Source organism: Streptococcus pseudopneumoniae, from assembly GCF_001072925.1.
Taxonomy (GTDB): Bacteria; Bacillota; Bacilli; order Lactobacillales; family Streptococcaceae; genus Streptococcus; species Streptococcus pseudopneumoniae_Q.
Genome location: NZ_JVHE01000115.1, coordinates 1 through 57,671, shown reverse-complemented (window position 1 = coordinate 57,671; position 57,671 = coordinate 1). Strand labels below are relative to the sequence as shown.

Sequence of the window (57,671 nt, the reverse complement as noted above, 5' to 3'; positions counted from 1 at the left end):
TTTTATGGGCATCATTCCTCGTATCTTTAATGTCGATCATGTGCATCGTTTATCCTACGCGGAGCTAGCTGAAGGCTTGGTAGAAGTGGATACAGCAGGCTGGGCTGAAGGCTGGGAAAAACTAAGTGGTCGCATCTGGGAAGGTTTTGAAGCCATTGCTAAGGAAATGGAAGCTAATGGGGGAGGAAATGCTCTCGTAGTCAGCCATGGAATGACTATTGGAACCATTGTTTATTTAATCAACGGAATGCATCCGCATGGCCTTGATAATGGAAGTGTGACGATTCTCGAGTACCAAGATGGTCAGTTCTCGGTCAAGATTGTTGGCGACCGTAGCTACCGTGAAATTGGACGAGCTAAACTAGAGGAGCAAGCTAGTTCAGAACAATAAAAGCCTATAAATGGCAGGCTCTAGCTTCCTTAATTATGACAGGTCTAATGGTAACGAGCTCACTCCTGCAACCACGTTATCTACAGGAAGTTTTAGAGGCACTGCTAACAGGTGATAACGAAGCTATTTATCATATTGGTTTTTGGTTAATCCTTGTTGCCTTGATTGGTTTGATTGCAGGTGGCATCAATGTTGTGTTAGCTGCCTACATTGCTCAAGGAGTTTCGTCAGACCTAAGGGAAGATGCCTTTCGTAAGATTCAAATTTTCTCATACGCTAATATTGAGAAGTTTAATGCAGGGAACCTTGTTGTTCGTATGACCAACGATATCAATCAGATTCAGAACGTAGTCATGATGACCTTTCAAATTCTCTTTCGACTACCACTTTTGTTTATCGGTTCCTTTATTCTAGCAGTTGTCACCCTACCTTCTCTGTGGTGGGTGCTAGTTCTCATGGTCGTTCTGATTGTTGCCATAATGGGTTTTATGATGGGAGTTGTGGGACCACGCTTTGCAAAATTCCAGACCTTACTAGAGCGTATCAATGCCATTGCTAAAGAAAATTTGCGTGGTGTGCGCGTGGTTAAGTCTTTTGTCCGAGAAAAAGATCAGTTTGATAAATTTACGCAGGTGTCAGATGAATTGTTGGGAGAAAACCTTTATATCGGTTATGCCTTTTCTGTTATGCAACCTGCAATGATGTTGATTTCTTACGGGGCTGTTTTTCTCTCAATCTGGCTTGTAGCAGGTATGGCAGAGTCAGATCCATCAGTAGTTGGTTCCATTGCTTCCTTTGTGAACTATCTGAGTCAGATTATCTTTACCATCGTCATGGTTGGATTTTTGGGGAATTCAGTCACTCGTGCTATGATTTCCTTCCGTCGTATTCGTGAAATCCTGGATACAGAACCGGCTATGACCTTCAAGGATGTGGAAGATGAAGAATTGGAAGGAAGTCTCAGTTTTGAAAATGTGACCTTCACCTATCCAAATGATGCAGAACCTATCCTAAAAGATGTATCCTTTGATATCGCAGCTGGTGAGATGGTTGGGGTTGTTGGAGCAACTGGTGCAGGGAAATCAACCTTGGCTCAGTTGATTCCACGACTGTTTGATCCTCAGCAAGGTTCGATCAAAATTGGCGGAAAGGACATTCGGACAGTTAGTGAAGGGACACTTCGCAAAACAGTTTCTATCGTCTTACAGAGAGCCATTCTTTTTAGTGGAACCATCGCAGATAACCTCAGACAAGGAAAGGGAGATGCGACAGTTTCAGAACTGGAACGCGCAGCTCGTATCGCCCAGGCAAGTGAATTTATTAGTCGTATGGACTTAGCCTTTGAAAGTCCGGTTGAAGAACGTGGGACCAACTTTTCTGGTGGACAAAAACAAAGAATGTCCATTGCGCGTGGGATTGTCAGCAATCCTAAAATCTTGATATTTGATGATTCAACCTCTGCCCTTGATGCCAAGTCAGAGCGCTTGGTTCAAGAAGCTCTCAACAAGGATTTGAAGGGAACGACTACGATTATCATCGCGCAAAAGATTAGCTCTGTTGTTCATGCTGATAAAATTTTAGTGCTTGACCAAGGTCGCTTGATTGGTCAAGGTAAACATGCTGACTTGGTTGCAACAAACCCAGTTTATCGCGAAATTTACGAAACGCAAAAAGGAAAGGAGGAGTAGGATGAAGACAGTTGAATTTTTTTGGAACTATTTTAAAGTTTACAAGACATCCTTTGTCGTTGTTATTGCTATGATTATCATTGCAACGATTGCGCAAGCCCTCTTTCCAGTATTTGCAGGTCAAACAGTCACAGAGCTGGCTAACTTGGTTATAGCCTATCAAAATGGTAACCCAGATATGGTTTGGCAAAGTCTCCTAGGACTCCTGCTCAATCTTGCCTATATTTTAATCGTTTTAGTAGTTTCTAGTCTTATCTATATGGTCTTGATGAGCCGCATTATTGCCGAATCTACAAATGAGATGCGTAAGGGACTTTTTGGCAAGCTTTCTCGCTTGACGGTTTCCTTCTTTGATCGCCATCAAGATGGGGATATCCTGTCACGTTTTACCAGTGATTTGGATAATATTCTCCAAGCTTTCAACGAAAGTTTAGTGTCTGTCATGACTAATATTGCCCTTTTTATTGGCTTGCTGATTGTTATGTTCGCAAAAAATGTCACCTTGGCTTTAATCACAATTGCCAGCACTCCAATAGCTGTTATCATGGTCTTCTTTATCTTAAAGCTAGCACGAAAATACACCAACCTCCAACAAAAAGAAGTTGGGAAGCTCAATGCTTATATGGATGAGAGTATCTCTGGACAAAAAGCCGTTATTGTTCAAGGCATTCAAGAAGATGTGATTGCAGGTTTTGTTGATCAAAATGAACGGGTTCGAAAGGCCACTTTCAAGGGAAGAATGTTCTCAGGAATTCTTTTCCCTGTTATGAACGGAATGAGCTTGGTCAATACAGCAGTAGTTATTTTTATAGGTTCAGCTGTTTTACTGAATGATCAGAACATCGAGACAGCAACTGCTCTGGGTTTGATTGTCATGTTTACTCAGTTCTCGCAACAGTATTACCAGCCCATTATCCAATTAGCAGCGAGCTGGGGAAGCTTGCAACTGGCCTTTACAGGTGCGGACCGTATCCAAGAAATGTTTGATGCAGAAGAAGAAATTCGTCCTCAAGATGCTCCAGTATTTAACGAATTAAAAGAAGGTGTGGAGATTCGTAACGTGGACTTCTCCTACCTGCCAGGAAAACCAATTTTGAAAGATGTTAGCATTTCAGCTCCAAAAGGAAAAATGATTGCGGTAGTTGGTCCGACAGGTTCGGGGAAAACAACCATCATGAACTTAATCAATCGTTTTTATGATGTGGATGCAGGAAGTATCAGCTTTGATGGCAGAGATATTCGCGAGTTTGATTTGGATAGTTTGCGAAGTAAGGTAGGAATTGTTTTACAGGATTCTGTTTTATTTAGTGGAACCATTCGAGACAATATTCGATTTGGTGTACCAGATGCCAGTCAGGAAATGGTAGAAGCAGCAGCCAAGGCTACGCATATCCATGAATATATCGAAAGTCTACCAGATAAGTATGATACCTTGATTAATGATGACCAGAGCGTCTTCTCGACTGGTCAGAAGCAGTTGATTTCCATCGCTCGTACCTTGATGACAGATCCACAGGTCTTAATCTTGGATGAGGCAACATCAAACGTTGATACTGTAACAGAAAGTAAGATTCAAAATGCCATGGAAGCTATTGTGGCAGGAAGAACTAGTTTTGTGATTGCTCACCGCTTAAAAACCATTCTCAATGCCGATCAGATTATTGTCCTTAAGGATGGTGAGGTTATCGAACAAGGAAATCATCACGAATTACTCAAGCTTGGAGGTTTTTACTCCGAACTGTATCACAATCAATTTGTCTTTGAATAATACTCTTCGAAAATCAAATTCAAACCACGTCAGCGTCCCCTTGCCGTACTCAAGTATAGCCTGCGGCTAGCTTCCTAGTTTGCTCTTTGATTTTCATTGAGTATAAGCAAAAAAGTTGTCCTAATTTTGGGCAACTTTTTCTGATAAAAAAAATTTATCACGGACTTTAAAAAAACATATTAGACAGGAGTGGGGAAGGATGATAAGATAAGATTATCAATGAAAACGAAAGGAAATCAGTAATGGCAAGAACGGTTGTTGGAGTTGCAGCAAATCTATGTCCTGTGGACGCAGAAGGAAAAAATATTCATTCATCTGTCTCTTGTAAATTCGCTGAGAGTATTCGTCAGGTTGGCGGACTTCCTTTGGTGATTCCAGTTGGTGATGAGTCAGTTGTCCATGACTACGTAGAAATGATTGATAAGCTTATCTTGACTGGAGGACAAAATGTTCATCCACAGTTTTATGGTGAGGAAAAAACGATTGATAGCGATGATTATAACCTAGCTCGTGATGAGTTCGAGTTGGCTCTTCTACAAGAGGCCCTACGTCAGAACAAACCAATTTTAGCCATTTGCCGTGGTGTTCAACTGGTTAACGTTGCCTTTGGCGGTACGCTCAATCAGGAGATTGAAGGTCATTGGCAAGGCCTACCTTTTGGGACTTCACATTCTATTGAGACAGTTGAAGGAAGTGTTGTGTCAAAATTGTTTGGTAAAGAAAGTCAAGTTAATTCAGTGCACCGTCAGAGCATTAAAGACTTAGCTCCAAATTTCCGCGTAACAGCAGTAGATCCACGTGACCAAACTGTTGAAGCAATCGAATCTATCGACGAACACCGTATTATTGGTCTCCAGTGGCATCCAGAATTTCTGGTTAATGAAGAAGATGGCAACTTAGAATTATTTGAGTATTTATTGAATGAATTGTAACGACTAGAAACCTAGTCGTTTTTTTATTCGTTGCTTACGAATATTTATAGAGTTGTATTTTTACGCAAACGTTTGAATTGTGATAAAAATTGGAAATTTTTAGTATAAAAACTTGAAAAAATTGTTAGTAAGCGTTATGATAGAAAAGAAGAAATTTTGGAGGAATACTATGTCACATATTAAATTTGATTATTCAAAAGTATTAGACAAATTTGTTGCACCACATGAAGTGGAGTACATGCAAGCACAAGTTACAGCAGCAGACGAATTGATCCGTAAAGGAACTGGTGCTGGTAGCGACTTCTTGGGTTGGTTGGACCTTCCTGAGAACTACGACCGCGAAGAATTTGACCGCATCTTGAAAGCTGCTGAACAAATCAAATCAGACAGCGATGTCTTGGTTGTTATCGGTATCGGTGGATCATACCTTGGAGCTAAAGCAGCCATTGACTTCTTGAACCACCACTTTGCAAACTTGCAAACAAAAGAAGAACGCAAAGCGCCACAAATCCTTTACGCTGGGAACTCAATCTCATCAACTTACCTTGCTGACTTGGTAGAGTACGTTTCAGATAAAGACTTCTCAGTAAACGTGATTTCTAAATCAGGTACAACAACTGAACCAGCCATCGCTTTCCGTGTCTTCAAAGAACTTTTGGTGAAGAAATACGGTCAAGAAGAAGCTAACAAACGTATCTACGCAACAACTGACCGCCAAAAAGGTGCAGTTAAGGTTGAAGCAGATGCTAACGGTTGGGAAACATTTGTTGTTCCAGATGACATCGGTGGACGCTTCTCAGTATTGACAGCAGTTGGATTGCTTCCAATCGCTGCATCAGGTGCAGATATCAAAGCCCTTATGGAAGGTGCGAATGCTGCTCGTAAAGATTACACATCAGACAAACTTTCAGAAAACGAAGCTTACCAATATGCTGCAGTGCGTAACATCCTTTACCGTAAAGGCTATGCTACTGAAATCTTGGTAAACTACGAGCCATCACTTCAATACTTCTCAGAATGGTGGAAACAATTGGCTGGTGAGTCAGAAGGGAAAGACCAAAAAGGTATTTACCCAACTTCAGCTAACTTCTCAACAGACTTGCACTCATTAGGTCAATTTATCCAAGAAGGAACTCGTATCATGTTTGAAACAGTTGTCCGTGTTGACAAACCACGTAAGAACGTAATCATCCCTACTTTGGAAGAAGATCTTGATGGACTTGGATACCTTCAAGGAAAAGACGTTGACTTCGTTAATAAAAAAGCAACTGACGGTGTTCTTCTTGCCCACACTGACGGTGACGTGCCAAACATGTACGTGACTCTTCCTGAGCAAGATGCCTTCACTCTTGGCTACACAATCTACTTCTTTGAATTGGCAATCGCCCTTTCAGGTTACTTGAATGCCATCAACCCATTTGACCAACCAGGTGTTGAAGCATACAAACGTAACATGTTTGCCCTTCTTGGTAAACCAGGATTTGAAGAATTGAGCAAAGAACTCAACGCTCGTCTATAATAGAGCTGAAAAGAGAGTGGTTTTACCACTCTTTTTACTATTTCTCGAAAAGAGAAATTGGACTCTGGCACGACTTGTGATATAATATAGAGAGCAAAAAGGCAGACGCCTAGAGACTTTATAGGAGAAGATATGTCAAAAGATATTCGTGTGCGTTATGCACCAAGTCCAACAGGACTACTACACATCGGAAATGCCCGTACAGCATTGTTTAACTACTTGTATGCACGCCACCATGGTGGAACTTTTATCATCCGTATCGAAGACACAGACCGCAAACGTCATGTCGAAGACGGAGAACGTTCACAGCTTGAAAACCTTCGTTGGTTGGGCATGGATTGGGATGAAAGTCCAGAAACTCATGAAAACTACCGCCAATCAGAGCGTTTGGAACTCTATCAAAAATATATCGACCAATTGCTTGCTGAAGGGAAAGCCTACAAATCTTACGTCACTGAAGAAGAGTTGGCAGCTGAACGTGAACGCCAAGAAGCAGCTGGTGAAACACCTCGTTACATTAACGAATACCTTGGTATGAGCGAGGAAGAAAAAGCAGCTTATGTTGCAGAACGTGAAGCCGCAGGTATTATCCCAACGGTTCGTTTGGCAGTTAATGAGTCTGGTATCTATAAGTGGCATGATATGGTCAAAGGTGATATCGAATTTGAAGGTGGCAATATCGGTGGGGACTGGGTTATCCAAAAGAAAGATGGCTACCCAACTTACAACTTTGCCGTTGTCATCGATGATCACGACATGCAAATCTCTCACGTCATTCGTGGAGACGACCACATTGCTAACACACCAAAACAGCTTATGGTTTATGAAGCACTCGGATGGGAAGCGCCAGAATTTGGTCATATGACCTTGATTATCAACTCTGAAACTGGTAAGAAGTTGTCTAAACGTGATACCAATACTCTTCAGTTCATCGAAGACTATCGTAAGAAAGGTTACCTTCCAGAAGCAGTCTTTAACTTTATCGCTCTTCTTGGTTGGAACCCTGGCGGGGAAGACGAAATCTTCTCTCGCCAAGAACTCATCAAGCTCTTTGATGAAAACCGTCTTAGCAAGTCTCCAGCAGCCTTCGACCAGAAGAAACTTGACTGGATGAGCAATGACTATATCAAGAATGCAGACCTTGAGACTATTTTTGAAATGGCAAAACCATTCCTTGAAGAAGCAGGACGTTTGACAGACAAGGCTAAAAAATTGGTGGAACTCTACAAACCACAAATGAAGTCAGTTGACGAAATCGTTCCATTGACAGACCTTTTCTTCTCAGACTTCCCAGAATTGACAGAAGCTGAACGAGAAGTCATGGCTGGTGAAACAGTGCCAACGGTACTTGAAGCCTTCAAAGCCAAACTTGAAGCTATGTCAGATGACGAGTTTGTGGTAGAAAATATCTTCCCACAAATCAAAGCAGTCCAAAAAGAAACAGGTATCAAAGGGAAGAATCTCTTCATGCCAATCCGTATCGCCGTTTCAGGTGAAATGCATGGTCCTGAATTGCCAGATACCATCTACTTGCTTGGACGTGAAAAATCAATTCAACACATTGAAAAAATGTTGGCTGAAATTGCGAAATAATCTTACGAAATTAAATTTCGTTCTAGATATTTGTAGAAGTAAAAACCGAGAGAATCACCTGGTTCTCTCTTTTTTATTGCCAAAGCAGAATCATATTCAATCAATACTCTTCGAAAATCTCTTCAAACCACGTCAGCTTTATCTGCAACCTCAAAGCCGTGCTTTGAGCAACCTGCGGCTAGCTTCCTAGTTTGCTCTTTGATTTTCATTGAGTATAAATTTTTAAGTGACGCTTTAAAAAGAGTTCTTTTTATATGTACTTATTTGAAAATGCAAAAGTTTTAGTGTATAATACTAAGTGACAGGGCAAGGGAAAGAAGTCAGTGATATGGTAAAATTCTTTACAAACAGACTCGAATTAGCCCAGACATCGTCTATGTTGTTTGTTGAGTCGACTTATTTTTTCTTTGCGTTTTGCTGAACACAGGAAGAAATTCATGAGTTCATGCAACTATCATCCATAACGATGCCTTCGTTTTCGATTCGAAGTTTATATGCGAGACTTTAGATTTAGATGTATGTCTTACTAGAGGTGCATATTTTTCTCTTTCTTCTCCCAAAATAGAAAGAAATCGACCTTGCTCTGTTTACCTTGCGTTAAGCAAGGTTTTTTTGTGGAATAGTAGTGGGCGATTTACGATTTTTCTATCAAGTGGTATAATATTAACTATCCTGATGAATTGAGGAAATCAAATGAAAGAATTTAACAAATCAATCAAATTAGAGCATGTGGCTTATGATATTCGTGGACCAGTTCTTGAGGAAGCCATGCGTATGCGAGCAAATGGAGAAAAAATCCTCCGTTTGAATACAGGGAACCCAGCTGAGTTTGGCTTTACAGCACCTGATGAGGTTATCCATGATTTGATTATGAATGCGCGTGATAGTGAAGGTTATTCAGATTCAAAAGGTATCTTTTCAGCCCGCAAAGCTATTATGCAGTACTGTCAGCTCAAAAAATTCCCAAATGTAGGTATTGATGATATCTATCTTGGAAATGGTGTTAGTGAGCTAATTGTTATGTCCATGCAAGGTCTCTTGGACAATGGCGATGAAGTCTTGGTTCCAATGCCTGACTATCCTCTGTGGACTGCTGCTGTCAGCTTGGCTGGAGGAAATGCCGTTCACTACGTCTGTGATGAAGAAGCTGAATGGTATCCAGACCTAGATGACATTAAGTCTAAGATTAGTTCAAATACTAAGGCTATCGTTTTGATCAATCCAAATAATCCAACGGGAGCCCTCTATCCCAAAGAGCTCTTGTTAGATATTATTGAGATTGCTCGTCAAAATGACTTGATTATCTTTGCGGATGAAATCTACGACCGTATGGTTATGGATGGGAATGTCCACACACCAGTAGCTAGTTTGGCTCCAGACCTTTTCTGTGTCAGCATGAATGGTCTGTCTAAATCTCACCGTATCGCTGGTTTCCGTGTGGGTTGGATGGTCTTGTCTGGACCTAAACATCATGTAAAGGGCTATATTGAAGGTCTCAACATGCTTTCAAACATGCGCCTTTGTTCCAACGTCTTGGCTCAACAGGTTGTTCAAACTTCACTAGGTGGTCACCAATCGGTGGATGAATTACTCTTGCCAGGTGGTCGTATCTACGAGCAAAGAAACTTCATTTATAATGCCATTCAAGATATCCCAGGTTTGTCTGCGGTTAAACCTAAAGCGGGTCTTTATATCTTCCCTAAAATTGACCGCAATATGTATCGTATCGATGATGATGAACAGTTTGTTCTTGATTTCTTGAAGCAAGAAAAAGTACTTTTGGTTCACGGACGAGGCTTTAACTGGAAAGAGCCAGATCACTTCCGTATCGTTTATCTGCCACGCGTAGATGAGTTAGCCCAAATCCAAGAAAAGATGACTCGTTTCTTGAAGCAGTATCGTAGATAAGGCTTTCATAGCAAAAAAGCTGGAAACATTTGCCAGAGCTATTGACAAATGCGAAAGAATCAGATAGAATAGTAAAGTATGTTTAGTAACTGATCACTTTATAGCCGGCTAAACGAATACAAAATCTATGAGGAGGTATTCATCGTGAAACGTACTTATCAACCAAGTAAACTACGTCGTGCGCGCAAACACGGATTCCGTAACCGTATGTCAACTAAAAACGGTCGTCGCGTATTGGCAGCTCGTCGTCGTAAAGGACGCAAAGTTTTGGCTGCATAATCCAAACGAATTCAACAAAGAAGTCAGTAGGAACTCGAGTCTACTGGCTTTTCTGTTGCCTAAAAAAGTGAATTTTCTAAAATATCTTTTTTAGAATAAAAACTTCAGCAGATGTATTGGAAAGACAGCATATAGAAAAAAGCTCAAAATCAGAAGGTGAATTTCTGATTTTGAGCTTTTCTTTATTCTTTCAAATGATAAGAGTAGCTGGCAACGACGACATCTTCGTGCCATCTGAGAGCATATTTTAATTTGAGACTCATTTGATTGTGTAGGATATTTTGCCAAGGTTTGTTAGGGATAAATTGGGGTACTAGAACTGTAACTGTGTAGTTCTTTTTCTTGGCTTCTTGAGAGATTTTACGAACATAGCGAACTGTAGGTGTGATGATATCGCGATAGCTAGTATTAATGTTTTTTAGAGTGATATTTGGGAAGTAGTCAGCAAATTCTTGGAGGATTTCTTGGTCTTTTTCTTCAGTTTCTTTGGTGGAAATGTGCATAGCCAAAACCTCATCTCCAATACTTTGAGCGTAGTTAATCGCTCCAACGCTGACTCGGGTCACATTTCCCACTAATACAAGGACGATATTGCCATCGTAGGTTTTCTTTTGAATTCCTTCATAAAGGCGAAGCTGTTTGGCCACTTTTTGGTAATGACTGTGGATGGACAAGAAGAGGAAGGTTAGGACCAGGATAATAGGGAAGAATGGCCAGATATCTCCAAGTCTGAAGAAGAGTAAGATAAGAACGATAGCATAACAAATGATGGCACCGAGGATATTTGCAAAAGCTGACTTCAAGAAATGAGAACCTTTTTCTTTTTTCCAGTGGCGAATCATCCCTGTTTGAGAAAGGGCAAAGGGGACGAAAACTCCGATAGTATAAAGAGGGATCAAGCGTTCTGTATTTCCGTTGAAAATGAGCAGGAGGATCATAGCACCGAAGGCCAATGTTAAAATACCGTTTGAGTAACCCAGGCGGTCTCCCTTTTCCATAAAGAGATGGGGCATGTACTTGTTCTTAGCCATATTGTATGCCAACATCGGGAAGGCAGAAAAACCAGTATTTGCAGCTACGGCTAGGATTAGGGCAGTTGAAAATTGGAAGAGATAATAAACAATCTGACCGAGAGCTGAATCCCCTAAAATTCCTTTAGCCATTTGTGAGAGGATTGTTTCTCCGTGTTGAGGTGTAATTCCCATCCAGTAATTTAGGAAGGTAATCCCTGCAAAGAGAAATCCAAGAATCAGAGACATGATGGTCAGTGTTTGAGCTGCATTCTTTTCTTTTGGGGTCTTGAAAAATGGAACAGCATTTGAGATGGCTTCAACCCCGGTTAATGAAGCTGAACCGCTGGTAAAGGCTCTTAAAATCAGGACGATTGAGAGACTCGGGACAGTTTGACCAATTGCAGAAGTTGCATGATAGCTGAGAGAACCAGTCAATAGTTGGAAGATACCAAACAATAAGAGGAAGACCGTGCTAAAGATAAAGAGATAGACAGGGATCATCAGAGAACTAGCAGATTCCCTCAAGCCTCGCAGATTCAAAAGCATGAGTAAACAGACCAAAAAAATGGAGATGTGGAGGTTGTAGGGATGGAGAGCAGGAAGTGCTGCTGTGATAGCATCAGCCCCTGCGGCCACGGATACGGCTACTGTTAGCATATAGTCAACAAGCAAGCTTCCACCGGCAATCAAACCGAGCTCAGGAGAAAGATTTTCTCGTGTTACCATATAGGCACCCCCACCTTGAGGGTAGGCGTGAATGATTTGTCGGTAAGAAATGGTTAGACTAGCAAGTAGCAAGAGGACAAAAATGCCGATAGGGAGACTCCACCAGATAGCAAGCGGAGATAGGCTAGCCAAGACAAGGACGACCTGCTCAGGTCCATAGGCGATAGATGAAAGGGCATCGCTTGAGAGCATTGCAAGTGCCTGTGTTTTTCCAAGTAGTCCTCCCTCGCCTTCAGTCAAGGACTTAAGGGGACGACCAATAAAGGTATATTTTAATTTCGTAAACATTTTCTTTCCTTTTCTGAAAATTTCAACAAGAGTTATTATACTGCTATGAAAATAAGTCGTCAAGAAAAAGTGAGTGATTTTAAAATATTTTTTCCTATAAGGATGAGAGCAGTTTTTTGGTATAATAGAAGGTAGAAAAAACGAGGAAATATAAATGATTTTTGATACACATACCCACTTGAATGTGGAAGAATTTTCAGGAAGAGAAGCAGAAGAAATAGCCTTAGCAGCTGAAATGGGTGTGACTCGGATGAATATTGTTGGTTTTGACAAACCGACTATTGAGCGTGCCTTGGAATTGGTGGAAGAATATGACCAACTTTATGCGACGATTGGTTGGCATCCAACAGAGGCAGGGACCTATACAAAAGATGTTGAGAATTACCTGTTGGATAAGCTAAAACATCCTAAAGTGGTAGCCTTGGGTGAGATTGGTTTGGACTATCACTGGATGACAGCCCCAAAAGAAGTGCAGGAGCAAGTTTTCCGTCGTCAGATTCAGCTATCAAAGGAATTGGACTTACCTTTTGTAGTTCACACCCGTGATGCGCTCGAAGATACCTATGAAATTATCAAAAGTGAGGGAGTCGGTCCCCGTGGTGGCATCATGCACTCCTTCTCAGGTTCTCTGGAATGGGCTGAAAAGTTTGTGGAGTTAGGTATGACCATTTCCTTTTCTGGAGTGGTAACTTTCAAGAAGGCAACAGATATCCAGGAAGCAGCCAAAGAATTGCCTTTGGATAAGATTTTAGTAGAGACAGATGCGCCTTATTTAGCCCCAGTACCCAAGCGTGGTCGCGAAAACAAGACAGCTTACACGCGCTATGTAGTGGACTTTATTGCAGACTTGCGTGGCGTGACAACAGAAGAATTAGCTGCTGCGACAAGTGCAAATGCAGAACGAATTTTTGGACTGGAAAGTAAATCATGAAAGAGAAAATTTCCCAAGTCATCGTAGTCGAAGGGCGTGATGATACGGCCAATCTCAAACGTTATTTTGATGTGGAGACCTATGAGACTCGTGGCTCTGCTATCAATGAGCAGGACCTTGAACGAATCCAACGTCTACACCAACGTCATGGGGTGATTGTCTTTACAGATCCTGACTTCAATGGGGAACGCATTCGTCGTTTGATTATGACGGCTGTTCCATCAGTGCAACACGCTTTTCTCAAGCGTGATGAGGCAGTTCCTAAGTCCAAGACCAAAGGACGTTCCCTAGGAATCGAACATGCCAGTTATGAAGACTTGAAAACAGCGCTGGAACAAGTCACAGAGCAGTTTGAAGCAGAAAGTGACTTTGACATTAGCCGTAGTGACTTGATTCGATTGGGATTTTTGGCTGGAGCAGATAGCCGAAAACGCAGAGAATATCTAGGAGAGAATCTTCGTATCGGTTATTCCAATGGGAAACAACTTCTCAAGCGTTTAGAATTATTTGGCATCAGTTTAGCTGAAGTTGAAGATGCCATGAAATCATATGAGAATTGAGAAACCGTCCCAAAATGTAGGGGGAATATGATACAATAGAAGTAAGCATATACGGTTTAATCAGGCTTGATAGCAAGCATTAGAAAAGTGCTCCACGGGATTAGCCTTGTGTGGAGTTAATGAGGAAAAGTTATGGGAATCTTTGATTTTTTAAAAAAGACGGAAGCAACTGAGGCGAGTAAGGAAACGGTAGAAACGAAAGGCAATGCTTGCGTGGGTGTTCTAGATTTGTTCCCGATGAAGGAAACGAATCAATTATTGATTGTTGGAAGTCTAGAAGGTAGTCTCAAGGTTGGAGATCAGTTGCAGTTTTGCAATCCCGACCAAGGAATGGAAAGTCTTGGTAGTGTAGAGGTTAAAAAACTCAGCAGTCAGAATAAGGATGCAGATAGTCTAACTGATGAAGTTCTTGCCCATCTAGTGGTTGATAGGATTCCTTCTTTGGATAAACTGAAAAAAGGAAGTGTGCTCTTTAGTTCGGGTGTTGATGAAGAGCAAAAATTATCTAGCTATTCAGATGCTCTTTATCGTGCTTTTGTAGCCATTCAAGAAGGTCAATTGACTAATGAAGACTATTTAGCAGCTAGTCTTGATGATAGCGTAGAGATTTTACGCCTCTTTTTATGGAAATGCCGTCAAAATCAGGAAACTGAAAGTGAAGAAAGCTATCAAGCTAACACCCGCAAGTTGGAGCGTCTAGCAGAAATTGTCAAGGATAAGTTGTTAGCAGCAGATTCAGTTTATGCAGTTTTCTCAGAAAAAACAGGCGAACCCTATCTTTTCTCAACGACCTATGACAGGGGAGAAGAGGGGTATCTCTGTACGGATCCCATGATCATGCTTTTGACGCCATCTTGGTATCGCCAATTCAAGGAAACCATTGATAGTCGACCAAACTCTGTCGTAAAACTGATTGAAAATACGGAAGATAAAAAAGGGATTGAGAATTTCCTTGGAACAGCCTTTTACTTAAATGGTGCCTTGGGAGCAATCTTTAATTCCAAGGAAGTTAGCATCAGTGCCTCGGCCTTGGTCCAAAAACCAGATTATTCTAATTTGCCAGAAATACAAGTTCCTGTAATGAATCCTGACCTAGTAAGATGGATGTTGTTGATGGGACAATTGGATAGCCCGACGACAGAAGATGAAGAAGTAATTTATAAGCTCTATTATAAGTTCTTTTCAGAAGCTATGCCGAAAGCTAAATTCCTAATTCCTCTAGATGCGGCTTCGGAATTTAAGGGCGATAGTCAGGAAGGAAATTCCTTCGTTTTAGAAAAAGATTCTAGTTTCAACATTCCAGTTAAAGAAGGAAAAAATGGCAGAAATTCTGTTCCAGTATTTACTGATTGGAAACGTCTGCGAATGGTCTTTGACGAAAAATGGAATGGCATGATTGAAGAAGCGGGAGGCATGATTGAAGTTTTTGACTATGCCATTAATCCAACGGAGTATTATGAAGCGGGTGCTTATGTTAGCCTAACAGCTTTTAAAGAGATGCAAAAGCTTGGTGAGGAACTAGAAGGCAGAGCTAACGGTTAAACAAAGAATGAAAATACGAGTTGATAGAGATTCTGTCTGTATGGGGGACGATGTTCTGTCGCATGAGATAGAATTTGATGTTCCTGAAGATATGACGGTGAAAGATTTTTTTGGTTTTCTAGAAAAGGAACGTTATTTGCCGTCTATCCAAGGAAATAATGTGGCCTGGGAACTCCATAATCGAAATGGGGAACAAGGTGTTTATTTCACTAAAACAGGAGAGATTATCCATCCAGATGGAGTATTAAAAGAGATGTTGGAAGGAATTACTGAGACACCCTTATTTGTTTTGCTCTATCATTACACCCCGGAAGCATACTACATTAGTAAAGAGAATAAATGAGAATTGCAGATGATGTCCTGACCAAGGTTGAACTGGTCATGTATTGTTATCGTCCCTTTGTGCTTTTTGAAACATCTTTTTAAATGAAGTCTAGGTTTTTGATTGGGGATGAAAAATTGGAAACTATATAGTTTTATCTACATCCTACTTGAACCACTAACCTTTTTCAAAGATTGTGAAAGGAAATGATATGGCAAATAGAAGTTATATTTACTTAAAAAACGGAGATGAAGCTCGTATCTTAACAGAAGGCATCTACACGATACCTTATTTTTGGCAATTGTTTTGGGATGAAGAAGATTTAAAAGCTCCGATTGCTCTCTGGGAAACAGCAGAAAAACTGGAAGAAGATGAAGAGCAAGCAGAAAGATTTTACCAAGAGCAGAATGTAGATATCTTGCTTTCTATTGAAAAATTCCAGCAGAATGCCCTCAAAAACCGATCTTTTTTAGAAGAGAATGCCCAACAATCCGTGCAACTATATGATGCCTTTGTCCGTTATATTCTTGCAAATGTCAAAGATGGTGATGTGCTCGGATTTGATCTTTTAGATGTTGTTTTTATGGACCAAGTGTCTGTTGTTTCTGATAAACTGTTAAAAAATATACGAGCTATTCGGGAAAATCAACCCAAAGATTTAGATTTTTCTTTGACTGAAAAGAACTTAATTGGTCTTGCTATGGGTTTTCCTGATTATTATGCTTCAGAATTATTGCCAGAAGACAATATTCTAGATTCGGTTGCCTATCAGGATGAACTGAAGAAAACGAACCCCCAAGAAGATAAGAAAGTGCTTGATATGACTGGATCTGATTCAAAAGGGAACAAGCCTCGTGTTCTTTTAGTGTTTTGGATTTTGTTGGCACTAGGAATTATGTGGGTTTTATATATTATTTTTAGCTAATAAATAGAAAAGAGAATAAATGAGAATTGCAGATTATAGCGTGACCAAGGCAGTGCTGGAGCGTCACGGTTTTACATTTAAAAAGTCCTTCGGACAAAATTTCCTGACGGATACCAATATCCTTCAAAAAATTGTGGATACGGCTGAAATTGATGACCAGGTTAATGTTATCGAAATAGGGCCGGGTATTGGTGCCTTGACGGAATTTTTGGCTGAGCGTGCAGCTGAAGTTATGGCCTTTGAGATTGACCACCGCTTGGTACCAATCCTAGAGGATACCCTGCGTGATTTTGACAATGTGACCGTAGTTAACGAAGATATTCTAAAGGTTGACTTGGTCCAGCATATCCAAAATTTTAAAAATCCTGACCTGCCTATTAAGGTAGTAGCCAACTTGCCTTACTATATCACGACACCTATTCTCATGCATTTGATTGAAAGTGGCATTCCGTTTAGTGAGTTTGTGGTCATGATGCAAAGAGAAGTGGCGGATCGTATCTCTGCTCAACCAAATACCAAGGCTTACGGTAGCTTGTCGATTGCTGTGCAGTATTACATGACGGCCAAAGTTGCCTTTATCGTACCTCGTACGGTCTTTGTACCAGCGCCAAATGTGGACTCAGCCATCCTGAAAATGGTACGCCGTCCAGAGCCAGCGGTTGCGGTAGAAGATGAGAATTTCTTCTTTAAGGTTTCCAAGGCTAGCTTCACTCACCGCCGCAAGACCTTGTGGAACAACTTGACAGGTTACTTTGGGAAGACTGAGGAAGTCAAGGATAAGCTGACCAAGGCTTTGGAGCAAGCCGGCTTGTCACCAAGTGTACGTGGTGAAGCTCTTGGTTTAGAAGAATTTGCCAGTCTAGCAGATGCGCTTAAAGGACAAGGACTCTAGGATGCAGGGACAAATCATTAAAGCTTTGGCCGGCTTCTACTATGTGGAGAGTGATGGTCAGATTTATCAGACACGCGCGCGTGGAAATTTTCGAAAAAAAGGCCATACGCCCTATGTTGGAGATTGGGTAGATTTTTCTGCGGAGGAAAATTCCGAGGGTTATATCCTCAAGATTCACGAACGAAAAAATAGTCTGGTTCGCCCGCCTATTGTCAATATTGACAAAGCTGTTGTCATTATGTCCGTTAAAGAACCTGACTTTAATAGCAACTTGTTGGATCGCTTTTTGGTTCTTTTAGAGCATAAGGGCATTCATCCTATCGTCTATATTTCTAAAATTGACTTACTGGAGGATAGGGGAGAACTGGATTTTTACGAGCAGACCTATGGTGCTATTGGTTACGACTTTGTGACCAGTAAAGAGGAACTCTTGCCCTTGTTGACAGACAAAGTGACGGTCTTCATGGGGCAGACAGGTGTTGGGAAGTCAACTCTCCTCAATAAAATTGCACCAGATCTCAATCTTGAAACAGGAGAAATTTCAGATAGTCTGGGTCGTGGGCGCCATACCACTCGAGCTGTTAGTTTTTACAATCTCAATGGTGGGAAAATCGCAGACACGCCAGGGTTTTCATCTCTGGATTATGAAGTGTCAACAGCAGAAGACCTTAATCAGGCCTTTCCAGAGATTGCATCTGTTAGCCGAGATTGCAAGTTCCGTACTTGTACTCATACTCATGAGCCTTCCTGTGCGGTTAAGCCAGCAGTAGAAGAGGGGATTATTGCTACCTTCCGTTTTGATAACTACTTGCAATTCCTCAGTGAGATTGAAAATCGTAGAGAAACCTATAAAAAAGTCAGCAAAAAAATTCCAAAATAAGGAGAAACCTATGTCTCAATACAAGATTGCTCCGTCAATTCTGGCAGCAGATTATGCCAACTTTGAACGTGAAATTAAACGCCTAGAAGCAACTGGGGCAGAATATGCCCATATCGATATCATGGATGGTCACTTTGTGCCACAAATCAGCTTTGGTGCAGGTGTGGTCGAAAGCCTTCGCCCCCATAGCAAGATGGTTTTTGATTGCCACTTGATGGTATCTAACCCTGAACATCATCTAGAGGACTTTGCGCGTGCGGGAGCGGATATTATCAGCATCCATGTTGAGGCAACACCTCATATCCATGGCGCTCTTCAAAAAATTCGTTCTCTCGGTGTTAAACCTTCGGTAGTCATCAATCCTGGTACGCCTGTTGAAGCGATTAAGCATGTGCTTCATTTGGTTGACCAAGTATTAGTCATGACCGTTAACCCAGGTTTCGGCGGACAAGCATTTCTGCCTGAAACCATGGATAAGATACGTGAATTGGTTTCCCTTCGTGAGGAAAAAGGCTTGAATTTTGAAATTGAAGTGGATGGTGGGATTGATGATAAAACTATTGCTCAAGCCAAAGAAGCTGGTGCAACAGTTTTTGTAGCAGGATCCTATGTTTTTAAGGGAGATGTCAATGAACGAGTGCAAGCTCTCAGAAAACAACTGGACTAAAGTTGCAGTTTTTGCAGGCGGAGACCGCGGTCACTATCGGACAAATTTTGACTGCTATGTCGGTGTGGACCGAGGCTCGCTTTGGGTACTAGAGGAAAAACTTCCTCTTTCTCTTGCAGTTGGGGATTTTGATTCTGTGACTGTAGAAGAACGTCAGTTGATTCAGGCGAATGCCCAGCACTTTGTCCAAGCCCAGCCAGAAAAAGATGATACGGATCTGGAACTAGCGCTTTTAACGATTTTTGAAAAAAGTCCTCAAGCTCAGGTGACCATTTTTGGTGCCCTAGGTGGTCGCATTGATCATATGTTGGCCAATGTCTTTTTACCCAGTAATTCCAAATTGGCACCCTATATGCGCCAAATAGAGATTGAGGATGGGCAAAACTTGATTACCTATTGCCCAGAAGGGACCAGTCAGTTAGAACCACGTTCTGACTATGATTACCTTGCTTTTATGCCTGTGAGGGATAGTCAGTTGACCATTATCGGAGCCAAGTACGAACTGACTGAGGAGAATTTTTTCTTTAAGAAAGTTTACGCTTCTAACGAATATATAGATAGGGAAGTGTCAGTGACTTGCCCAGATGGCTATGTGGTTGTGCTGCATAGTAAGGACAGGAGGTAGGATGGAAAGTTTACTTGTTGTTTTATTAGTTGCTAATCTAGCCGGCCTCTTTCTCATTTGGCAAAGGCAGGACAAGCAGGAAAAATATCTGACCAAGAGTTTGGAAGACCAAGCTGACAATCTTTCGGATCAGTTGGATTATCGATTTGAACAAGCTCGACAAGCTAGCCAACTAGATCAAAAGGACTTAGAAGTGGCTGTCAGTGACCGTTTGCAGGAGGTGAGGATTGAATTGCACCAGGGTCTGACACAGGTGCGCCAAGAGATGAACGAAAACCTTCTCCAAACCAGAGATAAGACTGACCAACGACTACAGGCCTTGCAGGAGTCAAATGAGCAACGCTTGGAACAGATGCGCCAAACGGTCGAGGAAAAGCTAGAAAAGACCTTGCAGACACGCTTGCAGGTCTCCTTCGAGACGGTTTCTAAACAACTGGAATCTGTCAATCGAGGTCTGGGTGAAATGCAGACGGTTGCGCGAGATGTCGGTGCGCTTAATAAAGTCCTTTCTGGAACCAAGACCCGAGGAATTCTAGGTGAATTACAACTGGGGCAGATTATTGAAGACATCATGACACCTGCCCAGTATGAACGAGAATTTGCAACGGTTGAAAACTCTAGTGAACGTGTGGAGTACGCCATCAAGTTGCCTGGACAAGGTGACCAGGAATATGTCTATCTACCAATCGACTCTAAGTTTCCCCTGGCGGATTATTACCGTCTGGAAGAAGCCTATGAAGCAGGTGACAAGGACGAGATTGAGCGCTGTCGTAAGTCTCTCCTAGCAAGCGTCAAGCGTTTTGCCAAGGATATCAAGAGTAAGTACCTGGCGCCACCTCGGACAACTAATTTTGGAGTCTTATTTGTTCCGACAGAAGGTCTCTATTCGGAAATCGTTCGCAATCCGATTTTCTTTGATGATTTGAGACGGGAGGAGCAAATTATCGTTGCAGGTCCAAGTACCTTATCAGCCCTACTCAATTCTCTATCTGTTGGCTTCAAAACTCTCAATATCCAAAAGAGTGCTGACCATATCAGTAAAACCCTAGCTAGTGTCAAAACAGAATTTGGCAAGTTTGGAGGTGTTCTGGTCAAGGCACAAAAACATCTCCAACATGCCTCTGGCAATATTGATGATTTATTAAACCATCGTACTACAGCTATCGAGCGAACGCTTCGTCACATTGAGTTATCAGAAGGTGAGCCTGCGCTTGATTTGCTCCAATTCCAAGAAGATGAGGAAGAATATGAAGATTAGTCACATGAAGAAAGATGAGCTTTTTGAAGGCTTTTACCTGATCAAGTCAGCTGACCTGAGACAGACACGTGCTGGGAAAAATTACCAAGCCTTCACCTTCCAAGATGATAGTGGAGAAATCGAAGGGAAGCTCTGGGATGCTCAACCCCACAATGTTGAAACCTTTACAGCAGGGAAAGTAGTCCATATGCAAGGTCGTCGTGAAGTGTACAACAATACGCCTCAGGTTAATCAAATCACCCTTCGCTTACCACAACCTGGCGAACCAAATGACCCAGCGGACTTCAAGGTTAAATCTCCAGTAGATGCCAAAGAGATTCGTGAGTATATGGCGCAGATGATTTTTAAAATTGAAAATCCAATTTGGCAGCGAATTGTTCGGAATCTCTACACTAAGTATGACAAGGAATTCTACTCCTATCCAGCTGCTAAGACCAACCATCATGCCTTTGAAACAGGTCTTGCTTATCATACAGCTACTATGGTTCGTTTAGCAGAAGCAATTGCAGATATTTATCCTCAGCTCAATAAGAGCTTGCTCTACGCGGGGATTATGTTGCATGACCTGGCCAAGGTTATTGAGTTGACAGGTCCTGACCAGACAGAGTACACAGTAAGAGGAAACCTTATCGGTCATATCGCTCTGATTGATAGCGAAATTACCAAAGCAGTAATGGAGCTTGGCATTGATGATACCAGAGAAGAAGTTGTACTTCTTCGCCATGTCATTCTCAGTCATCATGGTCTCCTTGAGTATGGTAGTCCAGTTCGTCCTCGAGTGATGGAAGCAGAAATTATTCATATGATTGATAATTTGGATGCCAGCATGATGATGATGACAACAGCTCTGGCCCTTGTTGATGAGGGAGAAATGACCAATAAAGTCTTTGCTATGGACAATCGTTCCTTCTACAAGCCAAAATTAGACTAGAAACTAAAAAAATGAACTTTATTTAGGCAATAAAGTTCGTTTTTTTGCTTTAGTGTGATATAATGAGAAAAAGACTAAATAAAAAAGAATGGTAAAAATATAATGAAATTAAGAAGAAGTGATCGGATGGTTGTCATTTCCAATTACTTGATTAACAATCCATACAAATTAACCAGTCTCAACACCTTTGCGGAAAAGTATGAATCTGCCAAATCGTCTATTTCTGAAGATATCGTCATCATTAAACGTGCTTTCGAAGAAATTGAAATCGGTCATATTCAAACGGTGACAGGTGCTGGTGGTGGTGTTATTTTTACACCATCGATCTCTACCCTTGAGTCTAAAACGATTATCGAAGAGCTTCGTGATAAACTTTCAGAGAGTGACCGCATTCTGCCAGGTGGCTACATTTATTTATCTGACCTATTGAGCACTCCAGCTATTTTGAAAAATATCGGTCGCATTATTGCTAAGAGCTTTATGGATCAGAAGATTGATGCCGTTATGACTGTTGCGACCAAAGGGGTTCCGCTTGCGAATGCGGTAGCAAATGTCCTCAACGTACCATTTGTCATTGTCCGTCGCGACTTGAAAATCACTGAAGGTTCAACTGTTAGTGTCAACTATGTTTCAGGTTCTAGTGACCGTATCGAAAAGATGTTCCTTTCAAAACGTAGCCTCAAAGCAGGAAGTCGTGTCTTGATCGTCGATGACTTCTTGAAGGGTGGAGGAACCATTAACGGGATGATTAGCCTCTTGTCTGAGTTTGATTCAGAGTTGGCTGGTGTAGCTGTCTTTGCTGATAATGCACAGGAAGACCGTGAACAACAGTTCGACTACAAGTCACTCTTGAGAGTCACGAACATTGATGTGAAGAACCAACAAATTGCTGTTGAAGTTGGAAATATCTTCGATACAGAAAAATAAGAATTGACTTGAAATACAAAGGTTGGAACTTTCGTCCCAGCCTTTCTTTGATAATGAATATGAAGGAGTCCTATGAAAACACCATTTATTAAACGTGATGCCTTAGAAAAGATTGTTGAGGAGTTTCCAACCCCATTCCATCTTTACGATGAAAAAGGGATTCGTGAGAAAGCACGCGCAGTAAACAAGGCCTTTTCTTGGAATAAGGGCTTTAAAGAATACTTCGCAGTTAAAGCAACCCCAACACCAGCTATCTTGAAGATTTTGCAAGAAGAAGGATGTGGAGTGGATTGTTCTAGTTATGTAGAACTCTTAATGAGTCACAAGCTTGGGTTTACAGGGGCGGATATGATGTTTTCATCTAATAACACCCCAGATAGAGAGTATGCTTATGCTCGTGAATTAGGTGCGACGATTAATTTAGATGCCTTTGAAGATATCGAGCATTTGGAACGTGCAGCAGGCATCCCAGAAATCATCTCTTGCCGTTACAATCCTGGTGGCGTATTTGAACTGGGCACGGACATTATGGATAATCCTGGTGAAGCTAAGTTCGGGATGACTAAGGAACAGCTTTTTGAAGCCTTTGCCATCTTGAAAGAAAAGGGAGCTAAAACCTTTGGGATTCATTCCTTCCTAGCGTCAAATACAGTGACCCATCTCTACTATCCAGAATTAGCACGTCAGCTTTTTGAGTTAGCGGTAGAAATCAAGGAAAAGTTAGGTATTTCACTGGACTTTATCAATCTTTCTGGAGGTATCGGGGTTAACTATCGCCCAGATCAAGAACCTAATGACATCGCTTTGATTGGTGAGGGAGTTCGTCAGGTTTATGAAGAGGTTTTGACACCAGCAGGCCTTGGTCAAGTTAAGATTTTTACAGAACTAGGACGTTTCATGTTGGCACCTCATGGCATTCTCGTCACAAAAGTTACTCATAAAAAGAAAACCTACCGTACTTATCTAGGAGTAGATGCGTCAGCTGTCAATCTTATGAGACCGGCTATGTACGGTGCTTACCATCATATTACTAATATGATGCATCCTGATGGTCAGACTGAAGTAGTTGATGTTGTTGGCTCTCTTTGTGAAAACAACGATAAGTTTGCAGTTAATCGTGAACTACCTCAAACAGAAATTGGTGATTTGTTAGTCATTCATGATACAGGTGCGCATGGCTTCTCTATGGGCTACCAGTACAATGCCAAGCTTCGTTCGGCAGAAATTCTCTATACAGAGGACGGTGGAGCACGCTTGATCCGCCGAGCAGAGCGACCAGAGGATTATTTTGCGACTCTCTATGGGTTTGATTTTGACAAGGATTAATAAATATTTTGAAAATCATGAAAGTTGAAAGTGAAAAACAGATTGTTTTCTAAAAAATAGGCAAAATCTGTGGTTTTTCTTTTCAGTCATGGTATAATAAAGACTATAAAACGTTTTCAAGGAAGGTAACGATATGTCTGAGGAAATAATTGACTATGGACAAGTGACAGGAATGGTGCATTCGACAGAGAGTTTTGGGGCGGTAGATGGCCCTGGGATTCGTTTTATTGTCTTTTTGCAAGGCTGTCAGATGCGTTGCCAATATTGCCATAACCCAGATACTTGGGCTATGGAAACAAATAAATCTCGTGTACGAACAGTAGATGATGTTCTAGAAGAAGCGCTTCGTTATCGTGGTTTCTGGGGTGACAAGGGAGGTATCACAGTCAGTGGAGGAGAAGCCCTCTTGCAGATTGATTTCTTGATTGCCCTCTTTACTAAGGCAAAAGAAAAAGGTATCCACTGTACCTTGGATACTTGTGCCCTTCCATTCCGTAACAAACCACGCTATCTAGAAAAGTTCAACAAGTTAATGGCCGTGACAGACTTGGTTCTCCTTGATATCAAGGAAATCAACGAAGCACAACACAAGATTGTTACCAGTCAAACCAATAAAAATATTCTGGCTTGTGCTCAGTACTTGTCAGAAATCGGTAAACCTGTTTGGATTCGTCATGTGCTAGTGCCAGGATTGACAGATCGCGATGAAGATTTGATTGAACTTGGTAAGTTTGTAAAAACTCTCAAAAATGTTGATAAGTTTGAAATCTTGCCTTATCACACCATGGGTGAGTTCAAATGGCGTGAACTTGGGATTCCGTATTCACTTGAAGGAGTTAAACCTCCAACAGCAGATCGTGTTAAGAATGCTAAGGAATTGATGGATACAGAAAGCTATCAAGATTACATGAAACGTGTACATGGATAAAAAGAAGCCTGATGGAAACATCGGGCTTTTAAGTTTACACAAATACATACGGATAAGACTAAAATAAACAAAATTTTTATGATTTATACTCTTCAAAAATCTCTTCAAACCACGTCAGCTTCCATCTGCAACCTCAAAACGGTGTTTTGAGCAACCTGTGGCTCGCTTCCTAGTTTGCTCTTTGATTTTCATTGAGTATTATATGACAATACAGATTTTATAAAGATTTAAAATTCTGAAAAAAATCCGAAAATTATTGGTTAATCTATACTTGTTTAAAACGACAAAACAACAAATTGAACAGGAGACATCTATGGAACAAAGTATTACCATTAAAAATCTATGTAAGTCATATGGTCAAACTCAAATTTTAAAAGATATTTCTTTTGAAGCCAAAGCAGGTAGAGTAACTGCTTTCCTGGGTCCAAATGGAGCTGGTAAAAGTTCAACCTTACGTATCTTATTAGGATTAGATAAAGCAACATCTGGCCTTGCCAAAATTGGAGATCAAACTTATAAGGAATTACAATTTCCTCTAAAGACTGTAGGAGCTTCATTTGATAGTGTAGGAGCTCCTGATGATCGGACTGTTTATCAACATTTGAAAATTGTTGCTGCTAGTAATGGGATATCCAGTCAGCGAATTGAGCAAGTCTTGGATATGGTGGATATTAGCCATAAGAAAAAATCTAAAATTGGGAAATTATCATTAGGAGAAGGACAACGCTTGGGAATTGCAACAGCTTTATTAGGGAATCCTCAGTATCTGATATTGGATGAACCGACAAATGGATTGGATCCAAGAGGAATTCGGTGGTTTAGAGAGTTTATAAAAAAACAGGCTCAAGAAGGGAAGACAGTCCTACTATCATCTCATATATTATCGGAAGTGGAAGCAGTAACAGATGATGTCGTCATCATAAATAAAGGAAAAGTTCTTATAAAAGGGACTTTACAAGAAGTGATGAAAAATCTTTCTTCACTAGAAGAAGTCTTCTTTAGTTTAACAGAGGGAGGAAAGTGACATGGCACTTATTTACTCGCTTCATTCTGAAATATTGAAATTACTTTATAAGAGAGCTACTCATATTGTACTATTCTTGATACTGGTATTTCAAACGTTTTTAGCAAATATTGGTGCATCTCAAATTGTTTCAGTTGGTATCCATGCTACACCAGAGACAACCCCAGAGTTAGTAGAAGCTATTCCACCTATTGAATTTTTAGGATTTGATGTTACTCTAGTTGGCATTTTTTTTATGATTATCTTAGGCTCAATCTACGGAGCTGAAGAGTATAAAGGCTCTGCTATTCGCACAAGCCTCCTCTCGAATACGAGTCGAATTACTCTCCTAGTTTCAAAGACATTAATTTGGCTGGCATTTTCTTTTGTCATTTCCTTCCTATCAATATTTCTGACGATTAACATGACACATTATGTTTTAGGACAAGATGGTTTATTGCTTTTTTCACTAAATGGGACAGTTTGGTTCTATATGTTTTTGGACAGTATAGCTTGGACATTGTTGGGGCTTTTAGCCTATGTTCTAGCTTTAACATTTAAAAAAGCCCTTGTTCCCCTATTGTTTTTGCTTCCTCAAGTCTACAATTTAGGAACATTCTTAGCCGACCATATATCAATTGCAAAATTTCTGCCAGTTTCATTGAGCTATGGACTGATTGCTACATCTCCTCAAATGTTAGAACAGAATAGTTTACAAAATATTTTGCTTTTACTATGTTGGAATTTGTCATTCTTGGCTTTGGCAATCTACCGATTACTTCAGTCAGATATCGGAGGAGGTGAGTAAGTTGAAAGATCAACTTAAAAGTGAGTATCTCAAGTTTATGATGAATCCTTGGCACTGGTTGATTATAGGTGCTCTGTTACTTTGTGTTCCGGCGATGGTTATTTTTTTAAATAGTAAGCCAGACCAGTTGACACTAGACTTTGTTTTGGAACAGCTACTGCAAAGTCTCTATCTAGGACAGGCAGGTTTCATTAGTCTAGCTGTCCTATTTATAGGTCAAGAATTTACAGGTTCTAGCCTTCGTACCAGTTTTCTTACCTGTCCAAACCGTTTGAAATTTATAATATGTAAACTAGCTATTGTGTTATGTGTGGAAATTGTATTATTGCTAGCTGTAATATCAGTATGTATACTAATTGCCCAAGGATACTACAATATCAATCTTTTGAGCAATATTAAACATGTTCTAACAATCCTATTTCCAGTTTGTATTTCTATTTTAACCTTCTCTCTTTTAAGTGGTATTTTTGTATTTATTTCCCAGTCTTTTATCTTAATTTTGGGAATAAGTTTATCCCTTTTATTGGGGTTGGGACAAATGCTACTACAATTCAGTTCTTTTTTTAGAAATTTACCATTACTAGCTAGTATGAACTGTTACTATATCCATCCTTTATCACTTTATTATCCAGTTTGGCAAGGTCTGGGGATACAAATAGTTTGGTTATTAATTGTTTTTGTAGTTGCTACACTGATACTTAGAGAAAGAAATGTACGCTAAAGACAGGGGATATCCTGTCTTTTTATCAGTTAATGATATAATATAATTTAGGAGCGTGAGTTATGGCTTATAAAATTTTAGTGGTAGATGATGATCTTGCTATTCTTCGCCTAATAAAAAAGGTACTAGAGTATGAAAAGTATGAAGTAGTCATACGAAATAACATAGAAGAGATTGATCTTTGTGATTTTACAGAATTTGACTTGATTTTGTTAGATATTATGATGCCTGTTAGTGGTTTAGAAATCTGTCAGATGATTCGCGATCAGATAACTGTTCCTATCTGTTTTATAACTGCTAAGGATATGGCTGAAGATTTGGTAGCTGGAATCAATGCAGGCGCCGATGATTATATTATGAAACCTTTTAGTATGCAGGAGCTTTTAGCACGTGTTAAAATGCACCTACGTCGTGAAGAACGGACTAAAGGAACTGTTCATCAGATAAAAAGCGGGAAGCTTGTACTATATACTGATAGTAAGGAACTATTTATAAAGAATGATAAGATTGCCTTGACAAGAAGGGAATTTGATATTGTCAGCCTTCTAGCAAGTCACCCAAATAAAATATACTCAATTGAGGAAATTTATAATTATCTATATCCACAAAGTTCAGAAGCTCTTTTACGTTCGGTTTCAGAGTATATTTATCAAATTCGTCAAAAGCTGAAACCTTATCAATTAAATCCGATTAAAACCTTGTACGGTGGAGGTTATCAATGGGTAGAATCAAAAGTTTTAGACAATTAATTCGAGAAACCTGTTGGAGAATTATTTGGCAGTTTAGTCTTGGCTTATTAATGGCCTATCTTATTCCCTTAGCTTCTGTATCCATACAAATAATGGAGGATGGAAAACCTCTTAAAAATAATGATGTTCAATCAATTTTTTTCAATGTGTCATCATGGGTATATATTTGTGTTTTATTGATTGTTCTAATAAGTTATCACATTGGAAAATTGTTGAAAAAACTGAGTTATGAAATGAATTTGATTTATGAAAAGAGTATGTGGCTAGAAAGCGAATGTACAGAAAGATTAACAGTTAAGGAATTTCGTGAGACTGGAAATCGAATTATTGTGATGCAAGATCGTATTCGACAGCTATTAGATGATGAGAAGCAACAGAAAGAAGATTTGATGTTTCAGGTTTCAGCAGTGTCTCATGATTTGAAGACACCTTTAACTATCATCAAAGGGAATGCAGAATTTTTGCACACGTCCACTAAAGATGAGCAGTCTAAAGAATGTTTAGCAGATATAGTTCATGCTAGTCAACGCTTGCTTGATTATTTTAATCAGTTGATTCATTATTCTAAAACTTACTATGATGATGAGACAGGTTGGACGGAGTATTCTTCTTCAGATTTTATCAATGAATTAGAGAAAGAAGTCTCTTTTTTGATAAAAAATCAGATGAAGTTTTCTTTTGAACAAAATTTGAAAGGAACTGAAAGCTATTATATAAATCCATCTCTTCTGATTCGTGCAATACAAAATATTTTAACAAATGCTTTGGAGTACGCAGATAAACAGAATCCTAAAATTAAAATTAGAGTAGAGCAAGAGGGAAAAGAATTAAAAATAGGTATATGGAATAATGGCTCTGAATTTCCAGAAGAAGTTTTAAATAATTATGGGAAGCTCTTTTATCGTATGGATAAAGCTAGATCGTTTAAAGAGCAACATTATGGTATTGGACTTAGTTTTGTATGTAGAGTTGCAAAACTGCATAAAGGCCAAGTCGAACTGAGGAATAGAGACGAGGGAGCAGAAGTTTTAATGACTCTCAATTGTATTAAATCAAAGTGATTTACTTACTAATTTGTTGTTATAGGATTTAAATAAATTAAGATGTGAAAGTAGATAATAAAAACGAATGAATGATACCTAGTTCATGAAAACTATTTGTCATTCATTCGTTTTTTAATTATTGGATAATACACGTAGCTTTATCTAGAATGTTGTTTGCCAGAATTGCGTTTTTTGTTTTTCTTCTTGTTAGAAGTTGCGATAGCTGAGACTGGTTCAGGTGTGACATCTTTACGAGTAGCTGAAGTTTTACTTGCTTTTGGTGGATTCTTGGCATATTCTTCACGTACTTTTTTACGAAGTTTTGGACGAACGATGTAGTTGATGATAAATTGTTGAAGAATCATCATGAAACCACCGACAACCCAGTAAAGTGTAACGCTGGCTGGTGAGAAGACAGAGAACACGACAATCATGAGAGGGCTCATATAGAGCATCTTCTTGATTTGTTCTCTTTGAGTTTCATCCTCAACTCCATGTAAAGAAAGGAGTGATTGAAGATAGTAAAGGATACCAGCAAAGGCAACCAAAATCATACTAGGTGAGCCTAGAGGAATTCCTAGGTAGCTTGCTTGGGCAACTCCTTCAGTATGTTGGGCAGCAAAGTAGATAGCAGAGAAGAAAGGCATTTGAATGAGAATAGGGAAACATCCCACGCCGCCAAACATGCTGATGCCGTGCTCTTTTTGAGCAGCAAAGAGAGCTTGTTGAGCTTCTAATTTTTCTTCTTGAGTCGTTGCTTCTTTCAGACGAGTCTGATGTGGTTCAAGAACATGCTTGAGAGCATTCATCTTCTCAGAGTGAAGCGTTGCTTTCCATGATTGGTAGATACCAAGTGGGAGGATAATCAAGCGGACGATAATGGTTACAATGATGATTCCAACACCGAAACCGAGGCCTTGGTCATTAGCGAAGTATTTGATAGCTTCTCCCATCGGAGCACCCAAGAAATCCCAAACGGGACCAATTGGCTTACCTGTTGCTTTATCAACCTGGACACAACCTGTCAAGACTAATAGCATAGCCACTCCCATGACTGAGAGAGCGATTCGTTTAATTGATTTCACTGTTTTTATTCCTTCTTTAAAAATTATACCTTTCTATTCTACTGTTTTTTTGGAAAATATACAATAGTTCTAGAGACCTAATTTGCGACTTTGAAGTCTGAATAAGATGGAAAGTTACTCATTTGCACATCTAGGTAGGTTACTTTAGAGAATGGGGTAGGGCCTTTTCGAATCTCTTGGATAAACTTGGCCATGATGGCAGAAGACTCAGCCTGAGCTAGAATTTCAACTGTTCCATCGTCGTTATTCCAGACACGACCCGTAATGCCACCTAGTTCTAGAGCTAGGGTATAGACACCCCAGCGGAAGCCCACTCCTTGGACGCGACCTTGGGCGATCATTTTAACCTTTTGCATACCAAACCTCCTTGATTGTGTTATAATATTTCTATGACTATTATAACCTCTAAAGCCAATTCTGTGGTGAAAAATGCCAAAAAATTACATCAAAAAAAATATCGGAAAACCTCTTACTTGATTGAGGGTTGGCACTTGTTTGAAGAAGCTGTTCAAGCTGGTGCAAAGATTGAAAAAATTTTTGCTCTGGTAGAGTATGGAGATAAACTGGTAGACTATCCTCAAACTGTTTTTGTAACCGAAGAAATTCTGCTTGATTTAGCAGATTCCCAAACGCCTCAGGGCATTGTTGCCATTGTTCAAAAGGAAGAGGACCAGTTGCCAGATTTGAGCCAAGGGAAGTATCTCTTTTTAGAAGATGTGCAGGATCCTGGAAATGTAGGGACCATGATTCGGACAGCAGATGCGGCAGGTTTTTCAGGAGTCATTGTTTCAAGCAAATCAGCAGATATTTATAGTTTGAAGGCTCTCCGCTCCATGCAAGGCAGTCATTTCCATTTGCCGATTTATCGCATGCCTGTTGAAACATTTGTAGAAGAGGCTAAAAAGGGCAATTTACCAATTTTGGCAACTACTTTGTCCCAAAAATCTAAAGATTATCGTGAGCTTGCTCAGCTAGAAGATTTCGCCTTAGTCATGGGGAATGAAGGTCAAGGCATTAGTCCATTCATGACAGACCAGGCAGACCAACTGGTTCATATCAGCATGAAAGGGCAAGCGGAAAGTCTCAACGTTGCCATTGCTGCAGGCATACTCATGTTTTATTTGAGTTAAAATAGTTTATTTTTGTTATAATCAGTAAAAAGATTTCATAAGGAGAAAAAGATATGAATCAAACAATTATTCAAGAACGTTCTGGCTTGAATCAATTTTATGCAAAAGTCTATACTTTTGTAGGGATTGGGATCGCCTTATCTGCACTTGTTTCAGCCTTAATGTTAACAACCTTCCAAGACCTTCTTGTTCAGTTGATGTTTAACGCCCGCATATGGCTAATCGTAACAGGAGTAGTTGAAGTTGCTCTTGTCATTGCAGCCAGTAATATGGCTTATAAAAATAGCCCAGCAGCTCTTCCGATGTTTCTCATCTATTCAGTAGTGAACGGTTTTTCACTGAGTTTCATCGTGTCGCTCTATCTACCAGGAACGGTTCTAACGGCCTTTATTTCCAGCGCAGCTCTCTTCTTTGTCATGGCTATTATTGGAGTTGTGATTAAAAAGGACTTGAGTGGTATCGGACGTGCTTTGATTGGAGCCTTGGTAGGTCTCATCTTGGCTATGATTGTTAATGTATTCTTAAACAGTGGTCTCTTCGATTACATTATCAGTATTGTCATGGTTCTTGTTTTTGCAGGTTTGATTGCCTGGGATAACCAAAAGATTCGCTATGTTTATGAAGAATCAAATGGTCAAGTCGCTACAGGTTGGGCAATTTCATTGGCACTTAGCCTCTACCTCGACTTTATCAACCTCTTCCTCAGCTTCTTGCGTATCTTTGGAAGTGACGATTAATACTTTTAGAGCTCAAATGAGCTCTTTTTTAAATTTTTACTTTTATTTTTACTGGCAAAAGGGTATAATCATCTTATTATTCAAAAGGAGAGATGTATGAAGAAAAGTTTTATCCATCAACAGGAAGAAATTTCCTTTGTAAAAAATACCTTTACCCAGTATTTGAAAGATAAATTAGAAGTTGTAGAAGTGCAAGGACCAATCTTGAGTAAGGTTGGGGATGGGATGCAGGATAACCTTTCAGGGATTGAACATCCAGTTTCTGTTAAGGTTTTGCAAATCCCAGATGAAACCTATGAAGTGGTGCATTCCCTTGCTAAGTGGAAACGCCATACCTTGGCTCGTTTTGGTTTTGGCGAGGGTGAAGGCCTCTTTGTTCACATGAAGGCCCTTCGTCCAGACGAAGATTCGCTAGATGCGACTCACTCTGTCTATGTTGACCAGTGGGACTGGGAAAAGGTCATTCCTAATGGGCAACGCAATCTAGCCTATCTCAAAGAAACAGTCGAAAAGATTTATAAGGCTATTCGTTTGACAGAGTTAGCAGTAGAAGCACGCTATGATATTGAGTCAATTTTGCCTAAGCAAATTACCTTTATCCATACAGAAGAGTTGGTAGAACGCTACCCAGACTTGACACCAAAAGAACGTGAAAATGCTATCTGTAAAGAGTTCGGTGCGGTCTTCCTAATTGGTATCGGTGGAGAATTGTCAGATGGAAAACCTCATGACGGACGTGCACCAGACTATGATGACTGGACAACTGAGTCTGAAAATGGCTATCATGGCTTGAATGGGGACATCCTTGTTTGGAATGATAATTTGGGTGCAGCCTTTGAATTGTCTTCAATGGGCATTCGTGTCGATGAAGACACTCTCCGTCGTCAAGTAGCTATCACAGGAGACGAAGACCGTTTAACCTTAGAATGGCATAAGGCTCTTCTAAATGGACTCTTCCCATTGACAATCGGTGGAGGAATTGGCCAATCTCGTATGGCTATGTTCCTGCTTCGTAAGAAGCACATCGGTGAAGTCCAAACCAGTGTTTGGCCGCAAGAAGTGAGAGATACTTACGAAAATATTCTTTAATCAATCGAGCCGTAAGGTTCGATTTTCTTTTTTTGATAAGAATTTGGTATAATAGACGTTATGAAAATCGTATCAGGAATCTACGGTGGGCGTCCTTTAAAGACGCTGGACGGTAAAACGACAAGGCCAACATCAGACAAGGTTAGGGGCGCTATTTTCAATATGATTGGCCCTTACTTTGAAGGCGGGCGTGTGCTAGATCTCTATGCTGGTAGCGGGGGGTTATCCATTGAAGCAGTTTCAAGAGGGATGTCTAGCGCTGTCCTAGTTGAGAAGGATCGCCGAGCCCAGAATATAGTCGCAGAAAATATTCGGATGACCAAGGAAACCTCTAAATTTCAATTATTGAAAATGGAATCCAGTCGCGCATTGGAGCAAGTGGATGGTGTCTTTGATCTTGTTTTTTTGGACCCTCCCTATGCAAAAGAACAAATCGTGTCCGATATTGAAAAAATGGCAGAGAGAAATCTTTTTTCAGAAGATGTCATGGTGGTTTGTGAGACCGATAAATCAGTAGAACTTCCAGAAGAAATTGCTTGTTTGGGTATCTGGAAGGAAAAAATATATGGGATTAGTAAGGTGACGGTTTATGTCAGATAAGATTGGGCTATTTACAGGTTCCTTTGATCCGATGACCAATGGACATTTGGATCTTATTGAGCGTGCAAGTAAGCTCTTTGATCAATTGTATGTGGGAATTTTTTATAATCCTCATAAAACAGGATTTTTAGCGATAGAGAGCCGAAAGACAACTGTTGAAAAAGCAGTAGCACATCTCAAAAATGTCCAAGTCATAGCTTCTCACGATGAATTAGTCGTTGATGTTGCTAGAAAATTAGGCGCAGAGGTCTTGGTGCGTGGCTTGCGTAATGCAACAGATCTTCAGTATGAAGCCAGTTTTGATTTTTACAACCATCAACTAGCGGGAGAAATGGAGACAATCTACCTCCACAGTCGCCCAGAGCATGTTTACATCAGCTCTTCGGCTGTGAGAGAACTATTGAAATTTGGTCAAGATATCAGTGGGTATGTACCAAATGTTGTCCTAGAGGAGTTAAACAATGAAGAAAAAAACTAGATGGCCCTTATATCTCATTATTGGGCTCATTATCACTTTTATCGCTTTTACGGTGCCCCTGCCTTATTATATCGAGGTGCCAGGAACTTCTGAAGATATTCGAAAGGTTTTACAAGTTAATAACCAACCTGACCAAGAGGAAGGTTCCTACCAATTTGTGACGGTTGGAGTTAAGCACGCTAGACTGGTTGACTTAGTCTATGCCTGGCTAACTCCTTTCACGGACATACATAGCGCCAAAGAAATGACTGGTGGTTCGTCAGATGCGGAATTTATGCGAATCAACCAGTTTTATATGGAAACTTCGCAAAACATGGCCAAATATCAAGGTCTAAAGACGGCTGGTAAGGAAATTGAGCTCAAATATCTGGGTGTCTATGTTTTGACTGTGACAGATAACTCGACTTTCAAGGGGGTTCTCAATATTGCTGACACGGTAACAGCTGTCAATGATAAGACTTTTGAGAGTTCCAAGGAGATGGTTGACTACGTTAATTCTCAAACTCTAGGTGATCAGGTTAAGGTTACTTATGAGGAGGATGGAAAAGTTAAGACTGCCGAAGGAAAGATCATTACTCTGGAAAATGGGAAGAATGGTATCGGAATCGGCTTGATTGACCGCACAGAAGTATCAAGTGATGTGCCAATCAAGTTTTCAACTGCAGGCATTGGTGGTCCTAGTGCTGGGCTGATGTTTAGTCTATCTATCTATACGCAAATTGCAGATCCAACTCTTCGAAATGGACGGATTATTGCCGGTACAGGAAGTATCGATAGAGATGGGAATGTTGGTGATATTGGTGGAATTGACAAAAAAGTTGTTGCCGCATCTAAAAAGGGAACTACTGTATTCTTCGCTCCTAATAATCCCGTTTCTGATGAAGCTAAAAAGGCAAATCCAAACGCCAAAAGTAACTATGATACGGCTGTAGAAGCGGCTGAAATGATTAAAACCGACATGAAAATCGTTCCAGTCAAAACGCTTCAAGATGCGATTGACTATTTAAAAAACAATCCCTAAACAGTAGGCGAATCCCTAAACTAGCGTAGAAAAAAAGAAGATGGTATAATAGGCAAATGATTCAATTGTTTTTTACCCTTAGTAGTCATATGTTTTTTGTCTACCTAATCTTTCAGCTCTTGAAAGATTTGGTCAGATGGGATCAAATTTTGAAGGTGACAAAGGATAATGCGAAGAAGGTTCGACTCTTGGTAGTATTGTGTAGTATCGGTTTAGGATATCTGATTAGTTCCTTTTTTCTGAACCTCTACCAACTTTGGCAAGAAGCAGTTAGAACACTATTCTAAAATTGTAAGTGAAGGAAAATACTCTATGGAAAAAATTGTAGTTCAAGGTGGCGATAATCGTTTGGTTGGAAGTGTTACCATCGAGGGCGCAAAAAATGCAGTTTTGCCACTGCTTGCAGCAACTATTTTAGCAAGTGAAGGAAAAACAGTCTTAAAAAATGTTCCTATTTTATCGGATGTTTTTACCATGAATCAGGTGGTTCGTGGATTAAATGCGAAAGTAGACTTTGATCAAGAAGCACATATTGTTGAAGTTGATGCAACCGGTGATATCACAGAAGAAGCTCCCTATAAGTATGTCAGCAAGATGCGTGCTTCTATTGTAGTATTGGGGCCAATCTTGGCTCGTGTAGGACATGCTAAAGTTTCGATGCCAGGTGGTTGTACTATCGGTAGTCGCCCTATCGACCTTCACCTAAAGGGACTCGAAGCGATGGGGGCTGAGATTACTCAGACGGCAGGATATATCGAAGCTAAGGCAGAACGCTTGCACGGTGCACATATCTACATGGACTTCCCAAGTGTAGGTGCTACTCAAAACTTGATGATGGCAGCAACTCTTGCTAACGGTGTGACTGTCATTGAAAATGCTGCGCGTGAACCTGAGATTGTCGACTTGGCTGTTCTCCTAAATAAAATGGGTGCCAAGGTCAAAGGTGCAGGAACAGAAACTGTGACGATTACTGGTGTTGAGCAACTACACGGTGCAACCCACAATGTTGTGCAAGACCGTATCGAAGCAGGAACCTTCATGGTAGCAGCTGCCATTACAGGTGGAGATGTCTTGATTCAAGATGCCATTTGGGAACACAATCGTCCCTTGATTGCTAAATTACAGGAAATGGGTGTTGAAGTCATTGATGAGGACGAAGGAATTCGTATTCGTTCTCAACGTGAAAAATTAAAGGCTGTCCACGTTAAGACACTTCCACATCCAGGATTTCCGACAGACATGCAAGCGCAGTTCACTGCTCTAATGACCGTTGCTCAAGGTGAGTCAACCATGGTAGAGACAGTCTTTGAGAATCGTTTCCAACATTTAGAGGAAATGCGTCGTATGGGTTTGCACTCTGAAATCATCCGTGATACAGCCCGTATCGTCGGAGGACAGCCTCTCCAAGGTGCAGAAGTTCTATCTACAGACTTACGTGCCAGTGCAGCCTTGATTTTGACAGGCTTGGTAGCTGAAGGCGAAACAGTTGTAGGAAAGCTTGTCCATTTAGATAGAGGTTACTACCGTTTTCATGAAAAATTAGCCCAGTTAGGAGCTAAGATTGAACGGGTAAGTGTGGAAGCTGATGAAGATGAATAAACGATCCAAATATGTCTTACGTCGCTTTATCCTAGTAATTGTAGTATTACTACTAGGATTCTTAGCTCTTGCTATTGGTTTGATGATTGGCTATGGTATTCTAGGAAAAGGTCAAGATCCTTGGGCTATTTTAGCACCAGCAAAATGGCAAGAACTCATCGCAAAATTTACAGGAAAATAGACTGGGAGACCAGTCTTTTTCTAGGAAGTGAATGTAATACTCAATGAAAATCAAAGAGCAAACTAGGAAGCTAGCCGCAGGCTGCTCAAAACACAGTTTTGAGGTTGTGGATAGAACTGACGAAGTCAGTAACACATATACGGCAAGGTGAAGCTGACGTGGTTTGAATTTGATTTTCGAAGAGTACAAGGAGAAAATATGAATAAAAAAACAAGGCAGGCCCTAATTGGCCTCTTGCTCTTTTTGCTCTTGTCAGCAGGAAGCTACTATATTAAACAAATGCAGTCTTCCAATACTGCACCACAAACACAAGTAAAACAAAAATCACAGTCGTCTGATACTCCAAGTCAAGAACTGGCTGAAAGTGTCCTAACAGATTCGGTTAAAAAACAAATTAAGGGTACTCTAGAGTGGAATGGCGCAGGAGCCTTTATCGTCAATAACAATAAAACCAATCTGGATGCTAAGGTTTCAAGCAAACCCTATGCGGATAACAAGACAAAAACTGTAGGAGGAGAGACAGTTCCCACAGTAGCGAATGCGATCATGTCAAAGGCAACAAGGCAGTACAAGGACCGTGAAGAAACTGGCAATGGTTCAACATCTTGGACGCCTGCGGGTTGGCATCAGGTTAAGAATCTAAAAGGAAGCTATAACCATGCGGTCGATAGAGGACACTTGTTAGGCTATGCCTTGATAGGTGGCTTAGATGACTTCGATGCTTCTACCAGCAATCCTAAAAATATTGCCGTACAGACAGCTTGGGCCAACCAAGCGCGTGCAGAAGATTCCACAGGCCAAAACTACTATGAAAGTCTGGTTCGAAAAGCCCTAGATCAAAACAAACGAGTGCGTTACCGTGTGACGTTGCTCTATGCGTCTGAGGAAGACTTGGTGCCATCCGCATCGCAGATTGAAGCTAAGTCCTCTGACGGAGAATTGGAGTTTAATGTCGTTATTCCAAATGTCCAAAAGGGAATTCAGTTAGATTACCGAACAGGTGAGGTCACAGTCACAAAAGCTAACTAATTGTTCAAGAGGTTGAGAGGAAATCCCAACCTCATTTTTTATTACTCATGAACTGTTGACACGATTGCTTGTATTTTCCTCTTTTCAGATTTTAAAGAGCATTTTTGAAGATTTACAAGGCTTGAACTAGGGTGTCAGGACTTGGATTGCAGCTCTCTATTCAGCGACTCTTTATCATAGAAATTGAAAATTAATGTGTAGAAATTGGAAAATATGGTATAATAGTTTCAATTATACTTTTTAGGAGAAGGAAAATGGAAGACCCGAGCAGTCAGGATTTGTTACTGCAATTTGTTTTATTAGTTGTTTTGACCTTTTTAAATGCCTTTTTCTCTGCAACAGAAATGGCCATGGTTTCACTTAGTCGTTCACGTGTTGAGCAAAAAGCTGAGGAGGGAGATAAACGCTATATCCGTTTACTAAAGGTACTTGAAAACCCGAATCACTTTTTATCAACCATTCAAGTTGGTATCACCTTAATTACAATCTTGTCAGGGGCTAAACTAGCAGATTCACTTGGAGAGTTGATTGCCTCTTGGATGGGAAATAGCGAAACTGCCTATGCGGTAGCTAGCTTCTTATCATTAGCTTTCTTGACCTATATTTCTATTGTTTTTGGTGAGCTTTATCCTAAGCGAATTGCTCTAAATCTTAAGGATGCCTTGGCTATCAGAACAGTACCGTTTATTATTGCTCTGGGTAAGATTGTGAGTCCCTTCGTTTGGATGCTCTCAGCATCAACTAATCTCTTGAGTCAATTGACACCGATGACATTTGACGATGCAGATGAAAAAATGACTCGTGATGAGATTGAGTACATGTTGTCTAAGAGTGAAGAAACCTTGGATGCTGATGAAATTGAAATGTTACAAGGGATTTTCTCGCTAGACGAGCTCATGGCACGTGAAGTCATGGTTCCTCGAACCGATGCTTTCATGGTAGATATTCAAGATGATACTCAGACGATTATCGAAAGCATCTTAAAACAAAACTTTTCTCGTATTCCTGTCTATGATGATGACAAGGATAACGTGATTGGTTTGATTCATACCAAGAGTCTGCTAAAAGCAGGCTTTACCGATGGTTTTGACAATATCGTATTGAGAAAGATTTTGCAGGAACCGCTCTTTGTACCTGAAACTATTTTTGTGGATGATTTATTAAAAGAGTTGAGAAATTCACAAAGACAAATGGCTATTCTTCTCGATGAATATGGGGGAATGGCTGGTCTAGTTACGCTAGAGGATCTCCTTGAGGAGATTGTCGGTGAGATTGATGATGAAACTGACCGAGCTGAAGTCTATGTTCATACAATTGGCGAAGATACCTATATCGTTCAAGGAACAATGAATTTAAATGACTTCAATGACTACTTTGATGTTGAACTTGAAAGTGATGATGTAGATACGATCGCTGGTTACTATTTGACTGGCGTGGGAACTATTCCAACATCAGAAAAACTTAGCTATGAGTTAGAAAGTAGCAATAAGCATATCACCCTAACCAATGATAAGGTCAAAAATGGACGTGTAACCAAGCTTAAGGTTCAAATCCAAGAACTCGAATCAGAAGAAGAAACAGAATAAAACAAAAGCTTTATCAGAGTAGAACTGATAAAGCTTTTCTACTAGTAAAAAAGAAAAGACTCCTATAGGAGCCTTTGATAATATAGAGGCGGTAGACGGCTGGTACTACCTGAAAGCAGATGATAGTATGACAGACAAGACGGAGTTTACGATTGAGCTTGATGCTTGATTACGACCAAATAAAATGTGATATAATAGTTGTGGAATAACGGAGGAAATGATGGATCATGAAAAAATTGGTCAGGTTACTAATGAAGTAAAAGAGATTTTTAATATTGTTCTTGAAGCGAGCGACATCAAGGTTAACAAAGAAGGGTTGAGAAGTCATATGCTGAAACGACATCATAATGATGTGATTCAGTATATTGAAGACTTGGAACTCATACTAAGTAATCCAGATTTCGTTGGGATCAATCCACGAGAGAAAGGCGCTAGTTTTGAATATGTAAAAAGATTTGATGATAATGTACTTGTTGCTATCAAGTTACATAAAAGTGGCGATTTCTTTTACGTCCCGACCATGTATCGTATACAAGATTACAAGTTACAAAGTCGTATTAAGTCTGGTAGATTGAGAAAAATTGACAAAAAAAGTAGATAGTGCTAGAATAAAATTAACGAAAGACATTTGAGGGCAGAAAGGTTCCTGCCGCACCTTGAAAAAGGTATCTGAGATGCTGGGTACACCGACCAGCCAAGTGTCCGTTATTTCAAAAGAGGAGCTGTAATGCTCCTTTTTTATTCGAGAATTTTAAAATAGGTTACACCAAATGCAGGCTCAGGCTTGAGTTTTTTTTGAAATAATAAAAGCAGTGACCGAAATCACTGCTTGTCAGATAAGGCAAAATCATAAAGTTTTTCTGCTGTGAGAAGGGCCATTTTGTCCATGCTTGTTTTTCCTTTTCTGAGATCAGAAACAGTAGTCCACGGCACTCCAGCGCCTTGCGAAATAGCAGATGTAGACATCGAACTGTCTAATAATTGTTGAATAACTTTTCTCATATTATTTGTCCTCTTTATTTTTGAGATAAATGTATACATTGATTGCAATTATAAAAATAGTTATTGCACTAACCATTGCTTTCCCTCTTTTCGTTTGAAAAATAGAGGTGTAAGGGGCTTTCGCCCCTACCTCTTAGCGTTTACCTTTTCTTTTGCGGGAGTTTGGTTTACGCTTTTAGTTTTGCCTTGTGACCGTTATCGCGGTCATTAGACTTGCGATAGCAGTTCCTGATTCAGGGATATTGTCTATCGCTAAGCCAATCTTCTTTGCTCACTTTCCTCGTTTCCTTTGCTTGATTACATCATGTCACGGGGAAGCGAGAAAATCAAAGGTTTTGGTGAAGTTTTTTAGAAAATATTTGCCCCAAACTCTCCCCAAAAGTTTTTTTAAGTTATCCTTATTTATACGAAGAAAAAAATAAAAAAGCCCATAAAATCGAGGCTTTTGTCTGGATAAATTCCGATAAAATCGGTATCATAAGGCGGTAGACGGATTTGAACCGACGATCAAGCTTTTGCAGAGCCGTGCCTTACCACTTGGCTATACCGCCTTAACTTTTATTATTATACCTTTTAAATTAAATCTCGTCAATAGTTTCTTTTCTGAAAATGTAAGTTTTCCTGTTTACAAAAGGCATGCGACAAAATATTCTGAAAATTCGTTTACTTTTGAAAGGGAGTGTGGTATAATTAACAGTATCTCATTAATTTTAATAGAGGAGTTAACTAAACATGAAAAAAAGTCGGATTTTTGCGGTAGCAGGGGTTGCCCTACTCGCAACAGGCGTTCTCGCAGCTTGTGGTTCTTCAAAATCATCAAATGCTGAAGCACCAAAAGCCTATGGCTATACTTATACTGCTGACCCAGAAACATTGGACTATCTTATCTCTGGTAAACAAAGTACTAAAGTTGCCACTTCAAACGGTATCGACGGGCTCTTTACAAGTGATAAGTATGGTAACCTTACTCCTGCAGTCGCAGAAGACTGGTCAGTGTCTCAAGATGGTTTAACATACACTTACAAAATTCGTAAAGGTGTAAAATGGTTAACATCTGATGGTGAAGAATATGCAGAAGTAACTGCAAATGACTTTGTTACAGGTTTGAAACACGCAGCCGACAATAAATCAGCCGCTCTTTACCTAGCACAAAATTCTGTTAAAGGATTGGCTGACTATGTATCAGGGAACAATACAGACTTCTCTGCTGTAGGTGTAAAAGCTGTTGATGATTACACTCTTCAATACACGTTGAACCAACCAGAACCATACTGGAACTCTAAATTGTCTTACGGAATTTTCTGGCCTTTGAACGCAGAGTTTGAAAAATCAAAAGGTAAAGACTTTGGTAAGGCGACAGATCCAACATCGTTGCTTTACAATGGTCCGTTCTTGCTTAAGGGATTGACAGCTAAGTCTTCTATCGAATTTGCAAAGAATGATCAGTATTGGGATAAAGACAATGTTCACATCGATACTGTAACACTTTCTTACTATGATGGTTCAGACCAAGAGTCACTTGAGCGTAACTTTACAAATGGTGCATACAGTTATGCCCGTCTCTTCCCTACTAGCTCAAACTATTCTAAGGTAGCAGAAACATATAAAGATAATATCTACTATAACCCACAGGGAGCAGGTATTGCTGGTTTAGGTGTTAACATTGACCGTCAAAGTTATAAATATACATCAAAAACAACTGACGAGGAAAAGACTTCTACTAAGAAAGCTCTTCTTAACAAAGACTTCCGTCAAGCTTTGAACTTTGCTTTTGACCGTACTGCTTATTCAGCTCAGCTAAATGGTAAGGATGGAGCAGCACTTGCTGTCCGTAATCTATTTGTAAAACCTGAATTTGTTTCAGCAAATGGAAAATCATTTGGTGATTTAGTTACTGAGAAGGTTGTTTCTTATGGTGATGAATGGAAAGACGTAAACTTTGCTGATGCTCAAGATGGTCTTTACAATGCTGATAAAGCTAAAGCAGAACTAGCTAAAGCTAAAAAAGACCTTGAAGCAGATGGTGTAAAATTCCCAATCCACTTGGATATTCCAGTTGACCAAACAGCTAAAAACTATATCGCTCGTATCCAATCATTTAAACAATCTGTTGAGACCGCTTTGGGTACAGATAATGTAGTTATCGATATCCAACAAATCACTACGGATGAATTACACAATATCACATACTACGCTGCTAGTGCGGCAGCAGAGGATTGGGATATTTCAGGTGCAGTTGGATGGAATCCAGACTATGATGATCCATCAACTTACCTTGATATCTTGAAAACAACTAATAGTGAAACAACTAAGACCTACATGGGCTATGACAATCCATCAAACCCAGCGGTTGCTCAAGTTGGTTTGAAAGAATATGATAAATTAGTTGACGAAGCTGGAAATGAAACAACCGATCTTAACAAACGTTATGAGAAATATGCAGCAGCACAAGCTTGGTTAACAGACAGCTCACTCTTCCTTCCAGCTATGTCTTCTTCAGGAGCAGCACCAATCATTTCTCGCGTAGTACCATTCTCAGCATCATATACTCAATCAGGTGATAAAGGTTCAGATGTTTACTTCAAATATCTTCAATTGCAAGCAAACACTGTAACAACCAAAGAGTACAAAGAAGCTCGTGAAAAATGGCTCAAAGAAAAAGCTGAATCAAACGAAAAAGCTCAAAAAGAGTTAGCGAGTCATGTGAAATAAATAATGCTCATCAGAACTTTCTCTCCTAAAGGAGAAGGTTCTTTTGGGATTTTAAAGGAAATAATATGAAAAAATATGTTTTTATGCGTATCTTGCGGTCGTTGGTTTCTATTTTCTTAGTAACGACCTTGATTTACACAATCATCTATACGATGGTTCCACGGAAGTTGATCTTCAAACAAGATACTAACTACAATAAAATTGCAACAACGGCTGATAAACGTGATAACTATGAAAATACCGTTTTTGAGCGTATGGGTTATATCGAATATTACGATACGAAAGAGTTGCAGGAAAAAGCTAGTAGCATTGACTCTTCTGTTACAGTAGATGCAAATGATACAAATAAAGCAATCTATGAAAAATATATCCAACAACTTGGGAATGGTTGGACTCTAGGTGAGTTTACAGAGAGTGGACAATTCTACGCTACACGTGAAATTCCTATTTTTGAGCGTGTGTTCAAATTCTATGCAAACTTGCTTGATATTGACCATACAAACAAGATCCAAGACCCTGAGAATCCTAACTTAGAGCGTTATTTGCGCTTTGAGAATGACCCTGCTATCGGTTGGTCTCTTGTGGGTTCAGGTACTAAACACAAATACCTCTTGTACTTCAATAGTCAGTTCCCATTTGTTCACCAAAACTTTGTCAACTTGAACCTAGGAGATTCTTACCCAACATACGCTAACACTCCTGTACTTCAGGTTATTACACAAGGACAAGGACAAACAAAGACTTCTGAAGTCCAATTCCCAACTGGTAAGAAAACATCATCAGTCAATATCTACTCAAGAACTTATAAATCTCCGAGTCAAGCTGATGCTCGTGAAGTAGCGAACTACGGTAAAGATGATCCATATACTGCTACTGAGAGCAACTATCAGTACCCATCTATGATTGCAAGTTCTGCTATCACTGGTTTGATTGGTCTTTCGATTTCATACGCGATTGCGATTCCTCTTGGTTCAGCAATGGCTCGTTTCAAAAACACTTGGATTGATAGTTTCGCTACAGGGACTCTAACTTTCTTGTTGGCTCTTCCAACGATTGCCCTAGTCTATATTATTCGTTTGATTGGTTCTTCAATTGGCTTCCCAGATTCATTCCCAATCTTGGGTGCTGGTGATTGGCGTTCTTATGTCCTTCCTGCTGTGATTTTGGGCTTGTTAGGAGCACCTACTATGGCAATTTGGATTCGCCGTTATATGATTGACTTGCAATCACAAGATTTCGTTCGTTTTGCTCGTGCAAAAGGTTTGTCTGAGAAAGAGATTTCTGATAAGCATATCTTTAAAAATGCTATGGTACCACTTGTTTCTGGTATTCCAGGTGCTATCATTGGTGTTATTGGTGGAGCAACTCTTACTGAAACAGTCTTCGCCTTCCCAGGTATGGGTAAAATGTTGATCGACTCTGTAAAGGCTTCAAACAATAATATGGTAGTTGGTCTCGTCTTTATCTTCACTTGTGTCTCAATCTTCTCAAACCTTATTGGTGATATTTGGATGACGATTATTGACCCACGTATTAAATTGACAGAGAAAGGAGGCAAATAATGTCTACAATTAGTAATGAAAAATTTCAGTTTGTAAAACGTGATGATTATGCCTCTGAAGCAATTGATGCTCCTGCCTACTCATACTGGGGTTCTGTCTTTAGACAGTTTTTGAAGAAGAAATCAACAGTAATCATGCTAGGTATCTTGATTGCAATTGTTTTGATGAGTTTCATTTACCCAATGTTTTCTGATTTTGACTTTAATGATGTAAGTAAGGTAAACGATTTTAGCGCTCGTTACATTAAGCCAAATGCTGAATATTGGTTTGGAACAGACAGTAATGGTAAATCTCTCTTTGATGGTGTCTGGTTTGGGGCTCGTAACTCTATCTTGATTTCGGTTATTGCTACCTTTGTTAACCTTTTTATCGGTGTTGTCATTGGTGGACTTTGGGGGATCTCAAAATCAGTTGACCGTATCATGATGGAAGTCTACAACGTTATCAACAATATTCCATCACTTTTGATCGTTATTGTTTTGACTTACTCTATCGGGGCAGGTTTCTGGAACTTGATCTTTGCCATGAGTGTAACCACTTGGATTGGTGTTGCCCATTCAATTCGTATCCAAATGTTACGTTACCGTGATTTAGAGTACAACCTTGCTTCACGTACCTTGGGAACACCAAGTTATAAGATTATTGTGAAAAACATTATGCCCCAATTGGTATCTGTTATTGTTACGAGTACGTCGCAAATGCTTCCAGCCTTTATCTCATATGAGGCTTTCCTATCATTCTTTGGACTTGGCTTGCCCATCACAGTACCAAGTTTGGGACGTTTGATTTCAGATTATTCTCAGAACGTAACAACCAATGCATATCTCTTCTGGATTCCATTGACAACTTTGGTCTTGGTATCCTTGTCCCTTTTCGTAGTAGGTCAAAACCTAGCGGATGCTAGTGATCCACGTACACATAGATAGGAGTAGACATGATAAAAGGAAAAAATGTAATTTTGACTGCTCAAGATATTGTCGTGGAATTTGATGTTCGTGACAAGATTTTGACAGCTATTCGAGGTGTCTCCATCGATTTGATTGAGGGAGAGGTCCTCGCCTTAGTTGGGGAGTCAGGTTCAGGTAAATCAGTTTTGACAAAAACATTCACAGGAATGTTGGAAGAAAATGGTCGTATTGCACAAGGTAGTATTAATTACCGTGGACAAGATTTGACAGCCTTATCTTCTCATAAAGAATGGGAAAGTATTCGTGGTGCGAAGATTGCAACTATCTTCCAAGATCCGATGACCAGTCTAGACCCAATCAAGACAATCGGAAGTCAAATCACAGAAGTTATTGTTAAACACCAAGGCAAGACTGCTCAAGAAGCTAAAGAGATGGCTATTGACTATATGAATAAAGTTGGTATTCCAGATTCTGAGAAACGTTTTGACGAGTATCCATTCCAATATTCAGGGGGAATGCGTCAACGTATTGTTATCGCGATTGCTCTTGCCTGTCGTCCAGACATTCTTATCTGTGATGAGCCGACAACAGCTCTTGACGTGACCATTCAGGCACAGATTATTGATTTGTTGAAGTCACTTCAACACGAATACCACTTTACAACAATCTTTATCACCCACGACCTAGGTGTTGTAGCAAGTATCGCTGATAAAGTTGCAGTTATGTATGCTGGTGAAATCGTCGAGTATGGTACTGTTGAAGAAATCTTCTACGACCCACGTCATCCATATACATGGAGCCTCTTGTCAAGCTTGCCTCAACTTGCGGATGACAAAGGTGAATTGTACTCAATCCCTGGGACACCTCCATCGCTTTATACTGAATTGAAGGGAGATGCTTTTGCTCTTCGTTCAGATTATGCTATGAAGATTGACTTCGAGGAAAAAGCACCTCAGTTTGCAGTATCTGATACTCATTGGGCTAAGACATGGTTGCTTCATGAACAAGCTCCAAAAGTTGAAAAACCATCGGTGATTGCAGATTTACACGACAAGATTCGTGAAAAGATGGGCTTTACACATCTTGAGGACTAGGAGGAAGGAAATGTCTGAAAAATTAGTAGAAATTAAAGACTTAGAAATTTCCTTCGGTGAAGGAAGCAAAAAGTTTGTCGCTGTTAAAAATGCGAACTTCTTTATCAACAAAGGAGAAACTTTCTCACTTGTTGGAGAGTCTGGTAGTGGTAAGACAACAATTGGTCGTGCTATTATCGGTCTTAATGATACTAGCAAAGGTGATATCATCTTTGAAGGTAAAAAAATTAATGGTAAAAAATCACGTGAACAAGCTTCGGAATTAATCCGTCGTATTCAAATGATTTTCCAAGACCCTGCTGCAAGTTTGAATGAACGTGCAACGGTTGACTATATCATTTCTGAAGGTCTTTATAACTATCATTTGTTTAAAGATGAAGAAGAAAGAAAAGAAAAAGTTCAAAATATCATTCGTGAAGTGGGACTTTTGGCTGAACACTTGACACGTTATCCACATGAGTTTTCAGGTGGTCAACGTCAACGTATTGGGATTGCCCGTGCCTTGGTTATGCAACCTGACTTCGTTATTGCGGATGAGCCGATTTCAGCCTTGGACGTTTCAGTACGTGCCCAAGTTTTGAACTTGCTCAAGAAATTCCAAAAGGAATTAGGCTTGACTTATCTCTTTATCGCCCACGATTTGTCAGTAGTTCGTTTCATCTCTGATCGTATCGCGGTAATTTATAAGGGTGTTATTGTTGAAGTGGCTGAGACTGAAGAATTGTTTAACAATCCAGTTCATCCATACACGCAAGCACTTCTATCAGCTGTTCCTATTCCAGACCCAATCTTGGAACGTAAAAAAGTTTTGAAAGTCTATGATCCAGATCAACATGACTATGAAACTGATAAACCTTCTATGGTAGAAATTCGTCCAGGTCACTATGTTTGGGCAAACCAAGCTGAGTTGGAACGCTATAAAAAAGATTTGAAATAAGAAAGAGTTTTGTAATCTTGGTAGAACAATTCTATTAAGATTATGAAACTTTTTTATTTTTGTAAACAAACACTAGTTTAAAGATAGATCAGTATATATCCGAGAACATGCTAAGACTCAATGAAAATCAAAGAGCAAACTAGGAAGCTAGCCGTAGGTTGCTCAAAGCACGGCTTTGAGGTTGCAGATAAAGCTGACGTAGATTGAATTTGATTTTCGAAGAGTATAAGACTAGTCTTCAATGACTCTTGGATGAGAGAGCAAAGAAGCTGTTTTCTTTGAAAGTGTATTGAATCTATACAGAATGGAATGGATAAAACTACTTTCAGAATAGCTCTGATGAATCTTCAAAATTAAAATCACTTTCTATTTAAAATATCAATCTTGCATTGCCTTCCTTTATGTGCTAGAGTTATGGTAACGGTTACAAAATTAAGGAGGGTTTTATGAGAAATCCAGCACTAATAGAAGAAATGAAAACTTACAGAGGGCGAGATGAAGTTCCGCAAGACTTTGACGATTTTTGGGATGGGGAGATTGAGAAGGTTTCGGTCTTGCCAGATTACCAATTAGAGGAACGTGATTTTCGTATTCCAAATGTGAAGTGTTATGAGCTAACTTTTAAAGGTACACGTGATGGGCTCGTTTATGCTCGAGTGGTCTTACCAAAATCAGAAAAGAAAGTACCTGTCATTTTCCACTTCCATGGGTATATGGGACGTTGTTGGGATTGGGCAGATATGTTGGCCTTTACAGTCGCTGGTTATGGTGTTGTATCTATGGATGTCCGTGGTCAGTCTGGTTACTCACAAGATGGGTTACGCTCGCCTCTTGGAAATACAGTTAAGGGTCAAATCATTCGTGGTGCAGTAGAAGGAAAAGAGCAACTCTTCTATAAGGATGTTTATCTTGATATTTATCAATTAGTTGAGATTGTAGCTAGCTTCCCACAAGTGGATGAGGGGCAATTAGCAAGCTATGGAGCTTCTCAAGGAGGAGCGCTGGCTCTGGTGGCTGCGGGGTTGAATCAACGGATTAAGCGAACCGTAGCTATTTATCCATTCTTATCAGACTTTAGACGAGTGCTAGAGATTGGAAATACCAGCGAAGCCTATGATGAACTCTTTCGTTACTTTAAGTTCCATGACCCATTCCATGAGACAGAAGAGCAGATTATGGAAACACTTAGCTATATCGATGTAAAAAATCTTGCCCATTGTATTAAGGGGGAAGTTCGGATGATTACTGGACTTGATGACGATGTCTGCTATCCAATCACTCAGTTTGCTATTTACAACCGTTTGACTTGTGAAAAGAGTTATCGTATCATGCCTGAATACGCTCATGAAGCCATGAATGTTCATGTCAATGATCAAGTTTACAACTGGTTGTGTGGTAGTGAGATCCCCTTTACCTATCTTGGTCACTAAAAATTGAAAAAAAGCTCTGTAGTTTCGAATGAACTACAGGCTTTTCTTTATGTGACTCAGATAATGGGAAAGTAGTTTCAGGTGGTTTGAAACTTCTAAATATCTTTGAAAGTAGAATCTATTATAGATTACAAAGTCTAAAAATTAGAATATTTATTATATAATATGATTAAAATAAAAAGTGAAAGGAGTCTAGCTGTTTGCTTATTTTTAACATAGAGTTTATAAAAGAGCAACAGCATTTCATTTACAAAGAATGGCAATTCCATTCAATAATACAGTTTCTTATTTGCATCTAGTCTGAAGGGATAAAAATTTTAAGCAAAAAAGAAAGCGCTTTATTTTTTAAAATAACGGAAGGGAAAACATGAATCAGAGAGATTTTGATAGAAAACAGAGATACGGAATTCGGAAATTTGCAGTTGGAGCAGCTTCAGTAGTGATTGGAGCGGTTGTTTTTGGTGCTGCACCGGCTTTGGCTCAAGAGGCACCATCAACGAATGGTGAAACAGCGGGGCAATCTTTGCCAGAATTGCCTAAGGAAGTAGAGACAGGAAGTCTAGCTAATTTAGATAAGGAGCTTGCAGGCCAAGTAACCACAGTAAATAATAGTGGAACAGAAGTGAGCCGTGAAGAGTTGCAAGCAAACCCAGGGTCTGAAAAACCAACCGGAACAGAAACATCAAACGAAACTCCAGCTACAGAGAGTGAAGACGAGGAAGTTGGAAACATTCCTCGTGACTTTTATACAAGAGAGTTGGAAAATGCCAATACTGTTATAGAGAAAGAAGATGTTGAAACCAATCCTTCAAACGGTCAAAGAGTTGACATGAAGGAGGAGCTAGACAAGCTTAAAAAACTTCAAAATGCGACCATTCATATGGAGTTTAAGCCAGATGCATCTGCTCCACGTTTTTACAACCTCTTCTCAGTTTCTAGCGATACCAAAGTAAATGAGTATTTCACTATGGCCATCCTTGATAACACAGCTATCGTTGAAGGTCGTGATGCAAATGGAAACCAATTCTATGGTGATTATAAAACTGCTCCTTTGAAAATTAAGCCAGGTGAGTGGAACTCTGTAACCTTTACAGTTGAAAGACCAAATGCAGACCAACCAAAAGGTCAAGTTCGTGTCTATGTGAATGGTGTCTTGTCACGTACAAGTCCTCAGTCTGGTCGTTTCATTCAAGATATGCCAGATGTCAACCATGTACAAATCGGTACAACAAAACGTACAGGCAAAAACTTCTGGGGTGCTAATCTTAAAGTCCGTAATCTAACGGTTTATGACCGTGCTCTTTCTCAAGAAGAAGTTAAAAAACGTAGCCAACTTTTTGAAAGAGGAGAGTTGGAGAAGAAACTTCCTGAAGGAGCAGAAGTTACTGATAAACTGGATGTTTTTGAAGGTGGTGAGAACCGTAAGCCAAATAAAGATGGTATCGCAAGCTACCGCATTCCAGCCCTGCTGAAAACTGATAAGGGAACCTTGATTGCTGGAGCTGATGAACGTCGTTTGCATCACTCTGACTGGGGTGATATCGGTATGGTCATTCGTCGTAGTGATGATAAGGGCAAAACGTGGGGAGATAGAATTGTCATCTCAAATCCTCGTGATAATGAGAATGCCAGAAGAGCTCATGCGGGATCACCAGTCAACATTGACATGGCCCTAGTCCAAGATCCGAAAACTAAGCGAATCTTCTCTATTTTTGATATGTTCGTAGAAGGTGAAGCTGTTAGAGATTTACCAGGAAAAGCACCACAAGCCTATGAGCAAATTGGAGATAAAGTTTATCAGGTTCTATACAAAAAAGGTGAAGCAGGACGATATACAATCCGTGAAAATGGTGAAGTCTTTGATCCTGAAAATAGAAAGACAGAATACCGTGTTGTAGTTGATCCTAAGCAACCAGCCTATAGTGATAAGGGTGATTTGTATAAAGGTGAAGAACTGATTGGTAATGTCTACTTTGATTATAGCGACAAGAATATCTTTAGAGTTTCAAACACTAACTATCTCTGGATGTCTTATAGCGATGACGATGGAAAAACTTGGTCTGCACCAAAAGATATTACATACGGTATTCGTAAGGACTGGATGCATTTCTTAGGAACAGGACCTGGTACAGGTATTGCCTTACATTCAGGACCTCATAAAGGGCGTCTGGTTATCCCAGCCTACACAACAAATAACGTATCCTACCTAAGTGGATCCCAGTCTTCACGTGTCATTTACTCAGATGACCATGGTGAAACTTGGCACGCTGGTGAAGCGGTCAATGATAACCGTCCAGTAGGTAACCAAACAATTCATTCTTCAACTATGAATAATCCAGGTGCTCAAAATACTGAGTCAACTGTTGTGCAGTTGAATAATGGAGACCTCAAACTCTTTATGCGTGGATTGACCGGAGATTTGCAGGTTGCAACAAGTAAAGATGGCGGAGCGACTTGGGAAAAAGATGTAAAACGCTATTCAGATGTCAAAGATGTCTACGTTCAAATGTCTGCCATTCATACGGTGCAAGATGGTAAGGAATATATCATCCTCAGTAATGCAGGTGGGCCAGGACGTTACAATGGTCTGGTGCACTTAGCGCGTGTGGAAGCCAATGGAGACCTAACTTGGCTCAAGCACAATCCAATTCAAAGTGGTAAATTTGCTTATAACTCCTTGCAAGATCTTGGAAATGGCGAATTTGGCTTGCTTTATGAGCATGCGACTGCCACTCAAAATGAATACACCTTGTCTTATAAGAAATTCAACTGGGATTTCTTAAGCAAGGATAGAATTGCTCCAACAAAAGCAACTGTGAAAAATGCAGTAGAGATGAGCAAAAATGTCATTGCTCTAGAATTTGATTCTGAAGTATTGGTGAATCAACCACCAGTTCTTAAATTGGCAAATGGGAACTTTGCGACTTTCTTGACGCAATACGATACAAAAACATTGCTTTTCGCAGTTAACAAGGAAGATATTGGTCAAGAAATTACAGAAATCATTGATGGTGCAATTGAGAGTATGCATAATTTACCTGTAAGTCTTGAAGGTGCAGGAGTCCCTGGTGGTAAAAATGGAGCAAAAGCAGAAATCCATGAAGTTCCAGAGTTTACAGGTGCAGTCAATGGTGAAGGTACAGTTCATGAGGATCCAGCCTTTGATGGTGGCGTCAACGGTGAGGAAGCAGCCGTTCATGATGTACCAGCCTTTGAAGGTGGTGTGAACGGCGAAGAAGCGGCTGTTCATGACGTTCCAGAAATAGAGGTTGAAGAAAATCCACCAGGAACTATTAACGAAGTTCCGGCCTTCGAAGGTGGGGTTAATGGTGCCGAAGCAGCCGTTCATGAAGTTCCAGCCTTTGAAGGTGGTGTGAACGGTGAGGAAGCCGCGGTCCATGAAGTTCCAGAAGGTAATCTAGTAGAAAGCTCAAAAGGGGAATCTGCCGTTCATGAAGTTCCAGCCTTCGAAGGTGGCGTCAATGGTGAGGAAGGAGTTAAGGCAGAAAGTACAGAGTTCGAAGGCGGTGTCAATGCAGTAGAATCCGCTAAGTTAGATTCTCCAGAATACACAGGTGGTGTGAATGCAGTGGAATCCGCTAAGTTAGAGGTGCCAGAATATACAGGTGGTGTCAATGCAGTAGAATCTGCTAAGTTAGATTCTCCAGAATACACAGGTGGTGTGAATGCAGTGGAATCCGCTAAGTTAGAGGTGCCAGAATATACAGGTGGTGTGAATGCAGTAGAATCCGCTAAGTTAGATTCTCCAGAATATACAGGTGGCGTCAATGCAGTGGAATCCGCTAAGTTAGAGGTGCCAGAATATACAGGTGGCGTCAATGCAGTAGAGGCCGCTCAGTTAGAGGTGCCAGAATATACAGGCGGTATTAATGGATTAGAACCTGCTAAGTTAGAAGTTCCAGAGTACACAGGTGGTGTTAATGGAGTAGAGGCCGCTAAGTTAGAGGTTCCAGAGTACACAGGTGGTGTTAATGGGCTAGAAGCTGCGAGTACAGAAGTTCCAGCCTATGTAGGTGGTGTAAACAGTGCTGAAGCTGCTGTCCATGAGATTTCAGAGTATAAGGGAGAACAATCTATTGTGGTTCAGGCCATGGCAGAGGATAAAACTTATCAAGCCCCTGCTGCTCATCAGCATCTCCTCCCTGAAACAGGAAGTGAAAATGTTGCTCCTCTCGCTTCGCTCGGACTTGTAGGCATGCTCCTAGGTATGTTTGCCATGGGTAAGAAAAAAGAAGATCAATGAAATAGTTAAAACTAACGAAATTCATAGAGAAATTTGATCTTATATTAGAAAGGGTCGTGACTAGAACTAGTTACGGCCTTTTTGATCTAGATAAATCAGGAGTCAAATAGTTAATACTCTTCGAAAATCTCTTCAAACCACGTCAGCTTCGCCTTACCGTATATGTGTTACTGACTTCGTCAGTTCTATCCACAACCTCAAAACGGTGTTTTGAGCAACCTGCGGCTATCTTCATAGTTTGCTCTTTGATTTTCATTGAGTATAAGTTTGAGATAAAGTTCATTAAAAAACGATTCAACTGGATGAAGCAATTTTATGTTAGAAAAATCCAAAGCGTCCGAAAGTAGTTTCAAATGTCCAATTTTATATTTCTAAAACTGAAAGTAAAATCTGTTCTATATTCATCTATCTTAAAATAGAGAAATTTATTATATAATGAGAATAAGATAAAATTTGAAAGGAGTAGGAGACTCTAGTTAACGATGGCATGATGATAGATTGTTGATCGTTAAGTGAGAGAAAATTTGAAAGAGCGAGTGTAACCCTTCGTGAAAAAGTAATTTTTGTCATTTAGTCAGATGACTAAAAATTTTAATCAAAAAAGAAAGCGCTTTATTTTTAAAAATGAAAGGAAGAAAGATGAAGCATAATCAGTTGGAGAGAAAACAACGATACGGAATTCGCAAATTTACAGTAGGAGCCGCTTCAGTCGTTATTGGAGCAGTTGTTTTTGGTGCATCGCCAGTATTGGCACAAGAAGCAACAGCTACCAATAAGGAAACGACAGAACTAGGAGTAGAGAAGGATCAGGCAGAAAAAGCAGTAGATACTGAAAAGAGTGCGACAGAGTCTAATGGGGTAGATACAGTCACACATACATCTACAGAAGCACATACTGGAACAGAGACAACTGCAACGGCAGAGACAACTGCAACAGCAGAAACGGCAGAAGCAACTAGAGAAATCGAAAAAGATCCAGCTTCACTTCCACGTGATTACTATGCTAGAGAGTTGGAAAATGTCAATACTGTTCTTGAAAGGGAAGATGTAGAGACTAATGCTGCAAATAGCAATAGAATTGATCTGACAGAGCAACTGGACAAACTGAAACAGCTTCAAAATGCGACCATTCATATGGAGTTCAAACCAGATGCTTCTGCACCAGCATTTTACAACCTTTTCTCAGCCTCAAGTGATACGGTTCGAAATGAATATTTCACCATGGCTGTTTATAACAACGTTGCCTTGATTGAGGGCCGCGATCAAAACGGCGACCAATTTTATGATAGATACACAGACGCACCATTAACAGTCAAACCAGGTCAGTGGAATTCAGTAACCTTTACAGTTGAAAGACCAAGTGCAGATTCTCCAGATGGACAAGTTCGTCTCTATGTAAATGGAGTCTTGTCACGAACAAGTAAGAAATCAGGACGCTTTATCAAAGATATGCCTGATGTAAATCATATGCAAATTGGTACCACAAATCGTGCAGGAAGTATGGTTTGGGGGGCAGGCTTACAAGTTCGTAATCTAACTGTTTACGATCGTGCCTTGAGTCCAGAAGAAGTTCAAAATCGTAGCTACCTCTTTGAAAGATCCGAATTAGAGAAAAAGCTTCCAGAAGGAGCTGAGATAACAGATAAAAAGGATGTCTTTGAAGCTGGTAAAAATGGGCAGTCAAATCCAGATGGTATTAATAGCTATCGTATTCCAGCCCTCCTTAAGACTGACAAGGGAACTCTGATTGCTGGAGCTGACGAACGCCGATTGCACCACTATGACTGGGGAGATATCGGTATGGTCGTCAAACGAAGTGAAGATCAGGGCCAAACATGGGGCGATCGTATCACACTTACGAATCTACGCGACAATCCAAAAGCTACTGATCCATCTGTTGGTTCACCAGTAAATATCGATATGGTTTTAGCCCAAGATACTGAAACCAAACGAATCTTTTCAGTCTATGATATGTTCCCAGAAGGAAAAGGTATCTTTGGGATGTCAGCTGAAAAAGAGGAAGCTTATAAAGAAATTGATGGGAAAACCTACCAAATTCTCTATCGTGAAGGAGAAAATGGGGCCTATACTATTCGTGAAAATGGTGTAGTCTACACACCAGATGGTCAGGCAACGGATTACCGTGTTGTTGTAAATCCTGTCAAGCCGGCTTATAGCGATAAAGGTGATCTTTATCAGGGTGAGCAGTTACTAGGAAATATCTACTTTACAAGTAATAAAACTTCTCCATTTAGAATTGCTAAAGACAGCTACCTATGGATGTCTTACAGTGATGATGATGGTAAGACTTGGTCAGCTCCTCAAGATATTACCCCAATGGTCAAAGCTGATTGGATGAAATTCTTAGGTGTGGGACCTGGAGTGGGCATTACCCTCCAGAATGGACCTCATAAAGGTCGGATCGTCGTTCCTGTCTATACGACGAATAGAACAAACCACCTCAATGGTTCTCAATCATCTCGTATCATCTACTCAGATGACCATGGTAAGACTTGGCATATGGGTGGCGGTGTCAATGATAACCGTACACTTTATGATGGTACAGTAGTTGATTCAAGCAACATGAACAATTACTACGCTCAAAATACGGAATCTTCTGTTGTTCAATTGAATAATGGTCAGTTGAAACTCTTTATGCGTGGTTTGACTGGTGATTTGCAAGTTGCGACAAGTAATGATGGTGGTATTACATGGGATAACTATGTAGCACGCTATGATGTACCAGATGTCTATGTTCAAATGGCAGCGACTCATACGGTTCAAGATGGTAAAGAGTATATCCTTCTAGCAAATGCCAATGGCCCAGGTCGTAAGAATGGTTACATTCGAGTGGCTCGCGTAGAAGAAGATGGCGAGTTGACTTGGCTGCATCATCATTTGATTCAAGAAGGGGAGTACGCCTATAACTCACTTCAACAGATCGGACCAAAAGAATTTGGTCTCTTGTACGAACATCATGAAGCTGGTGGCAATCCTTATACTCTATCCTTCAAGAAATTCAACTGGGATTTCCTAACGAAGGAAAGAATTTCTCCTAAAGAAGCCAAAGTTAAAAATGTTATTGAAAAATGGCCAGGAATTCTTGCAGTAGAATTTGATTCAGAAGTTTTGGTTAACAAAATCCCAACACTTCAGTTGGCAAATGGTAAAAAAATAAACTTTATGACCCAGTACGATACGAAGACTCTTCTATTTACAATAGACAAGTCAGATCTTGGTCAGGAGATAACTGGACTTGCTTCTGGAGCTATCGAGAGTATGCACAACCTTCCAGTGAGTCTTGAAGGAGCAGGTATTCCTGGAGCTGCCAACGGTAGTGAAGCTGCTGTTAACGAAGTACCAGAATTCACAGGTGGTGTTAATGGTGTAGAAGCTGCGACTGCTGAACTTCCAGAATTTACTGGTGGAGTCAATGGTAGTGAAGCAGCTGTAACGGAGCTCCCAGAGTATACTGAACCTATTGGTACAGTAGGTGAAGAAGCAGCACCGATAGTAGAACTTCCAGAATTTGCAGGTGGAGTCAATGGTGTAGAAGCAGCAAAAGCAGAATCTCCAGAATTTGCAGGTGGTGTCAATGGTAGCGAAGCAGCTGTACATGAAGTCCCAGCATTCACAGGCAGTGTGAAGAATGACGTCGCGTCAACAGAAAAACCAGGATTTGTAGGCGATGTCAAAGGTTCAGAAATAGCGAGCGCTAAAAATCCAGATCACAAAGGTCAGCAGTCTATTGTATCTCAGGCTATGTCACAGGATAAGACCTATCAAGCACCTGCAGTTCGTCAAGATGTTCTTCCTAAGACAGGAAATGAAGATGCCACTGCCCTTGCTTCTGTAGGACTTGTGGGGATGTTCCTTGGTATGTTTGCTTTTGGGAAGAGAAAAGAAGATTAGTCAAATCGTTAAAATTGAAGGTTTCCTTAGTGAAACTAGATCTTAGTTAGAAAGGGTCGTAACGGAAATTTGTTACGGCCTTTTTTCTTTCATGTTTGCGAGAAAAAAGGGCTCTATAATATTTGTAGTGGGTAAATCCCCTATGGATATTATGGAGCCTATTTTTGTGTAG

The 57,671-nt window shown here is 40.2% G+C and carries 51 protein-coding genes and 1 tRNA gene (1 of these 52 running past the window's edge); 47 read left to right on the top strand and 5 right to left on the bottom strand.

Annotated elements, in window-relative coordinates; all coding sequences use genetic code 11:
• The 8 genes from ADH81_RS08785 to rpmH all read left to right on the top strand — a co-directional run.
• On the top strand, positions 1–391 hold the 3' portion of the coding sequence (locus tag ADH81_RS08785; protein WP_049509191.1) for a histidine phosphatase family protein. 311 nt of this gene lie to the left of the window's left edge; 391 of the gene's 702 nt are visible here — the last part of the coding sequence; the start codon falls outside the window, past its left edge; the stop codon is at positions 389–391.
• Between the two features lie 47 nt (positions 392–438).
• Positions 439–2,079: an ABC transporter ATP-binding protein gene (locus ADH81_RS08780; RefSeq protein ID WP_414716814.1), complete on the top strand. Its 1,641-nt coding sequence runs from the start codon at positions 439–441 to the stop codon at positions 2,077–2,079.
• A gap of 1 nt (position 2,080) precedes the next feature.
• Positions 2,081–3,847 carry an ABC transporter ATP-binding protein gene (locus ADH81_RS08775; RefSeq protein ID WP_049528329.1) on the top strand — a complete coding sequence of 589 codons (1,767 nt, stop codon included), beginning with the start codon at positions 2,081–2,083 and terminating at the stop codon, positions 3,845–3,847.
• Between the two features lie 242 nt (positions 3,848–4,089).
• A complete protein-coding gene (locus ADH81_RS08770) occupies positions 4,090–4,779 on the top strand; it encodes a gamma-glutamyl-gamma-aminobutyrate hydrolase family protein (protein WP_049528328.1) in 690 nt (229 codons plus the stop codon).
• 169 nt (positions 4,780–4,948) lie between these two features.
• Positions 4,949–6,298: a glucose-6-phosphate isomerase gene (locus tag ADH81_RS08765; protein ID WP_000018249.1), complete on the top strand. Its 1,350-nt coding sequence runs from the start codon at positions 4,949–4,951 to the stop codon at positions 6,296–6,298.
• Between the two features lie 132 nt (positions 6,299–6,430).
• Positions 6,431–7,891, top strand: a complete 1,461-nt coding sequence (gene gltX / locus ADH81_RS08760) for a glutamate--tRNA ligase (RefSeq protein ID WP_049528326.1) — start codon at positions 6,431–6,433, stop codon at positions 7,889–7,891.
• A gap of 693 nt (positions 7,892–8,584) precedes the next feature.
• On the top strand, positions 8,585–9,799 hold the full coding sequence (locus tag ADH81_RS08750; protein WP_045762715.1) for a pyridoxal phosphate-dependent aminotransferase: 1,215 nt from the start codon (positions 8,585–8,587) through the stop codon (positions 9,797–9,799).
• A 144-nt stretch (positions 9,800–9,943) separates the two neighbouring features.
• Positions 9,944–10,078, top strand: a complete 135-nt coding sequence (gene rpmH, locus ADH81_RS08745; protein ID WP_000831905.1) for a 50S ribosomal protein L34 — start codon at positions 9,944–9,946, stop codon at positions 10,076–10,078.
• Positions 10,079–10,260: 182 nt separating this feature from the next.
• On the opposite strand, the gene ADH81_RS08740 is transcribed toward rpmH, so the two are convergent.
• Positions 10,261–12,105, bottom strand: a complete 1,845-nt coding sequence (locus ADH81_RS08740) for an APC family permease (protein ID WP_049528322.1) — start codon at positions 12,103–12,105, stop codon at positions 10,261–10,263.
• A 154-nt stretch (positions 12,106–12,259) separates the two neighbouring features.
• Between ADH81_RS08740 and ADH81_RS08735 the strand changes: the two genes are divergently transcribed.
• The 19 genes from ADH81_RS08735 to ADH81_RS08645 all read left to right on the top strand — a co-directional run bounded on the left by ADH81_RS08735 (position 12,260) and on the right by ADH81_RS08645 (position 29,161).
• Complete coding sequence (locus tag ADH81_RS08735) at positions 12,260–13,036, top strand: TatD family hydrolase (RefSeq protein ID WP_049528319.1); 777 nt, start codon at positions 12,260–12,262, stop codon at positions 13,034–13,036.
• Entirely contained in the window at positions 13,033–13,596 is a 564-nt protein-coding gene (gene rnmV / locus ADH81_RS08730; protein WP_049528316.1) for a ribonuclease M5, read from the top strand. Before ADH81_RS08735 ends, rnmV begins: the two co-directional genes overlap by 4 nt.
• A gap of 132 nt (positions 13,597–13,728) precedes the next feature.
• Positions 13,729–15,138, top strand: a complete 1,410-nt coding sequence (locus ADH81_RS08725) for an SseB family protein (protein ID WP_049528313.1) — start codon at positions 13,729–13,731, stop codon at positions 15,136–15,138.
• A 7-nt stretch (positions 15,139–15,145) separates the two neighbouring features.
• The gene (locus ADH81_RS08720; RefSeq protein ID WP_049528311.1) at positions 15,146–15,481 is read left to right on the top strand and encodes a hypothetical protein; all 336 of its coding nucleotides are present in this window, start codon (positions 15,146–15,148) and stop codon (positions 15,479–15,481) included.
• 190 nt (positions 15,482–15,671) lie between these two features.
• Positions 15,672–16,385, top strand: a complete 714-nt coding sequence (locus ADH81_RS08715; protein ID WP_049528308.1) for a hypothetical protein — start codon at positions 15,672–15,674, stop codon at positions 16,383–16,385.
• Positions 16,386–16,404: 19 nt separating this feature from the next.
• On the top strand, positions 16,405–17,277 hold the full coding sequence (gene rsmA / locus ADH81_RS08710) for a 16S rRNA (adenine(1518)-N(6)/adenine(1519)-N(6))-dimethyltransferase RsmA (RefSeq protein WP_049528306.1): 873 nt from the start codon (positions 16,405–16,407) through the stop codon (positions 17,275–17,277).
• 1 nt (position 17,278) lies between these two features.
• A complete protein-coding gene (rsgA, locus tag ADH81_RS08705; protein WP_049528303.1) occupies positions 17,279–18,157 on the top strand; it encodes a ribosome small subunit-dependent GTPase A in 879 nt (292 codons plus the stop codon).
• Between the two features lie 10 nt (positions 18,158–18,167).
• Positions 18,168–18,824 carry a ribulose-phosphate 3-epimerase gene (gene rpe, locus ADH81_RS08700; protein WP_049528300.1) on the top strand — a complete coding sequence of 219 codons (657 nt, stop codon included), beginning with the start codon at positions 18,168–18,170 and terminating at the stop codon, positions 18,822–18,824.
• Complete coding sequence (locus tag ADH81_RS08695; protein ID WP_049528297.1) at positions 18,787–19,449, top strand: thiamine diphosphokinase; 663 nt, start codon at positions 18,787–18,789, stop codon at positions 19,447–19,449. Before rpe ends, ADH81_RS08695 begins: the two co-directional genes overlap by 38 nt.
• A 1-nt stretch (position 19,450) precedes the next feature.
• Positions 19,451–20,707, top strand: a complete 1,257-nt coding sequence (gene rmuC / locus ADH81_RS08690) for a DNA recombination protein RmuC (RefSeq protein ID WP_049528294.1) — start codon at positions 19,451–19,453, stop codon at positions 20,705–20,707.
• Positions 20,697–21,638 (top strand): 3'-5' exoribonuclease YhaM family protein, encoded by a 942-nt coding sequence (locus ADH81_RS08685; protein WP_049528292.1) that lies wholly within the window; start codon positions 20,697–20,699, stop codon positions 21,636–21,638. Before rmuC ends, ADH81_RS08685 begins: the two co-directional genes overlap by 11 nt.
• Positions 21,639–21,740: 102 nt before the next feature.
• Entirely contained in the window at positions 21,741–22,565 is an 825-nt protein-coding gene (gene purR, locus ADH81_RS08680) for a pur operon repressor (RefSeq protein WP_049528290.1), read from the top strand.
• A gap of 72 nt (positions 22,566–22,637) precedes the next feature.
• Positions 22,638–23,891 (top strand): diaminopimelate decarboxylase, encoded by a 1,254-nt coding sequence (locus tag ADH81_RS08675; protein ID WP_049528287.1) that lies wholly within the window; start codon positions 22,638–22,640, stop codon positions 23,889–23,891.
• Positions 23,892–24,024: 133 nt separating this feature from the next.
• Positions 24,025–24,819, top strand: coding sequence for a pyruvate formate-lyase-activating protein (gene pflA, locus ADH81_RS08670; RefSeq protein ID WP_001287990.1), 795 nt, complete (start codon positions 24,025–24,027; stop codon positions 24,817–24,819).
• A gap of 313 nt (positions 24,820–25,132) precedes the next feature.
• On the top strand, positions 25,133–25,843 hold the full coding sequence (locus ADH81_RS08665; protein ID WP_049528284.1) for an ABC transporter ATP-binding protein: 711 nt from the start codon (positions 25,133–25,135) through the stop codon (positions 25,841–25,843).
• A 1-nt stretch (position 25,844) separates the two neighbouring features.
• Entirely contained in the window at positions 25,845–26,630 is a 786-nt protein-coding gene (locus ADH81_RS08660) for a hypothetical protein (protein WP_049528281.1), read from the top strand.
• 1 nt (position 26,631) lies between these two features.
• Positions 26,632–27,351, top strand: coding sequence for a hypothetical protein (locus ADH81_RS08655; RefSeq protein WP_049528278.1), 720 nt, complete (start codon positions 26,632–26,634; stop codon positions 27,349–27,351).
• A gap of 62 nt (positions 27,352–27,413) precedes the next feature.
• On the top strand, positions 27,414–28,100 hold the full coding sequence (locus tag ADH81_RS08650) for a response regulator transcription factor (RefSeq protein ID WP_049528276.1): 687 nt from the start codon (positions 27,414–27,416) through the stop codon (positions 28,098–28,100).
• The gene (locus tag ADH81_RS08645) at positions 28,070–29,161 is read left to right on the top strand and encodes a sensor histidine kinase (protein WP_049528273.1); all 1,092 of its coding nucleotides are present in this window, start codon (positions 28,070–28,072) and stop codon (positions 29,159–29,161) included. The genes ADH81_RS08650 and ADH81_RS08645 overlap by 31 nt, the downstream gene beginning before the upstream one ends.
• Positions 29,162–29,301: 140 nt before the next feature.
• Here the strand turns inward: ADH81_RS08645 and yidC are convergent, their stop codons facing one another.
• Positions 29,302–30,228 (bottom strand): membrane protein insertase YidC, encoded by a 927-nt coding sequence (yidC, locus tag ADH81_RS08640; RefSeq protein ID WP_049528270.1) that lies wholly within the window; start codon positions 30,226–30,228, stop codon positions 29,302–29,304.
• Between the two features lie 77 nt (positions 30,229–30,305).
• A complete protein-coding gene (locus ADH81_RS08635; protein WP_049502928.1) occupies positions 30,306–30,584 on the bottom strand; it encodes an acylphosphatase in 279 nt (92 codons plus the stop codon).
• 33 nt (positions 30,585–30,617) lie between these two features.
• Between ADH81_RS08635 and ADH81_RS08630 the strand changes: the two genes are divergently transcribed.
• The 12 genes from ADH81_RS08630 (at position 30,618) to ADH81_RS08570 (ending at position 40,279) form a co-directional block, all read left to right on the top strand.
• Entirely contained in the window at positions 30,618–31,358 is a 741-nt protein-coding gene (locus ADH81_RS08630; protein WP_049528267.1) for a TrmH family RNA methyltransferase, read from the top strand.
• A 53-nt stretch (positions 31,359–31,411) separates the two neighbouring features.
• Positions 31,412–32,095: a Bax inhibitor-1/YccA family protein gene (locus tag ADH81_RS08625; RefSeq protein WP_049528265.1), complete on the top strand. Its 684-nt coding sequence runs from the start codon at positions 31,412–31,414 to the stop codon at positions 32,093–32,095.
• A gap of 96 nt (positions 32,096–32,191) precedes the next feature.
• The gene (asnA, locus tag ADH81_RS08620; protein ID WP_000747986.1) at positions 32,192–33,184 is read left to right on the top strand and encodes an aspartate--ammonia ligase; all 993 of its coding nucleotides are present in this window, start codon (positions 32,192–32,194) and stop codon (positions 33,182–33,184) included.
• A 60-nt stretch (positions 33,185–33,244) separates the two neighbouring features.
• Positions 33,245–33,784, top strand: coding sequence for a 16S rRNA (guanine(966)-N(2))-methyltransferase RsmD (rsmD, locus tag ADH81_RS08615; RefSeq protein ID WP_049502925.1), 540 nt, complete (start codon positions 33,245–33,247; stop codon positions 33,782–33,784).
• Positions 33,774–34,262, top strand: coding sequence for a pantetheine-phosphate adenylyltransferase (gene coaD, locus ADH81_RS08610; RefSeq protein ID WP_049528258.1), 489 nt, complete (start codon positions 33,774–33,776; stop codon positions 34,260–34,262). Before rsmD ends, coaD begins: the two co-directional genes overlap by 11 nt.
• Positions 34,246–35,283: a SepM family pheromone-processing serine protease gene (locus tag ADH81_RS08605; protein WP_049528256.1), complete on the top strand. Its 1,038-nt coding sequence runs from the start codon at positions 34,246–34,248 to the stop codon at positions 35,281–35,283. The genes coaD and ADH81_RS08605 overlap by 17 nt, the downstream gene beginning before the upstream one ends.
• A 56-nt stretch (positions 35,284–35,339) precedes the next feature.
• Positions 35,340–35,570 (top strand): DUF1146 family protein, encoded by a 231-nt coding sequence (locus tag ADH81_RS08600; RefSeq protein WP_049528253.1) that lies wholly within the window; start codon positions 35,340–35,342, stop codon positions 35,568–35,570.
• Between the two features lie 25 nt (positions 35,571–35,595).
• Positions 35,596–36,882 (top strand): UDP-N-acetylglucosamine 1-carboxyvinyltransferase, encoded by a 1,287-nt coding sequence (murA, locus tag ADH81_RS08595; protein ID WP_049528250.1) that lies wholly within the window; start codon positions 35,596–35,598, stop codon positions 36,880–36,882.
• Positions 36,869–37,063: a DNA-directed RNA polymerase subunit beta gene (locus tag ADH81_RS08590; RefSeq protein WP_080979309.1), complete on the top strand. Its 195-nt coding sequence runs from the start codon at positions 36,869–36,871 to the stop codon at positions 37,061–37,063. Before murA ends, ADH81_RS08590 begins: the two co-directional genes overlap by 14 nt.
• A gap of 198 nt (positions 37,064–37,261) precedes the next feature.
• Positions 37,262–38,092 (top strand): DNA/RNA non-specific endonuclease, encoded by an 831-nt coding sequence (locus ADH81_RS08580; protein WP_049528243.1) that lies wholly within the window; start codon positions 37,262–37,264, stop codon positions 38,090–38,092.
• A 254-nt stretch (positions 38,093–38,346) separates the two neighbouring features.
• Positions 38,347–39,678, top strand: coding sequence for a hemolysin family protein (locus ADH81_RS08575; protein WP_000390006.1), 1,332 nt, complete (start codon positions 38,347–38,349; stop codon positions 39,676–39,678).
• Positions 39,679–39,898: 220 nt separating this feature from the next.
• Complete coding sequence (locus ADH81_RS08570) at positions 39,899–40,279, top strand: PBECR2 nuclease fold domain-containing protein (RefSeq protein ID WP_049528240.1); 381 nt, start codon at positions 39,899–39,901, stop codon at positions 40,277–40,279.
• A 221-nt stretch (positions 40,280–40,500) separates the two neighbouring features.
• Here the strand turns inward: ADH81_RS08570 and ADH81_RS08565 are convergent, their stop codons facing one another.
• Both ADH81_RS08565 and ADH81_RS08560 read right to left on the bottom strand, forming a co-directional pair.
• Complete coding sequence (locus ADH81_RS08565; protein WP_049528237.1) at positions 40,501–40,680, bottom strand: hypothetical protein; 180 nt, start codon at positions 40,678–40,680, stop codon at positions 40,501–40,503.
• A gap of 480 nt (positions 40,681–41,160) precedes the next feature.
• Positions 41,161–41,231: transfer RNA gene (locus tag ADH81_RS08560), tRNA-Cys, on the bottom strand.
• Between the two features lie 181 nt (positions 41,232–41,412).
• On the opposite strand from ADH81_RS08560, the gene ADH81_RS08555 reads away from it, so the two are divergent.
• The 8 genes from ADH81_RS08555 (at position 41,413) to ADH81_RS08520 (ending at position 57,499) form a co-directional block, all read left to right on the top strand.
• Positions 41,413–43,392 (top strand): peptide ABC transporter substrate-binding protein, encoded by a 1,980-nt coding sequence (locus ADH81_RS08555; protein WP_049528234.1) that lies wholly within the window; start codon positions 41,413–41,415, stop codon positions 43,390–43,392.
• A gap of 65 nt (positions 43,393–43,457) precedes the next feature.
• Positions 43,458–44,954, top strand: a complete 1,497-nt coding sequence (locus tag ADH81_RS08550) for an ABC transporter permease (RefSeq protein ID WP_049528232.1) — start codon at positions 43,458–43,460, stop codon at positions 44,952–44,954.
• Entirely contained in the window at positions 44,954–45,880 is a 927-nt protein-coding gene (gene oppC / locus ADH81_RS08545; protein WP_049528229.1) for an oligopeptide ABC transporter permease OppC, read from the top strand. Before ADH81_RS08550 ends, oppC begins: the two co-directional genes overlap by 1 nt.
• 8 nt (positions 45,881–45,888) lie before the next feature.
• Positions 45,889–46,956, top strand: a complete 1,068-nt coding sequence (locus ADH81_RS08540) for an ABC transporter ATP-binding protein (protein ID WP_049528226.1) — start codon at positions 45,889–45,891, stop codon at positions 46,954–46,956.
• Positions 46,957–46,966: 10 nt separating this feature from the next.
• Positions 46,967–47,893 (top strand): ATP-binding cassette domain-containing protein, encoded by a 927-nt coding sequence (locus ADH81_RS08535; protein ID WP_049502741.1) that lies wholly within the window; start codon positions 46,967–46,969, stop codon positions 47,891–47,893.
• A gap of 446 nt (positions 47,894–48,339) precedes the next feature.
• A complete protein-coding gene (locus ADH81_RS08530; protein WP_049528223.1) occupies positions 48,340–49,323 on the top strand; it encodes an acetylxylan esterase in 984 nt (327 codons plus the stop codon).
• A 367-nt stretch (positions 49,324–49,690) separates the two neighbouring features.
• Positions 49,691–53,587 (top strand): SIALI-17 repeat-containing surface protein, encoded by a 3,897-nt coding sequence (locus tag ADH81_RS08525; protein WP_049528221.1) that lies wholly within the window; start codon positions 49,691–49,693, stop codon positions 53,585–53,587.
• A 639-nt stretch (positions 53,588–54,226) separates the two neighbouring features.
• Positions 54,227–57,499, top strand: coding sequence for an SIALI-17 repeat-containing surface protein (locus ADH81_RS08520; protein WP_049528219.1), 3,273 nt, complete (start codon positions 54,227–54,229; stop codon positions 57,497–57,499).
• Positions 57,500–57,671 lie beyond the last annotated feature (172 nt).

Bases quoted from the DNA above. Each gene is read 5' to 3' on its own strand.
- oppC (WP_049528229.1), top strand. From the start codon at position 44,954: ATGTCTACAATTAGTAATGAAAAATTTCAGTTTGTAAAACGTGATGAT.
- ADH81_RS08765 (WP_000018249.1), top strand. From the start codon at position 4,949: ATGTCACATATTAAATTTGATTATTCAAAAGTATTAGACAAATTTGTT.
- rmuC (WP_049528294.1), top strand. From the start codon at position 19,451: ATGGAAAGTTTACTTGTTGTTTTATTAGTTGCTAATCTAGCCGGCCTC.
- ADH81_RS08580 (WP_049528243.1), top strand. From the start codon at position 37,262: ATGAATAAAAAAACAAGGCAGGCCCTAATTGGCCTCTTGCTCTTTTTG.
- ADH81_RS08535 (WP_049502741.1), top strand. From the start codon at position 46,967: ATGTCTGAAAAATTAGTAGAAATTAAAGACTTAGAAATTTCCTTCGGT.
- ADH81_RS08770 (WP_049528328.1), top strand. From the start codon at position 4,090: ATGGCAAGAACGGTTGTTGGAGTTGCAGCAAATCTATGTCCTGTGGAC.
- ADH81_RS08685 (WP_049528292.1), top strand. From the start codon at position 20,697: ATGAAGATTAGTCACATGAAGAAAGATGAGCTTTTTGAAGGCTTTTAC.
- rnmV (WP_049528316.1), top strand. From the start codon at position 13,033: ATGAAAGAGAAAATTTCCCAAGTCATCGTAGTCGAAGGGCGTGATGAT.
- ADH81_RS08715 (WP_049528308.1), top strand. From the start codon at position 15,672: ATGGCAAATAGAAGTTATATTTACTTAAAAAACGGAGATGAAGCTCGT.
- ADH81_RS08520 (WP_049528219.1), top strand. From the start codon at position 54,227: ATGAAGCATAATCAGTTGGAGAGAAAACAACGATACGGAATTCGCAAA.
- ADH81_RS08525 (WP_049528221.1), top strand. From the start codon at position 49,691: ATGAATCAGAGAGATTTTGATAGAAAACAGAGATACGGAATTCGGAAA.
- ADH81_RS08600 (WP_049528253.1), top strand. From the start codon at position 35,340: ATGATTCAATTGTTTTTTACCCTTAGTAGTCATATGTTTTTTGTCTAC.
- purR (WP_049528290.1), top strand. From the start codon at position 21,741: ATGAAATTAAGAAGAAGTGATCGGATGGTTGTCATTTCCAATTACTTG.
- ADH81_RS08720 (WP_049528311.1), top strand. From the start codon at position 15,146: ATGAAAATACGAGTTGATAGAGATTCTGTCTGTATGGGGGACGATGTT.
- ADH81_RS08780 (WP_414716814.1), top strand. From the start codon at position 439: ATGGTAACGAGCTCACTCCTGCAACCACGTTATCTACAGGAAGTTTTA.
- ADH81_RS08650 (WP_049528276.1), top strand. From the start codon at position 27,414: ATGGCTTATAAAATTTTAGTGGTAGATGATGATCTTGCTATTCTTCGC.
- ADH81_RS08675 (WP_049528287.1), top strand. From the start codon at position 22,638: ATGAAAACACCATTTATTAAACGTGATGCCTTAGAAAAGATTGTTGAG.
- ADH81_RS08630 (WP_049528267.1), top strand. From the start codon at position 30,618: ATGACTATTATAACCTCTAAAGCCAATTCTGTGGTGAAAAATGCCAAA.
- ADH81_RS08735 (WP_049528319.1), top strand. From the start codon at position 12,260: ATGATTTTTGATACACATACCCACTTGAATGTGGAAGAATTTTCAGGA.
- ADH81_RS08605 (WP_049528256.1), top strand. From the start codon at position 34,246: ATGAAGAAAAAAACTAGATGGCCCTTATATCTCATTATTGGGCTCATT.
- rsgA (WP_049528303.1), top strand. From the start codon at position 17,279: ATGCAGGGACAAATCATTAAAGCTTTGGCCGGCTTCTACTATGTGGAG.
- ADH81_RS08555 (WP_049528234.1), top strand. From the start codon at position 41,413: ATGAAAAAAAGTCGGATTTTTGCGGTAGCAGGGGTTGCCCTACTCGCA.
- ADH81_RS08775 (WP_049528329.1), top strand. From the start codon at position 2,081: ATGAAGACAGTTGAATTTTTTTGGAACTATTTTAAAGTTTACAAGACA.
- gltX (WP_049528326.1), top strand. From the start codon at position 6,431: ATGTCAAAAGATATTCGTGTGCGTTATGCACCAAGTCCAACAGGACTA.
- ADH81_RS08550 (WP_049528232.1), top strand. From the start codon at position 43,458: ATGAAAAAATATGTTTTTATGCGTATCTTGCGGTCGTTGGTTTCTATT.
- ADH81_RS08590 (WP_080979309.1), top strand. From the start codon at position 36,869: ATGAAGATGAATAAACGATCCAAATATGTCTTACGTCGCTTTATCCTA.
- ADH81_RS08635 (WP_049502928.1), bottom strand. From the start codon at position 30,584: ATGCAAAAGGTTAAAATGATCGCCCAAGGTCGCGTCCAAGGAGTGGGC.
- ADH81_RS08570 (WP_049528240.1), top strand. From the start codon at position 39,899: ATGGATCATGAAAAAATTGGTCAGGTTACTAATGAAGTAAAAGAGATT.
- ADH81_RS08625 (WP_049528265.1), top strand. From the start codon at position 31,412: ATGAATCAAACAATTATTCAAGAACGTTCTGGCTTGAATCAATTTTAT.
- ADH81_RS08740 (WP_049528322.1), bottom strand. From the start codon at position 12,105: ATGTTTACGAAATTAAAATATACCTTTATTGGTCGTCCCCTTAAGTCC.
- asnA (WP_000747986.1), top strand. From the start codon at position 32,192: ATGAAGAAAAGTTTTATCCATCAACAGGAAGAAATTTCCTTTGTAAAA.
- ADH81_RS08645 (WP_049528273.1), top strand. From the start codon at position 28,070: ATGGGTAGAATCAAAAGTTTTAGACAATTAATTCGAGAAACCTGTTGG.
- ADH81_RS08530 (WP_049528223.1), top strand. From the start codon at position 48,340: ATGAGAAATCCAGCACTAATAGAAGAAATGAAAACTTACAGAGGGCGA.
- rsmD (WP_049502925.1), top strand. From the start codon at position 33,245: ATGAAAATCGTATCAGGAATCTACGGTGGGCGTCCTTTAAAGACGCTG.
- ADH81_RS08660 (WP_049528281.1), top strand. From the start codon at position 25,845: ATGGCACTTATTTACTCGCTTCATTCTGAAATATTGAAATTACTTTAT.
- murA (WP_049528250.1), top strand. From the start codon at position 35,596: ATGGAAAAAATTGTAGTTCAAGGTGGCGATAATCGTTTGGTTGGAAGT.
- ADH81_RS08575 (WP_000390006.1), top strand. From the start codon at position 38,347: ATGGAAGACCCGAGCAGTCAGGATTTGTTACTGCAATTTGTTTTATTA.
- ADH81_RS08665 (WP_049528284.1), top strand. From the start codon at position 25,133: ATGGAACAAAGTATTACCATTAAAAATCTATGTAAGTCATATGGTCAA.
- ADH81_RS08750 (WP_045762715.1), top strand. From the start codon at position 8,585: ATGAAAGAATTTAACAAATCAATCAAATTAGAGCATGTGGCTTATGAT.
- ADH81_RS08695 (WP_049528297.1), top strand. From the start codon at position 18,787: ATGAACGAGTGCAAGCTCTCAGAAAACAACTGGACTAAAGTTGCAGTT.
- rpe (WP_049528300.1), top strand. From the start codon at position 18,168: ATGTCTCAATACAAGATTGCTCCGTCAATTCTGGCAGCAGATTATGCC.
- ADH81_RS08540 (WP_049528226.1), top strand. From the start codon at position 45,889: ATGATAAAAGGAAAAAATGTAATTTTGACTGCTCAAGATATTGTCGTG.
- ADH81_RS08565 (WP_049528237.1), bottom strand. From the start codon at position 40,680: ATGAGAAAAGTTATTCAACAATTATTAGACAGTTCGATGTCTACATCT.
- coaD (WP_049528258.1), top strand. From the start codon at position 33,774: ATGTCAGATAAGATTGGGCTATTTACAGGTTCCTTTGATCCGATGACC.
- ADH81_RS08725 (WP_049528313.1), top strand. From the start codon at position 13,729: ATGGGAATCTTTGATTTTTTAAAAAAGACGGAAGCAACTGAGGCGAGT.
- rsmA (WP_049528306.1), top strand. From the start codon at position 16,405: ATGAGAATTGCAGATTATAGCGTGACCAAGGCAGTGCTGGAGCGTCAC.
- pflA (WP_001287990.1), top strand. From the start codon at position 24,025: ATGTCTGAGGAAATAATTGACTATGGACAAGTGACAGGAATGGTGCAT.